Origin of the sequence: Cellulophaga sp. 20_2_10 (assembly GCF_023476645.1) — a bacterium.
Classification (GTDB): Bacteria; Bacteroidota; Bacteroidia; order Flavobacteriales; family Flavobacteriaceae; genus Cellulophaga.
Genome location: NZ_JAMCOJ010000004.1, coordinates 403,700 through 461,370, shown reverse-complemented (window position 1 = coordinate 461,370; position 57,671 = coordinate 403,700). Strand labels below are relative to the sequence as shown.

The following is a 57,671-nucleotide window of genomic DNA, read 5'->3' as shown; positions in this document are numbered from 1 at the left end:
AAAATCCAACATCAGATGTTCCAACTTTTAGACGAAGTGCATTTCATAATAATGTAAGAGCTGCTTCTAATTATTTCTTAGAAGACGGAACGTATTTAAGAATTAGAACTTTAACACTTGGATACACTATTCCTGGTATAGAAGATACTGGTATTGATAAAGCTAGAGTGTATTTAACTTCAACGAATCCATTTACGTTTACAAATTACTCAGGGTATGACCCAGAAGTTGGTGGAGATGGAATCTTTACAAGAGGTGTAGATAGAGGGAACTACCCAGTTACTCGTCAATTCATGTTAGGTGTTCAATTAAGCTTTTAAAAAATAAAAATCATGAAATTAATAAAAAATAATACATTACTATTTGCTCTTGTATGCTCGTTATTCTTCGTAGCATGTGATGAAGATAGTTTTTTAACAGAAGTTAATCCAAATGCAATTACTACAGATACTTTCTGGAAATCTGAAAGACAATACAACAGTGCATTAACCACTGTTTATGGTGCATTACAGTTTCAAAGCATTAGTGGAGGAGAACTAATATACGAAATGGTTATGGGAGATATTGGTGGTACAGAATCTTGGTACAGACCAAATCTTTTTAGAAACTTAACCTATAACGATGGTATTTATCATGTAACGGATAAATGGAACGAACTTTATATAGGTATCTTTAGAGCAAATCAAGTTATTCAAAATATACAAGATGCAGATGCTAGTCTTTTTACAGGTAACTCAAAAGCAGAAATTGAAGCGCAAGCAAAATTTTTAAGAGCCTTCTTTTACTTTCAATTAGCACATACTTATGGTGGAGGTGTAATTCACGATAAAGTAGCAGAAACTAAAGAAGAACTTTCTAAACCTTTTTCTACTATTGCAGAAATTAATGCCGCAATAATACTTCCAGATTTAGAATTTGCAATGAATAATTTACCACAATCATGGGAAAGTAACGATATGGGAAGAGCAACTTGGGGTGCTGCAACATCACTGTTAGGAAAGGTACATTTATACAATAAAGAGTGGCCAACAGCTGCTGGTTTATTTAAACAAGTTATAGATTCTAAAGTATATAGTTTAACCAAAGATATTTCAGACAACTTTCAGCATGAAAATGAATTTAATTCAGAATCTATTTTTGAAGTAAATTATTCTTTCGACTTAGCTCCTGGTGTAAATGGAGGTGCTGTTGATGATACTCCTTGGCAAACTAGTGCTGAATCTTCTTCAATTGCATCAGAAGTTGGATCAATACAATATGGAGGTTTTAATACTTTATTAGCTTCTTATAACTTACAAGAAATGTTGGTTTATGATGAAGTGGACCCAAATAATTCTATCAATAATGGGAACATAGAATCTACAAGAATGAATGCTACGATTGCAGTTAGATTTATGGAAGGAAAATATTATGGTTTGGATTTTGCTGATGTAAAAGGTTTTGGATTTGGACAAAGTGCTTATGTAAAAAAACACTCTAATTGGTATCATTTACCATCAGAACCTGCTAACCGCAGATCTGGTATTAATTTTAGACATATTAGATATGCAGACGTTTTATTAATGTATGCAGAAGCTGTACTTGGAGCAAGTGATGATTATGCAACAGCCATAGAGTATATAGATATGGTTAGAGCTAGAGCTGGAGTAATAACACTTCAAAAATACATGGACGATAATGGCGGTAAATTCCCACAATTACATGTTAGTAAGCAAGTACATGGAGCACACCCAATGGTACAAGCCAATGCACAAACAGTATTAACTCACCTACAACGCGTAGAACGCGCAGTAGAATTGTGTTTTGAAGGTCATAGATGGAAAGATTTAGTAAGATGGGGTATTGTAAAAGAAGTATTTACAGAGTTAAGAGCAGACGAAGTTTGGAGACTGGAAAACACTGACCTTTCATTTGATACTGCTCCATTATACATACCTGGTAGAATTAGACCCGATTTTGCGTTAAGTGCTACTAACTACAATGCGGAAAATCATAACTATTTCCCTATTCCTATACAAGAATTACAGACTAATCCGAATATAAATAACTAATTATGAGAAATTTAAATATATATAAGATATTATGCATTTCGCTTCTTGCCTTTTATGCATGCGATGATGAACAAATGTTAAATTTACCAGAAGCAAATCATAGGGTTATTGTTACTTCAGAAGCAAATGTTGAAAACAACATAAATATTGGTGGTCATATAGATTTTGGTGATATTTCTAGTGGAGTTGCTTCACGTACCTGGACCTTTCCAGAAAACGTATCAAGCATCTTTGGTTCAGACAAAAATACTTCTGGAGAAAATACTGTAAAAGGTTTCTTTAATGAAGTTGGAGTGCATAATGTAACTTTACACCAAGTTTTTAAAGGAGATGTTTATCGTAACGAAGACAGCTCAATGCCTAGTGGTTTAAAAGAATTAGACACTACAATTGTAGTAACTGTTTTAGCAGCTGTTAAAGCACAAATTACTGGTAATTACTTAAATGATGATGGATCTTTAGGTGCGCCAATTTCAATATCTGATGCTGCATTAAATGAAGTTACTGCAAGTAAAAAAGTAAGATTTTCTTATACTACAATTGGTGCTCCAGAAGTTTTTAATTGGACTTTTGGTACTAGTGGAGTTGATCCAACAACATTTGGTGGTACAAATACTGAAGTAGATATACAATATAAATCTTTAGGGAACTATGATTTAAAATTTATTGCCTCTAGATTAAGACCTTTTGGTGGTGATACTATATTTCTAAAAGATTTAATTAAAGTAATACCTTCTACAGAACCGGTATCGTTAGATGCTGTTAAAGCAAATGAAGGAAAAATTGACTTAGAATTTAGTAGAGATATGGATCCAGATTCTTTTGATGTTTCTACATTTGTAATTTCTTTAGAAAATGGAGGTACTACAATACCTACTTCTATAGTATCAACAGAAATTAAAGCAGGAGAAAACAATATTATTACTATTACTTTAAATGAAGTTATCTATAATAATGATACTGTAAAGGTTTCTTATACACCAGGAACTTTAAGAACCACAGATCAAGTAAATGCAACTGTTTTTAAAGATAAACCTCTTGAATTTAATTTAACTAATATTTTAAAAGGTTCTAATTTTGATTATAGTTTTGAAAACTCTACAGATGTAAATTGGCCATTAGCATGGGGCTCTGCTGGTATTTGGAATATTAATACAACACAAGCACAAGACGGTAACTCTAGTGCTTATGTAGAACTACCTGCAAGTGCAGATGGCTTTACTTGGGTACAACATGTAAGCAATGGAGCACAAAAAAAAGTTAGTTTTAAAGCTGGTAAAACTTACGAAATTGGGGCTTGGGTTTATTTATTAGACAATGGTAATTCTACTGGTTTTGCTCCAGATGTTAGAATCTATTGGAAAAGTACTGGAGATTACGATTGGAATGCTCCTGCCGTAGCTATTTTATCTGATGATATGCCTACTGGTACATGGGTGTATCAAAAAGCATTTATTAATTTCGGTGCAGATGGTGATTATGAAACAATAATTAGAGGGTGGAATAATAAAAACCCAAATAACGTTAAGTTTTACATCGATAATTTAACGATTGCAGAGGTTACCATAAGACCTTAATTTTATAATTAAGTATAGTTATTTAACTACAAATAAAGCCTTTAAGATTATTCTTAGAGGCTTTATCATTTACTCTGTTTTCTTTTATAAAAAGAAGGTGTATTATTTGTAAACTTCTTAAATTGTCTATGAAAAAAAGGAACAGACTCATAGCCACAAGCAAAACAAATTTCTCTTACAGACCAATCGGTGTCCATTAACATTCTTTTTGCCATATTTATCTTATATTGATTTAAAAAAGTAAAAAAAGGCCTTCCCATTATTTTATTAAAAAAACGAGAAAAAGACTGTTCAGACATATTTACTAAATCTGCTAATTCTTTTAATTGTATTTTTTTATGATAATGGCTTTCTACATAATCGTGTACTTTTCGAATGCGAGAACTATATTCTGAAGGCAAATCATCTATAAAACTTTTTTCTGAGAGTTCTCTATATTCAAACCTAGATAGTAATACCAATATATTTTGAAATTTTAAATACAATTCCGTTCCTTCTAAAGTCAATAATTCTTTTAGTAAAGTAAACACTTCAGAAGCATTTTCTTTTGTAAACAAAATACCTTTCGATGCCGCTTTTAGCATTTTAAAAACACTTTCCATTTCCGGTACTTTAGCATAAATACCCGTATTCCATTGAATAACAATTGAAGAGCAACCAGTATTGATTATCGAATTATTTTTCCAACAATGCGGCACATTTGTTCTTACTAAAACCAACTCACCTTCCTCAAACGGACCAACATAATCGCCAATAAATTTGGTTCCACTACTCTTTTCTATAAACGTAAGCTCATGCTGAGGATGAAAATGCCAAGGTGCATAAAACCGATCTCCAGAATACCTAAACGCAATAATAGATTTCTGATTATTTAAAGCTACTTTTTCAAATTTCGGCTGCATAAGTCTCTATTACATCTCAAATATATGCAATAAACAAAAACACACAACATAATAAGGTACTTTATTGCATAAATAAGGGAATCTTTCATTTCATAAATAGATAATCTTTGACAACTCTAAAATGTCAATTTAAATAATATGAAAGCAAGCGAATTTCCAGATGCGTTTAAAGATGCAAGACAAAAAGAAGGTGTTGGTAAAATGAATGACCAAGATGATCCTGTAACGATGGTTTTGCGTCATAAAGAAGTACGTAAATGTGCGCATCAATGGCAAGCTTTTCAATCTGGTGGAGAAGAAGTAGGAAGAATTGTAATTCCATCAGAAGTAAAAATTAGAGATACCAGACAAATACCTTTTGAAATTGATCCCCCAGAGCATAAATCGTTTAGAGATATCTTAAATCCGTGGTTTAAAAGACCTTTAGATGAAGATTACTCTGCTAAATTGGCAACAATCATAGAAGAAATTGTTGAAGAATCCTTAGAAAGTAATAATGTAGAAATTGTTGAAGAATTTGCTCTAAAATTACAATCTAGAGCTTTAACATTACTATTAAACATACCGTATTCTGAAGCCGATTTATGGATTTCATGGGGAACACACGTATTTAGAAGTGATGATTCTGATTTAGATGTAAATAAAGCCAATATTCTATATAAATACATTGACAAACAAATTGATCTTGCTATTGAAAACCCAAGTGAGAGTTTGTATTCTGTGCTTTTAAATTCTGAGGTTGATGGAAAAAAGATGACCAAAGAAGAAGTAAAAGGAGTACTAATTTTAACTTTTGCTGGTGGTAGAGATACTGTGATTAATGCAGTAACAAACTCTATAGCTTACTTTGCAGGGAATCCAAAAGCTTTGGCGGTTTTAAAAGAAAAACCAGAAATGATTAACAATGCCGTTGAAGAATTGGTTCGTTATTTCTCTCCATTAACTCAAATGGGAAGAGTAGCAACTAAAGATACTCACGTTTGTGAGCATGCTATAAAAGCAGATACAAGAATTTCTTTAAATTGGGCTTCTGCTAATAGAGATGAAAACGTTTTTGAAAACCCAAATGAAGTCGTTTTAGACCGAAAAGTAAACCCACATGTTAGTTTTGGTTTTGGAACTCATAACTGTTTAGGAGCAACACATGCTCGTCAAATTTTAAGAATACTATTGGCAAAATTATCACAAAAAGTAACTTCAATAGCAATTCTAGATTCAAAAGAAAATATAGAAAATTTAGGAGAATTTAATAGAAAAGTAGGTTTCAATTCATTGAACGTACAATTTAAAAAATAATATAAAATGGCAAAAATAACATTTATAACAGCAGACAACGAATCAATAACTGTTGAAGGTACTTCTGGTTCAGTAATGGAATTAGCAGTAAATAATAACATAAAAGGAATAGATGGAGATTGTGGTGGTGTTTGCTCCTGCGCTACATGTCATGTACATGTTGAATCAGAATTTGTTGCAAAAACAGGGCAAGCAGAAGAACTAGAAAATGATATGTTAGAATTTGATGATTTAACAAACGAATACAGTCGTCTTTCTTGTCAGCTTCAAGTAAGTGAAGATTTAGATGGAGTTGTTTTTAAAGTTGCAAAATAAATTTTGATGTTAGATACAGCTAATCAAGTTTGTGTAGTTATTGGAGCAAGTCATGCAGGTGTTAATTTTGCTTTCAATTTAAGAAAAGAAGGTTGGCAAGGAGAAGTTATATTATTTGATTCAGATCCAAATATTCCATATCACAGACCTCCATTATCAAAATCTTACATCATCGATGGAGATTTAAATAGCAACCTTTTAAAACCGCTTGAAAGCTATAAAAAAGACAACATCACTTTAAAATTAGGGGTAAAAGTTTCTTCAATTAATAGAAATATCAGAACAATTTCTATTGAAAATAAAGGAACTCAAAAATATGATAAATTAGTAATAGCAACAGGTGCAAGACCATTTATTCCACCAATTTCTGGAATAGATTCTGCCGCCAATTTATTTCCTATGAGAACAGCTAATGATGCAATAGAAATAAAAAAAGCTATTGATTCATCAGAAAAAAAGCGAGTAATCATTATTGGTGGAGGTTATATTGGTCTTGAAACTGCAGCGTCATTAAAAAAGACAGGTGCATCAGTAACAGTTTTAGAGAGAGAAGAACGTATTTTAGCTAGAGTTACCGCTCCAGTTATGTCAGATTATTTTATGGAATTACATCAACAAAATGATGTTCAAATTCTTACAAATAACAATGTCTCTTTTATAAAAACTGAAAACGGTCTGAATACTGTTTTTTGTGATGATGAAACTTCTTTTGAAGCAGACATTGTCATTGTCGGTGTTGGTATTAGAGTAAATACTGAACTTGCTGATACTGTTGGTTTAGAAATTGAACAAGGAATTAAAGTCAATGAATTCTCACAAACAAATGACGAGAATATTTATGCTATTGGTGATTGTACTTTTCATTACAACCCACACTACAAAAGATATCTACGTTTAGAATCTGTTCAAAATGCGGTAGATCAAAGTAAAGTTGCAGCGGCATCAATTTGTGATAAAGACCTTATTTACGATACCATTCCTTGGTTTTGGTCAGACCAATATGATGTAAAACTACAAATGGTTGGTTTATCAAATGGGTATAATGATGTGATTGTTAGAAAAGAAGAAACGGAAAACACTAGTTTTTCTGTTTGGTATTTTAAAGATGATGCATTATTAGCTGTAGATGCAATAAACAATGGAAAAGCCTTTGTTTTAGGTACAAGATTTATCAAAGGAAAACAAAAAATTAATAAAACGAAGTTGGTTGATGTTTCAATACCAATGAAACCAACAACATTTTTATAAAAAATAAATTTATGAGTATACAATCTAAATCTGCAATTGCAAAAGGGGATGGTTCTTTTATTATTGACACGATAACAATCTCAGACCCAAAAGGGGATGAAATTATTGTAAAAATAAAAGCTGCTGGTTTATGTCATACAGACCATGATTCTTTAAATTGGGGTAAACCTATTATTTTAGGTCATGAAGGTGCAGGAATTATTGAAAAAATTGGTACAGAGGTTACTGATTTTAAAGTTGGAGACAAAGTAATTTTAAACTGGGCAACACCTTGTATGAAATGTTTTCAATGTCAAGAAGGGAATCAACATATTTGTGAAAATAATTCACCTGTAACTGCTGGTGGAAATGGTTATACACCAGGACATGCACATTTAGAAGGTTCTAAATGGAACAATCAACCTATTGAACGTTCTTTCAATATTGGTACCATTGCAGAATATGCTTTAGTAAAAGAATCTGCTTGTGTAAAATTAGAAAGTAAAATGCCAATGCCCTCTGCAAGTATTATAAGTTGTGGAGTAATGACTGGCTATGGTTCTGTTGTAAATTCGGCTGAACTAAAAGCAGGAAGTTCTGCTGTGGTTTTAGGAGCTGGTGGAGTTGGATTAAACGTAATTCAAGGTGCTAGAATATCTGGAGCAGCAAAAATAATTGCCATTGATATTAATGCTGAACGTTTAGAAATGGCAAAACAATTTGGAGCAACCCATACTATTCTAGCAAATAAAAATGATATTGGATTGATGAAAGCATCAGAAGAAGTAAAGAAATTAACAGAAGGAAGAGGTGCTGATTTTGCTTTTGAGTGTACTGCTATTCCTGCTTTAGGCGCTGCTCCTTTAGCGATGATCAGAAATGCTGGAACCGCTGTTCAAGTTAGTGGAATTGAAGAAACGATTAGTATTGACATGAACCTTTTTGAATGGGATAAAATTTACATCAATCCATTATACGGGAAATGTAGACCACAAATAGATTTTCCGAAATTGGTGAATTTATATGATAAAGGCGATTTATTATTAGACGAAATGATTACCAGAACATATCCTTTAGAAGAATTACAACAGGCTTTTGATGATATGTTAGCGGGTAAAAATGCAAAAGGTGTAATTGTATTTTAATATGAAAAGTAGCTTTAAAACCGTAGAACTTTCAGATTTAAACTTTGAATCTCAAGGATTAAGATTCTTAACCGTAAAAACGCCTAATTTAAAAGGAAGAGGAGACATTTGCCTATATGTTCCAGAAGTTGATAATTTTGATAACCTTCCTATTTACATCTTATTACATGGTGTTTATGGAAGTGCTTGGATTTGGGCAATGAAAGGTGGTGCGCATGTAACTACAGAAAAACTAATTAAAAATAACACGATTAAACCTGCGATTATTGCAATGCCTTCTGATGGACTTTGGGGAGATGGTTCTGCATATTTTTCTCATCATCAAAAACAATTTGATAATTGGATTGTAAATGATGTGATTACTGCAATAAAAGAAAATATTCCTGAAGCAAAAAACTCAACTTCTACTTGCATAGGTGGTTTGTCTATGGGCGGTTATGGTGCTTTATCTTTAGGCGGAAGATTTCCTGAAAAATTTAAAGCAATTTCTGGACATAGTTCTATTACAAAACTAGAACAAATGCAACTGTTTACAGATGATTCTTTAGACGAATATCTAAAGGAAAGTAAAACGTCAAATTTAATAGATATTTTAAAGAAAAATAAAACAAGCTTACCTCCTATTCGTTTTGATTGTGGTGTTAATGATTCTTTATTTGAAGCTAATAAATTACTTCATAAAGAACTTATAAAGGAAAATATCACCCATAATTTTGAAGAATTTAAAGGCGGACACGAATGGTCTTATTGGATAGAGCATTTAGAAAAAACATTACTTTTTTTTGATAAATTGGTTTAAAAAAATCTTACATATAAGATTAATTATTTTCAATAATAAATTGAACAGAAAACTCAACTCCTTCTGAATAAAAATATATTAATTTTATTAAAACAGAAATATAAAAATAGATAATCTAGAAAAAGCTTTTTAAAAAATGGGGTTAGAAATTGAAATGATATCTCTTTTAACAAGTACTCTTGATAAAGAACAAACGAAATTTTAAAAGTAAAAAAGCCATCATTTAATATTCAAATTATCTATTCTTTTTACTTAAAACTCTACAACTTTATCTAAAGCTTCATCAATATCTTGTTGCATAAAGTTAGACTGATACAAAATAGTAGTTGTAATTGAAGAATGTCTGTATAGCTTTTGAAGCATTTGAATTGTAATTTTATCACCTGAAATATTACCAAAACTATGACGTGCAATATGCATCGTTAGTTTTTTATCAATACCGGCTTTATCTGCTACCATTTTCAAGCGTCTATTAAAATTTCTTGTAGCAGTCTTTATTCTCGTTTTTAAATACCTGTCATCATCTAAATCAACACCCTCCAACTCTTTAAAAAGATATACAGTTTCCTCATTTTTCTCTAACTGGCTAAGAATACCCTTTACTTTTATTTGGTATTTTTAAAGAAACAAGTTTTTTATTTTTCCCCATTCTATAATGCAATCTATTATCTAAGAAATCTTTCCATTTCAAAAATAAAACATCACTAACCCTAATTCCGGCAAAATAAAAACTAAGTAACCAAGCATTTAAGGCATATTGTTGTGCCATAGTAAGATCTTTTATATTTTCTAAAATTTTAATTTCTTCAATAGTTAAACCTATCTTAACTGATTCCGGAAACCTTATTTGATACTTCCCTCTACCAAATGGATAACTTACATTTTTAATCGAAAAATCAGAAATAGCTATATTCAGAATTGTACGGATTGTAATCATATAATTTGCAATCGTTCTTTTAGCCAATTTCCTTTTAGTAGACAAATGATTCTCAAATCCCTTCATCAGCCGCAAATCAAAATCTCCTAAGCTAAATGTATCTTTTTTAATGAAATTTTTAAAAACTTGAAGGCGCTGTTTTTCTATATCTACCTGATGGAATTGTTTTCGTTTTTTTAATTGATTCAAATAATAGTTTGATATTAGAAAAAAGTCTTCGTTTTTTTTATTTAAAACTTTACTTTTTATTGCTGTTACCGACTGATAGTTAATTTCCATCTCAGCATCAATTAACTTTTTATTGACCTCAGACTTTTTATTCAAAATAAGTTGATTGATATACAAAAAATCTGGGTGTGATTTTTTAACAGCACAATTTTTATTATCCCAGTCAATTTGTTTTATATATTGACCGATATAAATAAAAGTAGCTTTTCTATCCTTTATAATCCTAAGCGCAATAGGATATAATTTTTGAGAATTTGCTTTTTTTCTTAAAACTGCTTTAATTGAAGACACCTTAATAAATTTATTAAGCTAAAGATACAAAATCTAGGTACAACATAGGTACAACATTTAATGATATTATATGTAATTATTCAATATCAAGCAAAATTAAAACACATATAACTAATTAACTATCAAGGTATTTAGTTTATTTTGACATCCTTTTTTTAAAATTCATAACCCGGAGGTCACGAGTTCAACTCTCGTTCTCGCTACAACAGAAAAGCGATTTAGTTCTACTAAATCGCTTTTTTTATGCCTTTTTCCTTCATTTAAGAGCCTTTACACTAAAAACAGCTGCTTTTTTACGCTATAACAACTTAGTTGCTTTTTCAATTATACCAATTTTTCACTATAAAAAGGCAAGTAATTCCTATTCTCCGCTCCCACTCTTTTTTTTACAGATGTATATTATCAACTTAAAAATAATAGACTTAATTAGAAAATATTTAAACCTAAATAAGTTTATTTTCTTTAACTCGTAATAGATTTAATTCGTTTTACCATTACTATAGAAAAGGAATTGGGTTAATAATAGATTCATTTGAATTAAAGGCTACAGAAAAAAAGTAAGATTTTAGACTGCGTAAAGCACCATAAAAATGAAACAGTTAAATAATTCTCATAAATTTAAACTTAAAGAGCTACCATCACTACTCAACAAAACGTATAAATCTTGGATGGCAGATGATCCTTTTAGACTAAGTGCTATTGTGGCCTATTATACAGTGTTAGCACTACCCGCTTTACTAGTAATCATAATTAATGTTGTGGGGTCTATTTGGGGAATTGAAATTGTTCAAGGGCAATTAACAGATGAGTTTACTTCTGCTTTAGGCAAAGATGCTGCAATTGCAATAGAACAAATCATTAGGGAAACACAAGACTCGGAAAAAAACCTTCTCTCTACAATAATTGGTATTGGTACGCTGCTATTTGGTGCTACAGGGGTTTTTTATCAACTTAAAATATCATTAAATGAAATTTGGAAAATTAAACCTAACCCTAAAGCTAGTATTTGGAAAATAATAACCGATCGTGCTGTGAGTTTTGCTTTTATTTTGGTCATAGGCTTTCTACTATTAGTTAGTTTTATTGTAACAGCGGCCATTAGTGCTTTAAATAGTTATATACGCGACGTATTGCCAGATATATTATTATATGTAGCCTATATATTAGATTTTGTTTTATCTGTAGGTATTATTTCTGTGTTGTTTGCACTAATGTTTAAATACTTGCCAGATGCCAAAATTAAATGGAAAACAGTATGGATTGGTGCCATATTAACAGCTATACTTTTTGTAATAGGTAAATTACTATTGGGAATTTATTTTGGTCAAGCAGACCCTGGCTCTACGTATGGTGCAGCTGGGAGTATCGTTCTAATTCTCTTGTGGGTATCTTACTCTTCGCTTATTCTTTTCTTTGGAGCGGAGTTCACCTATGTATATGCTAAGCGCTATGGTTCTGGTATAGAGCCAAAAGGTATTGCAATAAAAAAATAAACAAAATTTATCTTATAAGAGTTAATCTTTTGTTTGATACAACTAAAACATAGCGCAGTAAGTTTTCATTTTTGCAGCAATAATCATTCACCTTTTTAATTCACAACAATGAAGCATATTAGTCCAAATATTATAAGACAGATTTTTGTATTGCTACTCATAATTTTAATGGGTACGCTCATTTTTGAAGAAATGCTACCCTATTTTAGTGGTGTTTTAGGAGCAATTACCATTTATGTTATACTAAGAAAATCTATGAAGAAACTCGTAGAAAAAGGATGGTATCCTAACCTTGCCGCTATTTTTCTAATGATCTTATCTTTTTTATGTATAATGATTCCTTTAGTTGGCTTAGGCCTTATGATGGGAAGTAAAATACAGTATGCCGTAGACAACTCTCAAAAAGTTATTAATGCCAGTAAAGAGCAATTAGGGAAGGTAGAATCTTATTTTAATATAGACATAACATCAGAAATAAACACAAGCGCAATAACATCTTGGTTATCAGACCACCTTCAGAACTTTGCAGGAGGTACCTTTAATATGGTTATTTCGGTAACTCTTATGTACTTTCTTTTATTTTTTATGCTAACAAACAGAAAAAAACTAAGAGATTCGTTATTTGATTATATCCCAATTAGAGATGAAAATTTAAAAATAATCAGCACGGAAACCAGTGCAAATGTAAAAGCAAATGCGCTAGGAATTCCTTTGGTTGCCATAGGGCAAGGTATTGTTGGGTTAATAGGTTTTTTAATTTTTGGAATACCAGACCCATTCTTTTGGGCTGCTATTGTTACCGTAGGTTCTATGATTCCGTTTGTAGGTAGTGCATTGGGTACAGTGCCTGTATTTTTATTGGCATTATCCAACGGCGATAGTTTTCAGGCTTGGGGTATATTTATCTATGGTCTTGTTGCCATTGGAGCCACAGACAATGTATTTAGATTGTATATCTTAAAAAAAATAGACAATGTACACCCAATAATAACCTTAGTAGGTGTTTTGGTTGGTGTTCCGCTATTTGGTTTTATAGGATTAATCTTTGGCCCTTTATTAGTGAGTCTCTTTCTTATTGTTGTTCGCATTTACAAAAAACAATACGGTCAAGAATCTAAAGAAAGCAGCTAACCCACAAACAAGCTTTTACTCAAATTAGATCTTATAATTCTAAATCTATTTTTTAGGTTGATTTTTTTACTCTTTTTATTGATTGCATCAAAGATGAAATCAAACCAGTTAATCTTTACTACAAATCAGTTGTATTATTGAGTAAGTAAAAAAAGTATAACCTTCTGAGGCATCAGAATAAAAAAATATTAGTATGAAAATAGGAATAATAGGAAGCGGAAAAATTGGAGGAAATTTAGGTAAACACTGGGCAAAAGCAGGTCACGATGTTCTTTTTAGTTCTAGACACCCAGAGCAACTAGGAAGTCTTATTAAAGAAGCAGGTACAAATGCAAAAGCAGTTAGTATAACAGCTGCTTTTGAAGCTAAAGCAGATGTATACGTGTTAGCAATGCCTTTTAAAGCCATAGATAAAATAGCTGAACTCTATGCTGGTGAGTATGCCAACAGTGTTATTTTGGATGCAACAAACCCTTACCCAGAAAGAGATGGGGATATGGCACAAAACGTAAGAGATGCTAATTACAATGCGTCTGAATATACCGCTATGAAATTTAGCTCTGCTAAAACAGCAAAAGCTTTTAATACCATAAAAGCAGAACACTTAAGAGACCGTGCTTTTAGATCTCAAGACAAATTATCGGTGCCATTTGCAGCCCAAGACCAACAAAGCAAAACCGTTGTACAAAACTTAATAGAAGACATTGGATTTGATGCTGTATATATTGGCAACTTAAGCGACACAAAAATTATGGATCCAGAGCAAGAAATATACGGGGTTTCTACTTCTAAATCTGAGCTTCTAGATACTGTTAACGCACTAAAACAAAAATAAGCAGCTACAAATACTGCTTAAAAACAACTAATCATAAAAACACAAACACATGCAAATTATATACGAATACAATGATGTAACTGCTAGTAGTAGACTAGAAGCCATTGTTAATGAAAAATTAGACCATTTACATAAAAAATTCAACTTTATTCATCGTGCTGATGTATTCTTTAAAGTTCAAAACCGAACAGACGATAGGCAACAAATTTGCGATATACGCCTTAGTATGCCTGGACCAAGAGTATTTGCATCTACACACGCAGAAACATTTGAGTCTGCTATAGCTGAAACTGTTAGAGATTTAGACAATCAGTTACAAAAAACGAAAGATAAAATGGGAATAAGATAAACACATATTAAAATATGTAATATCTAAAACTCCAAAAATAGCAAGAGTATTTTGTTGCTAATAAAAACAGAAAACACTACTGCTATTTACGTATAACACTCTAAAAAAAATTGAAAATGAAAACTGAAGAAAAGATAAAAAATAAAAATACCAAAGCAACCTATAATTCTGATATAACGGAAGATGACATTAGCGCTTTAGGAGAAAAAGGATTGCGCGCAGATTCGGAAGACGATAGACTATTACTAGACCGAAAAGAGTCTATAGACTTTCAAGGAAAAGATTTAGATGTACCTGGCAGACACCAAAGCAACCTAAATACAAAGAAAAGTATAACAGATGAAGAAAACACCTTATTTGCGCAAGGCGGAGAAGATAATGAAAATTTAGAAGCACCAGAAAGAGCAAATACTAGCAAATAATAGTTGTAGAATAAAGGAGAACTTAAAAAAAGAATGAAAATGAGCGATATGAATAATGAAACTGAATTTAAGACAATTAATCCTGCTACAGAAGAAACTATAGCAAAATACACCTATATAAATAGTGATGAGGCTACTAAAAAAGTAGAAGACAGTCACAATGCATTTCTAGAATGGAAATTAACATCTTTAGAAGAGCGTGCTAAAATACTAAAGTCTATTGGTAAAACATTAGAAAAAAATAAAGACGCATATGCCCAACTTATGACACAAGAAATGGGAAAGTTACTAAGTCAAAGTTACCAAGAAATAGAACTTTGTATTGGTATCTGTAACTACACTGCCACAGAAGGCATTAAACATTTACAAGATGAAGAAAGACCTCTTTACGACGGTGGAAAAGGTACTATTCACTATTCACCTATAGGCGTTATATACGGAATTCAACCTTGGAATTTTCCGCTATACCAACCTATTCGTTACTCAATTGCCAACCTAATGGCAGGTAACGGAGTGTTGTTAAAACACGCAAAAAATGTTACAGGTTCGGCATTAAAATTAAAAGAAATTTACGAAGATGCAGGGTTACCTAAAGACCTGTTTCAAATACTCGTTATTAACCATGATGTTTCTGATGAAATAATTGCAAATGACCTCGTTAGAGGTATTACCTTAACAGGGAGTTCTGGAGCAGGGAAACACGTGGCTATAAAATCTGCTGAAGTGCTAAAGAAAACAGTTTTAGAATTGGGTAGTAATGATGCTTATATGGTTTTAGATGATGCAGATATAGATTTGGCTGCAAAAACTTGTGCAGAAGCAAGAATATATAATAACGGGCAAACTTGTGTTGCCGCAAAACGATTTATAGTTGTAGACAGTGTTTATGATCAGTTTAAGTCAAAATTTGTGCGCATTATGGAAAGTATGCAACTTGGAGACCCTACAAAAGACACTACAACTTTAGGACCAATAGCACGAAAAGATTTAAGAGAAGAATTGCATAACAAAGTGCAAAAAAGTATTGAAAAAGGAGCCAAAATATTATGCGGAGGAGAAATACCAAACACAAAAGGATATTACTACCCTTCTACCGTAATAGAAAATATTACTCCAGATCAGCCAGCATATAGCGAAGAACTTTTTGGACCTGTAGCCTCATTAATCAAGGCTAAAAACAATGACGACGCTATGCGTATTGCTAATGATAGTAAATTTGGTTTAGGTGGCGGAATCTTTAGTAAAGATGAAGACAAAGCAATATCCTTAGCTAAAAACTATTTTGATACGGGTATGATACATATTAACTCTTATGGCCTAGCCTACCCTAATATGCCTTTTGGCGGTGTAAAAAACTCGGGTTACGGAAGAGAACACGGCGGTTTTGGTATTCGCGAATTTGTTAATGTAAAATCTATAACACAGAAATAATTTGTACTGTAAAAATCATTGCAAAATAACTGTTAGTACTATACGCTGCATCATTCTATATGGTGCAGCGTATTTTTTTGCATCACTCTTTTTGATATGAGTTAATCAAGAAATTATATACGTTAAAGCTTGGTCTTAATATGCAGTAAATTTGAGTATGATATGAAATAAGCTGTATCTCTAAAAAAAAGCTTAGTAATTAATAAAGAGTATAAACGATGAGCAATTACACAGAAAGTATAGGAGAACAATTAAACAACTTATTAGAGAAAACATACGATGCTGAAAAAGGATACAAGAAAGCAGCGGAAAACACAGATCACACCACATTAAAACCTTATTTTAGTAGACGTAGTGAAGAACGTCATAATTTTGGTCTTGATTTAAAGACTGAAATTCTTCAATTTGGTGAAGCACCAGAAAAAGGAGGTAGCATTATGGGTAGCGCACACAGAGCTTGGATGGATACCAAAGCTTTCTTCTCTGGAGAAGATGCTGAAGCTATGTTAGAAGAATCTATTAGAGGTGAAAAAGCTGCTGTAAATGAGTATGAAGAAGTTTTAAAAGACCAATTACTACCACCAAGCACAGCTTCGCTTTTAAATAAACAAATGAATAGTATTAAGTCTGATTTAAAAACGATACAATTTTTAGAGGATATAAGTTAATCATAGCTCCATTAAAAAAAAAAGGATGCTGTGTACAGCATCCTTTTTTTTATACGTATCATCTAATAAAAATAGTTTCATCAAATTTTAAAGCAAATGAAGCCCTTAATTTTTATCTTATTATTCATGAGTGTACAAAACACAATAGCACAACATATTATACCAGAAATTATTGAGAAAGAAGCACGTATTGCCCTATCATACTATCCTCAACTAAAAGATACCCAAATAGAATTTAGATTTAAAAACAATATTAAAAAGTCCACAATGCAGGCACAACCTGTTTTTTGGAGCCTCATAAAATCTAGTAAGAAAAGAAAATATCTGATCTTATTAAGTAGAAAATTTAAGATATCTGGAAAAGAGTTTAAAACTACCGATGTAGCTAGTGATATACTAATTGGTTGGTTAGGTCATGAGCTTGGCCATATAACAGATTACCAAAATAGAAGTAGCCTAAACTTAGTATGGTTTGGTATTAAATACGCTCTTTCTGACAATTATATTAAAGAAGCAGAACGCGCTGCAGATTCGTATGCTGTAACATCGGGAATGGATAAGTACATTTTAAAAACAAAACGATTTATCTTAAACAATGCCGATATAGACGAATCTTACAAGGCGCGTATTAAAAAATATTATTTATCTCCCGATGAAATTATGGTTTTAGTAGAGGAACGAGAAGCCAAAGAGCAGTAACTAATTTTATATTTTTGATGCTACAAAAGTTTCCCACTCGGCAAATCTATCTTGTCCCATAACACGTTCCATTTTTACTTGTCCGCCTTTCTTTTTATTGGCTCCACTCCAATCATGAAACACAGAAGGTGACACCGTACTTACCTTTACTCCTTCCAAAGCTTTAGAACGCGCTACTTTATAATTTTTATTGGCTTCCTTCAGAAAATTATCTAAAGATTTAGCTAATTTTTCGGCACCTATTTTAGCTTCGGTTCCTAAATACCAACAATGGTAAAAATCATCATTAATACGATTGGCACATAGCGTATACTCCGGAATTTCAATATCAAATTCTTTTTCTAAGTACTGTACAGCATCGTTTAGTTTGTTTACAGACAATTGAGATCCAACAGTATTTAAAAAGAATTTTGTTCTTCCTGTAATTTTAATTTCTGCTCTTTTAACATCTGTAAACTCAATGGTATCACCAATAAGGTAACGCCACGCTCCTGCTACGGTACTAATAACCAAAACATAATCTTGGTTTAATTCTACCTCAGAAATTGATAACGAAGGTGCATTTTGTACCAAAGATCCATCTGACTTAATGTAATCCGGATTAAAAGGAACAAATTCAAAGTAAATTCCGTTATCAGTCACTAGTTTCATAGCATCTGTTTCTGGACGTTCTTGAAAAGCAATAAACCCTTCAGAAGCCAAATAGGTATCTATAACCGTTATTGGCTTACCTAAAAGAGCATTAAAACTCTTTTTGTAAGGACCAAAAGCGACACCCCCAGAAGTATATACTTGCAAGTTTGGCCAAATTTCATGGATATTATTTAAACCGTTATAATCAATAACTTTTTGCAACATTAACTCCATCCAAGAAGGAATACCACTTAGCGCACCTATGTCCCAATCTGCAGCTTTTTCTGCAATTCGTTGTATGCGTAAATCCCAATCGTCTATTTTGGCAATTTCTTTTCCTGGTTTGTAATAGTTTTCAAACCAAAACGGAATATTACTTGCGCTAATACCACTAATTTCTCCCTCTAAAGCATTATTATAGACTTCTAAATCTGTAGAACTCCCAAGCATCATAATTTCTTTTTCAAAAAAATCTGCAGGTAAATCAAAATTCCTAAGAGCTAAAACTTGCTGTATTCCAGCCCTACGTATAGCGTTTACCATAGCATCTGTAACCGGAATACGTTTATTGGTTTTACCTGTAGTACCAGAGCTTAATGCAAAATAATCTGGATTCCCAGGCCACGTAATGTCCTTTTCTCCTTCTTGTACATCTTGCCACCAATTGGCAGTAATTTGGTTGTAATCTGAAAAAGGAACTTTATCTCGATATTCTTGCTCTAGATTATCTGACTCTAAAACATCTTTAAATTGATATTTCTTTCCAAATTTGGTCTCTTTAGCCGTTTCAAGAAGATTTATTAACACAGCACGCTGCTCTTCAGCTGCATTATATTCTGATGAAATAATATCTGTAGCGTGTATAATTCCTTTTATTATGTTCCCTATTATTGCCATTTTATATATGTGTTTGTGTGTTTTCTATTTTTCTGATTCACAATTTTCATCGATACCTAGATAGGTCTAAAAAATTAGAACCTTAGAATGTCAAAATTCTATAAAATCTACTCAATTCTTTAACGCTATCAAAAGAATTGTTAATTCTAAACAAAGAATAGGGATAAAAAACAGAAATAAATTTTTCATCAATATAAAACAAAATCAACTACATTCTTAATCCACATATAATCAACTAACTACAAAAAATTAACTATAAATAAATTATGTACTATTTTTTTAGCTACAATTAGTTGCAATTATTGTTTACATTTGTAGCATTATGATTTTTATCGCAACTAACATTCGTCATTTAAGAAGCTTAAAAGGCGCTACACAAGAGGCTTTGGCTAAAGATTTACAAATTACCAGAGCACGTATTAGTTCTTATGAAGAAGGCCGTTCTGCCCCAACCATAGAAACGCTTATACAATTGGCAGACTATTTTAGACTACCTATAGACATTCTTGTACGTAACGATTTAAGTAAGGCTGCAGATGCATCTTTTATAGAAATAGGAAACCAACGTGTTCTTTTTCCCATAACGGTAGACGCAGATAATGAAAACCTAATAGAAGTTGTACCGGTTGCCGCTTCGGCTGGGTATTTAGCGGGTTATGACGATCCTGAATATATAGAACAACTAGCAAAAATTAAATTACCTTTTTTACCAACAGGTAAACACAGAGCTTTTCCTATAAAAGGAGATTCTATGTTACCTATGAAAAGTGGCGCTTTTGTTATTGGTAAGTTTATAGAAGACAGAAGAGATATTACGAGTGGCAAAACCTATGTTTTAGTTACGCTAAACGATGGTATGGTCTACAAAAGAGTATACAACCAAATTGAAGAAAAAAACAATCTAAAACTAGTTTCTGATAATGCAGATTACCAACCATACGAGGTTTCTATAGATGAAGTTTTAGAAATCTGGGAATTCACCTGCAGTATTAATACCCAAGAATACACAGAAGAAGAATTAAAAATAAGTAGCATTATTACAATGTTTAACACGCTTGGCGTAGAATTAAAAGCACTAGAAAAGTCTTTATCATGATGTACACTATTATTGATGTAGAAACTACAGGACAAACCAATAGAATTACAGAAATTTCTATTTTTAAATTTAACGGCGAAAAGGTTGTAGAAGAATTTACTTCTTTAGTAAACCCAGAATCTGTAATACCCTATTATATTACTACTCTTACGGGCATAGATAATGCTATGGTAGCCAATGCACCAACTTGGGCAGAGATTGCAGATCAGGTCTTAGAAATTACGGAAGACACCATATTTGTAGCACACAATGTAAACTTTGATTATAATGTTATACGTAATGAGTTTAAGGCTATAGACAAAGATTTTAGACGTAAAAAACTATGTACTATTCGTTTATCTCGTAAGCTATTACCTGGTCACAAATCGTACAGTTTAGGTAAACTTTGCTCTAAGCTAAATATTACAATAGAGGGCAGACACAGAGCTAGAGGAGATGCAGAAGCTACTGTTACTCTTTTTAAAATTTTACAAGCGCAAGAAGATGCCGAGACTGTTTTTGAAAGTTTTCTAAAAAAAACATCTAAAGAAGGTGCACTACCCTCTCACCTACCTACCGAGGTTTTTAATAAAATTCCTAATACACCTGGCGTGTATTATTTTAAAGACAAAAAAGGAAAAATTATATACATTGGTAAAGCTCTAGATTTAAAAAAACGAGTGCTTTCTCATTTCTATAGCAAAACCCAAAAGTCTTTAGATATGTGTAGAGAAACTGCAGATATTGATTTTGAACTTTCTGGCAGCGAACTTGTGGCATTGCTTATGGAAGATGCTGCTATAAAACAACATTATCCAGAGTACAACCAACTTGCGAAAAGAAACCTTAAAACCTATGCGGTTTTTAGTTATGTAGATCGAAAAGGTATTTTACATTTAGCCTACAATACTTTAAAATCTACACCAAATCCACTAAAAATATTTTCTAATGTTCGCCAATGTATTGGGTACATAGAGGAGTTGTGCTTTTTATTTAATTTATGTCCTAAATACTGTCATTTACAAGACGGCACTAATGCTTGTAATCATCATAAAATTAGTTCTTGTAATGGTATTTGTAGAGATCAAGAAACTGTAGAAGCTTATAATTTACGTGTTTCACAGGCAATACAGCATATTAAAGACGTTGCTGAGCTAACTGTTTTAAAAGAAGAAGGTCGTTCGCCAGAGGAAGATGCCTTTATACTCTTAAAAAATGGAACGTACCAAGGTTATGGTTTTATAGCAAAATCAGAGATTATAGAGCGCAATGAAGATTTAGAGAATTTTCTTGTTCCTCAAAAAGATAATTTAGACATTCAGAAAATACTGCGTAGTGTAAAAAAGAAAAAAGTAGTAACTGCTTAATTATTGCCATCTACGTACACCCAATGACCATCTTCTATACAGAAGTTAGATTTTTCGTGCAATATAATAACCTGATTATCTTCCATAAAAAAAGCTTTAAACTCTACAACACCCGTAGTATCTTCTTTTAAACCATCTATGGTATCTACAATTGCTAATTTAACCCAGTGCACAGAATTAGTCCAATCTTCTATTCCCTTCTTTTCTCTTTTAGAGGGCCTTGTTTTACTATAATGACTTTTTTGCAAATAATCTATATCTGCTAATACAAAAGCACTGTATCTAGAGCGCATTAGCTCTTCTGCCGTCTCTACAGTTCTAATATCTGTGTGTGCTTTTTGGCAGCAATTTTTATAAAGCTGCGTTGGATTACAAGGACATTGCATACGCTAATTAATTATTGTAATTCATTGATTTAAAGATTATAAAACTAATAAATAGTTTTTAAATATTTATACTATATGTAACTTATTTTAACAGAAAAGCAAACTTAACAAATAGAATAACATCCCTTGATGTCGTATTTATCTAAATTTAAAATGTAGTTCATCGAAAATAAATAAACAAAAAAAACATTTCTGATGAACAACAGCTCATAGTTTCAATAAAATAGTTATTTTTAGAAGATTGTATTCCCCCTACAAAAGAATAATTTATCTTATAATAAAAATTAAAATGCACAAGGCAATTAAAGATAATCCTAAAATAAAACATACACTTGACCGCATTAATAATGCAGCAAGAATAGGGTTATGGGAATTAGATATAAAAACTGAAACTTACATTATAGATAATATTACTTGTGATATTATTGGCGTACCCCATGACTTTTTATTAAGTCACCAAGAAAGTTATAATTTTTTTCAGCGAAAGTCCGATGCAGAAGAATTGGGTAAATTAATGACCAACCTTATAACTAATGGGGTTAGTTTTGATGTAGAGCTAGAATTATGCACTACAAATAAAAATGTAATTGTTGTCCGTAAAATTGGCTTAGCAGATATAGAAAATGGAGTTGTAAAAAAGGTTTATGGAATTTTTCAGGATGTTACAAGTAAAAGAAATACTGAAAGAGCACTACAAAGCACTAATTCTGAACTTTACTCTATAATTAACTCTAGTGCAGTAGCTATTGTTTCTGTAGACAAACAAAGTAATGTTAGACAATTTAATTCTGGTGCAGAAGAATTGTTAGGGTATACAGCTGAAGAAGTTATTAACAAAATGGTCCCTACTTCAATCTTACTACAAAATGAGCTTAAAGCAGTAAGCAAAGAATTTGCCGCAAAGTATAATAAGAAGGGGATCAAGAATTATAATCCATTCTACGAACTATCGTTGCAAAATATTAAAGATACTAGAGAATGGACTTTTCGTAAAAAAAACGGAGATCTTTTTCCTGTAGAATTATCTTTAACTCCTATTAAAAATGATTTAGATGAGTATTTAGGTGTTTTGGGAATTTTTTATGACATAACAGACCGTAAAAAAGCTGAAAACGAACTTATAAAAAAGAACCAACTCTTAAACTACGCAGAGCAAATTACTATGATGGGTAATTGGAGCTGGAATATGATTACCAATGATATTTCTTGGTCTACAAATATGTATAGTATTTTTGGTAGAGATCCTATATTACATCCCAAAATACCATTTGAAACATACTTTAATCACATTCATCCTGAAGATAGAGGAAATGTTTCTAATTTTATAGAAAATACGGTAAAAGAAAATAATTTTACAGATGTATTACACCGCATTGTTTTAGAAGATAAAACCGTAAAAACAGTTCATTTACTAGGAGAGTTAATAGTAAACGAATTAGGAGAACCAATTGAAATGATGGGGACCTGCCAAGATGTAACACAGTTACGAATGGCAGAAATAAAATTTAGAGGTCTATTGGAGTCAGCTCCTGATGCTATGCTAATTATAGATGAAAATGGAATAATACAAATAAGTAATAAAGAGGCAGAAAAATTATTTGGTTACCCGTCTATAGAATTACATCACAAACCTATAGAACTTCTTATCCCAGATAAGTTTATGCACAAGTACGAAACCAGTAATAATAATTTTTATACAAGTGCTAAAACAAATAAAGTTGAATGTAGTGAGGAGTATTTTGCAGTTAACAACCGAAAAGAAAAAATTCCTATTCAGATAAATTTATCTCCTTTAGAAACCGAGGAAGGTTTATTAATTTCTGTTGCAATTAGAGATATAACAGAACAAAAACAAGCCGAATATAAAATTTTAAAATCTAAAGAAAGGTTAGAAGTATTAACTGATAATTTACTTAATAAAAATAGACAATTAGCGGACTTTGCACATATAACATCTCATAATTTACGCGCACCAGTAAGTAACCTTAACTCCCTTTTAGGCTTTTACAATACCTCTGAGGATGAAGAAGATAAAGCTATTTTATTTGAGAAGTTTGAGATCGTTGTTGGTCATTTAACAGAAACATTAGACACACTTGTTGAAGCTTTAAAAACATCTAATGGAGCACCAACAGAATTAAAAAAATTAAAGTTTGAAGACGCTTTACTTAAAACAACAGAAATACTAACTGGAGAAATACGCGAAACTGGAGCAATAATAAAAAGCGATTTTTCTAAAGTACCAACAATCTTGTACAGCAAGGTATATCTAGAGAGCATATTTTTAAACTTAGTTAGCAATGCTTTAAAATATAGATCACCAGATCGTATACCAGAAATAACATTAAAATCCTTTCTTGTAAAAAACAGAGTTACCTTAACCATAGCTGATAATGGTCTTGGAATAGATCTAGAAAGACACGGACATAAATTATTTGGTCTAAACAAAGTTTTTCATAGACATCCGCAAGCAAAAGGTATTGGTTTGTTTATGACCAAAGTACAAATCGAATCATTAGGTGGTATTATCACTGCAGAAAGTACAGTAAACAAAGGAACCACATTCATCTTAACACTAAACTAAACATTATGAAAAACCATTTTAACGTATGTATTATTGATGATGATGACATTTATCAATTTACAATAGTAAAAACAATTAAAGCACTGGATTTAGCAAAAAAAATAATGGTTTTTTCTGACGGAGAACAAGCCTTAAATTTTATGCTAGAGAATCTAAAAAACAATTTTGATTTACCAGATGTTATTTTCTTAGATAACAATATGCCCATTATGGATGGGTTTCAGTTTATGGAAGAATACACAAAGGTAAAACCACAAATTGACAAAAAAATAACGGTCTATATGGTTTCTTCTTCTGTAGATCCTGTAGATATAGAACGTGCTAACAGTGTAGCCGAAATTAACGGTTACATTATAAAGCCTATTAAACCCGGACAATTAAAAACTATTATTGAAAGTTTAGAGGTTTAATAAAACAATAAAAGACCGTATATATACGGTCTTTTATTGTTTTATCAACTGTATTTTATAGTGTCTTTAAACACGCTAAAACATTGGTTTCTATACGGCTTTGTATATTGGTAACATCTGCTTTTACAAAAGTTTCTCCTGTTATGTTTTCGTATAATTCTATATACCTTTCAGATACAGTTGCAATATATTCATCTGACATTACAGGTACTGTTTGTCCTTCTAAACCTTGAAAATTATTGCTAATTAACCATTGGCGTACAAATTCCTTAGAAAGCTGTTTTTGTGCTTCTCCTTTTTCTTGACGCTCCGCATAGCCGTCTGTATAAAAATAACGAGAAGAATCTGGTGTATGTATCTCATCAATTAATACAATTTTACCATCCTTAGTTTTTCCAAACTCATATTTAGTATCTACTAAAATTAATCCTCTTTTAGCCGCTATTTCTGTACCTCTGTTAAATAAAGCATAGGTGTATGCCTCTAGTTGCTTGTAATCTTCTTCAGAAACTATTCCACGTTTTATAATATCTTCTCTAGAGATATCTTCATCATGATCTCCCATTTCTGCTTTAGTTGCAGGTGTAATTATGGGTGTTGGGAATTTATCGTTCTCTTTTAAACCTTCTGCCATTGCTACACCACAAAGTATTCTTTTGCCTGCCTTGTATTCTCTAGCTGCATGGCCAGACATGTAACCGCGAATAACCATCTCTACCTTAAAAGGTTCGCAAGCATGACCAATAGCAACATTAGCATCTGGTGTTGCTAATAACCAATTTGGAACTATATCCGCAGTTTCGTTCATCATTTTAGTGGCAATCTGGTTTAGTATTTGCCCCTTGTATGGTATTCCTTTTGGCATAACCACATCAAAAGCAGAAAGCCTATCTGTTGCTACCATTACCATAATATCATCCTCTAAACGATATACTTCTCTAACTTTTCCTTTGTAAACGTTAACCTGCTTAGGAAACTTAAAATTGGTATCTGTAATTGTATTCATTAGTATGTGTTAATTTTGATGCTCTATATTTTTATATGCTTCTATTACTTTTTTAACCAATTTGTGTCTCACGACATCCTTATCGTCTAGATAAATAATTTTTATTCCCTCTACATTAGACAAAACTAGCAAAGCTTCTTTTAATCCCGAAATTATTCTACGTGGTAAATCTATTTGTCCTGGATCTCCTGTTAATAAAAACTTTGCATTTTTACCCATACGTGTTAAAAACATCTTCATTTGGGCGTGCGTTGTATTTTGTGCTTCATCTAAAATAACAAAAGCATTGTCTAAAGTTCTACCGCGCATAAAAGCCATTGGTGCAATTTGTATGGTACCATTTTCTATGTAATGCGCTAATTTCTCTGCAGGAATCATATCTCGTAAAGCATCATATAAAGGTTGCATATACGGATCTAGTTTTTCTTTTAAATCGCCCGGTAAAAAACCTAAGTTCTCTCCAGCCTCTACAGCAGGTCTTGTTAAAATAATACGTCTTACTTGTTTTTCTTTTAACGCCTTAACTGCCAAAGCCACACCTACATACGTTTTTCCCGTACCTGCAGGACCAATAGCAAAAACCATATCGCTTGTTCTAGCTGCTTCTACTAATTTGCGTTGGTTCGCAGTTTGTGCTTTTATAAGTCTACCACTTACGCCATGTAGTAAAACATCGCCACTACTTTGTGTTGTAGCATAGTCTTCTTTGCTTTCGCTAGTAAAAATTCTTTCTATAACATTTTCGTCTATTTTGTTGTACTTGGCAAAATGTGTCATAAGCATCGCTAAACGCTTATCAAATTCTTCTAAATGCTCATCATCTCCGTAAGCTTTAATTTTGCTACCACGTGCAACAATCTTCAGTTTTGGAAAGTATTTTTTCAGTAAATCTATATGCGCATTTTGATGCCCAAAAAATTCTCTAGGACTTATTTCTGTGAGTTCAATTATGATTTCGTTCAAATGAAAAAATGTATTAAAAGGTTAGGACGTAAATATAAATTTCAGTTGGCTATTTTTTTATGTAATTTTGTATAACAAATTTAATCAAAATCACTGCACCACGGTAAAAAACATATCAACAGTCATAAATGACAATACTAACACTAACTACTGATTTTGGATACAAAGACCATTTTGTTGGCGCATTAAAAGGTGCAATTTTTAGCGAATTGGAAAACGCTACTATTGTAGACGTCTCACATAGTATAAATCCTTTTAATATTCAGGAATGTGCCTACATTCTTAAAAACTCTTATAAAACCTTTCCTAAAGGCACTATACACATTGTGGGGGTAGATGCTGAATTAACCAAAGAAAATGAGCATATTATAACGTATGTAGACGGACACTATTTTATAAGTGCTAACAATGGTGTTGTTTGTTTAATAACTTCTGAAATTAAACCAGACAACATTGTTTCTATTAACATACCAGATACAAAAGACGGGCCATTCCCAACGTACGATGTATTTGTAAAAGCTGCTTGTCATTTAGTTAGAGGCGGAAAAATGGAAGTTGTTGGCAAACCTTTTAAAGATTTAAATACATTTAAAGATTTTGTACCGCAGCTAGTAGATGGTGGTAATACCATTATAGGAAACATTGTTTACATAGACAATTACGGTAATGTTGTAAGTAACATCCAAAAAAACTTATTTGATGCTTATAGAAATGGTAGGGATTATGAAGTACGAGTGCGTGGTAAAGTCTTAAAACAGATATTTAATAAATACAGTGATATTATTAATTATGAAATTGATGAAAATTACCGCAAGGGTCCTGGAGATTTATTAGCCTTATTTAACTCGTCCTTGTTTTTAGAATTGGCTATTTACAAAAGTAATTTAACTACAGTTGGTGGCGCATCTACCCTATTGGGGTTAGATTATAGAGACACCGTAACCATTAATTTTTTATAAATGATAGTACGCATTGTAAAATTGACGTTTAAAACTGAAAATATTGTTAGCTTTGAAAACATATTTAACGAGTCTAAACATTTTATCAGAAATTTTGAAGGCTGTAATTTCCTAGAGTTGTACCAAGACAAAAACAATCCTGCTATATTTTTCACATATAGTTATTGGGATAGTGAGACTGCCCTAGATAGTTACAGACACTCAGATTTATTTACAAGTGTTTGGGCAAAAACCAAAGTATTGTTTGCAGCTAAGCCAGAGGCTTGGACTGTAAATAAAAATGAAACCTTAAATTAACTAGATGTACGCCATTTACAAACGAGAAATACAATCGTTTTTTACGTCCCCTATTGGCTATATGGTCATAGGCTTATTTTTAATATTTAGCGGCCTGTTTTTATGGGTCTTTAAAGGAGAGTATAATATTTTTGATTACGGTTTTGCAGACCTTAGCAGTTTCTTTTTTCTAGTGCCTTGGGTATTTTTGTTTTTAATACCCGCTATTACAATGAAGAGTTTTTCTGAAGAACGCAAAACAGGAACCTTAGAACTCCTTTTTATAAAGCCAATATCTTTATGGCAAACCGTTTTTGGTAAGTTTTTAGGAACTTTAACTTTAGTGGTTATAGCTATAATACCAACCTTTTTATATGTCTATACCATATCAGAACTAGGTACAACGGTTGGTAACTTAGATATGGGCGTAGTTTTTGGCTCTTATTTTGGTTTACTATTTTTAATGTCTAGTTATACGGCTATTGGTATATTTGCCTCGACCCTATCACAAAACCAAATTGTTGCCTTTTTACTGGCTCTTATACTTTGCTTTGTCTGTTTTTACGGTTTTCAAGGAATTAGCACTTTATTTACCGAGGGCAGCACTGCTGTAGCTATAGCTTCTTTAGGAATGAAAGCGCATTTTGAAAGTATTGCACGCGGTGTTATAGATACAAGAGATTTAGTCTATTTTATTACATTAACTGTCTTTTTCTTGTTTTTAACTGTGGTACAACTTAAAAACTTAAACCGATAATGAAAAAGACACTCACCTCCGTAGCTATTGGTTTTATAGCCTTAGTACTCCTTAACATAGTATCTAGCTTTATATATACAAGAATAGATGTTACCGAAGATAGTAGGTACACCTTATCTACTGCTGCGTTACAAACGGTACAAGAATTTAGTAATCCTGTTATAATTGATGTTCTTTTAGAGGGCGAATTACCAGCAGAATTTGTAAAATTAAAATTTGAAACCAAACAGATACTAGAAGAATTTGCTGCAGAAAACAATAATATAAAATTTAACTTTATAAATCCTTTAGAAACTACAGGCTCATCTGATAATGCCATTTTAGAAATGCAGAAGTTAGGCTTAACACCTGCTAATGTAACTGTAGAAGAAAACGGAAAAGTATCTCAGGAGTTTGTTTTTCCTTGGGCAATGGTTAACTATAATGATAAAACCGTTAAAGTTGCTTTGCTTAAAAACAAATTAGGATCTACAGCAGAAGATCGTGTTACCAACTCCATACAGCATTTAGAATATTCTTTTGCAGATGCTTTTACAAAGCTGAACATTAAAGAAAAAAAGAGAATTGCAGTTTTAAAAGGTAATGGCGAATTACAAGATATTAACTTAGCAGATTATTTATCTACGATAAGAGAGTATTATAATATTGGAGCATTTACGTTAGATTCTGTAGCTACCAATCCTCAAAAAACATTAAAAGAATTACAGAAATACGACCTAGCCCTTATTGCCAAGCCAACAGAAGCTTTTACAGATAAAGAAAAGTATGTTTTAGACCAGTTTATGGTACAGGGCGGAAAATCTATGTGGCTTATAGATAACGTTAGTATGGAACTAGACAGCTTGTATAATGAAGAGGGCAAATCTTTAGCGTATCCAAGAGATTTAAACTTAAAAGACTTTTTCTTTAAATATGGTTTACGTGTAAACCCGGTATTGGTAAAAGACATCTATGCTACACAAATTGTACTGGCGAATGGAGATGGTAATAACTCGCAATACAATCCAGTTCCCTGGCCATTTAATCCTATGGTTTTCTCTAGAAACGATCATCCTATTAATAACAATTTAGAAGCTTTGCGCTTTCAGTTTGCAAACACAATAGACCTTTTAGATAATAACGATTTAAAAAAGACAATTTTATACTATAGTTCACCTTTGTCTGCTGTAGTTGGCACACCTAATATTATTAGTTTAGAAAGCACTACAAAGAGTCCTAATAAAGAAGAATACAATAATGGTAATAAACCTTTAGTGGTTCTTGTAGAGGGTAATTTTAAATCGGTTTTTACCAATCGTGTTAAGCCTTTTAAAATAGAAAACAACAAAGAAGTTGGTGGTCCAAATAAAATGTTGGTTATTGCAGATGGTGATGTTATTAAGAATCAAGTGAGCAAAGGAAAGCCTTTAGAACTTGGTTATGACAAATGGACAAACAATGCTTACGGGAACAAAGAATTTATGGTGAACAGCCTAAATTACCTGCTAGATGATAGTGGACTTATAAACATCCGTACTAAAAAAGTAGCTGTACCATTCCTTGATAAAGAAAAAATAGCGACGCAAAAAACAAAGTGGCAACTTATAAACATAGCATTACCAGTGGTTTTAACGCTGCTTTTTGGTTTTATATTTAATTATTATAGAAAACAGAAATACGGTAAATAAGTGTTAATAAGTTTGTTTTCGTTAAAAGCACAATTAAAATATCTTTGTTTCAAGGATTTTTTAAGATTTTTAAGAAGAACTTAAGGCATTTGAGAGCCTAACCATAAATGAAGAAAATTATATAGCTGATGAAATTTATAGTATCTAGTACTTATTTGTTAAAGCAATTACAAGTTTTAGGTGGTGTTATTAATAATAGTAACACATTACCAATTTTAGATAATTTTTTGTTTGAATTAAAGCAAAACAGTCTTACTGTTTCTGCCTCTGATTTAGAAACTACAATGAGTTCTGTTTTAGAAGTAGATTCTGATAATGAGGGTACAATTGCTTTACCAGCAAAACTATTATTAGAAACCCTTAAAACGTTTCCAGAGCAACCATTAACGTTTGTTGTAGAAGAAAATAATACGGTAGAAATTAGTTCTAACCACGGTAAGTATGCTTTGGCATATGTAGACGGTGCAGAATTCCCTAACGCTGTAGAATTATCTAACCCTAGTACAACAACTATTTTAGGTGATATTTTAGCTACTGCTATTAACAAAACTATTTTTGCAGCTGGTAATGACGATTTAAGACCTGTAATGAGTGGTGTATTTTTTCAGTTTTCTCCAGAGAACTTAACGTTTGTTGCTACAGATGCACACAAACTTGTAAAATACCAACGTACAGATGTTACAGCTAGTCAGGTAGCAGAATTTATTATGCCTAAAAAACCGTTAACATTGTTAAAAGGTATACTTGGTGGTAGTGAAAACGATGTTACTATAGAGTACAATGAAAGCAACGCTAAATTTACTTTTAACAACACAGAGTTAATCTGTAGGTTAATTGACGGTAAATACCCTAACTATGAAGCTGTAATCCCAAAAGAGAATCCTAATGTACTTAGCATCTCTAGAACTCAGCTTTTAAGTTCTGTTAGACGTGTTTCTATTTTCTCTAACAAAACTACACACCAAATACGTTTAAAGGTTGCTGGTGCAGAACTAAATATTTCTGCTGAAGATATAGATTACAGCAATAAAGCAGAAGAACGTTTAACGTGTTCTTACCAAGGAGACGATATGCAAATAGGGTTTAACTCTCGTTTTTTAGTAGAAATGCTAGGGAATTTAAATTCTGATGATGTTTCATTAGAAATGAGTTTACCAAACAGAGCAGGTATTTTAACACCTATTGATGGTGTAGATGAAGGCGAGCATGTAACAATGCTTGTTATGCCAGTTATGCTTAACAACGGATAAACGAAAATACCCAATATAAAAAACCAAAAAAGAGGACATTATGTCCTCTTTTTTTATTCCCTAAAATTAAAACTAAACTATTGCTTACGCTCTAATTTATTAAGCTTTACTTTTTCTTTTACCAATTTAAGTTTAGATTTTGCTATAGAAGATTTTAGCTTTTCTATAGCTACAGGAGATAATTTACCCGCTGCCGAATCTTGAGATAACTTGTTCTCTTGCTTCGCTATTTTTCTTTCTACTTTAGAAATGTTTTTATTTTGCTTTGCAATAGAACTCTTAAGTTTAGCTGCTTTTTTAGCCTCTTTTTCTTTGTTCTTAATCTCTTTAGTTTCTTTCTTCGCTTTTTTATCAGCTGCCTTCTGCTCTTTTTCTGCTTGTTTCGCAGCTTTCTCTGCTAATTTAGCTGCTTCTTCAGCTTTTGCTGCTGCCGCTATTTTTGCCGCCTCTTCTGCTTTTAGAGTCTCTTCAGTAGTTTCTGTAGTTTCTGTTTTCTCTACTTTCTCTGTTTTTTCTTCTTGTGCTACTAAACTTGTTGCACTAAAAGCTACTAGCATTACTGCCATTACAATTTTCTTCATAATTTATATTATAGTTAATGTGTGTGCTGCAAAATTAGACTATAAATCTGATATAAAAACAAAAAAAATCTACCTCCAAATAAAATGTAGAGGTAGATTATATAATCTATTTATTTCTAATATGTTATGATATAAAAGAGATCGTCATAAACTTACTAGGTGCTTCGCCATTTGCTGCTCTTACGGCATTTACTATGGGCATTACAAACCCAATTATACCTACAAATAAGAATCCTAACAGCCCTAAGCCAAATAGTAATATGCCTGGAACACTAAGTACAATGTATAATAGTAAGCTCAGCTGAAAGTTAACTATAGACTTTCCGTGCTCGTTCATACCTTTTACAGTGTCCTTTGTTGTTAACCAAAGTACCAACGGAACTATAAAGCCCCCTACTCCTGTGCAATAATGTAACAATTGTGTTAAATGTGTAATAGCTAGTAAGCCGTTATCAGATCTAGTTGTTGTTTTGTGTTGATTGATGATTTCCATTTTGATTGATTTTGATGTTATACTATATCAGTAGCATAATTGTTTAAAATGTTACATTAAAACTCAAAATTTTATTTTAACCACAAAATATTCATCGATCTAAAAACAAAAAAACGCCTGTATTTGTTACAATACAGACGCTTAAATAACTTATTATGTTTCTTTATAATTAGTGCTTAGGAACAGCTCTATTCATTTCTAACATATCTACATTAGTAGCTTCTACACCTAAAAAGTGCTTGCTAAAATAATCTGCTTTTAACCAAAAGAAATATTCCGTCATACTACCAAAACCGTGTCTTTGACCAGGCATCATCATAAAATCGAATCTCTTATTTGCTTTAATTAATGCATTTGCCATTCTAATAGTAGCTCCAGGGTGTACATTATTATCTACATCGCCCGTTACCAACATTAATTTTCCTTTTAAGTTTGCTGCTAAAGTCTGGTTCTTATCAATATCATACTTATAACTAATAACACCATCTGCATCTTTAACTTCTTCTACTCCGTGGTGCGTTTCACTCCACCAACTGTTGTAGATAGAATTATCATGGTTACCAGCAGAAGAAACTGCTACTTTAAAAAAGTCTGGATATACAAGCATTGCTGCAGTAGACATAAATCCGCCTCCAGAGTGACCAAAGATTCCTACTTTAGAAATATCTATATAAGAATGCTGATCTGCCAATTGCTCTGCAACATACTTTTTATCTGCTAAACCATAATCTCTTAAGTTACCATACCCGTAATTGTGGTACCATTTAGACCTGTCTGGATGGCCACCTCTGTTACCCAAGGTTACAACTACAAAACCAACTTGTGCCAACCTATCTAACCTGTTCATAGAAACAGAAAAAGATTTGTTTACAGCCTCTGTTTGCGGTCCAGGGTATACATACTCTAAAAGTGGGTAACTCTTAGTTTCATCAAAATTAAAAGGCTTGTACATTACACCATAAAGATCTGTAATACCATCATCTGCCTTAACTTTAAAAGGTTCTGGGAATTTGTAACCCGTTGCCATAAGCGCAGATAAATCTGCTTCTTCTAATTTTAAAACAACCCTGCCATTATTAGATCTAAGTTGAGATTTAGGAACTGTATTTACTCTAGAGTAGTTGCTAACAAAAAAACTGTTAGAATCTGCCATACTCGTGCTAGTGGTAAAATCTCCTTTATTAAGATTTTTTAAACCGGTACCATTTAAATTAATTTTAAAAAGGTGCTCAAAATAAGGATCCTGATCTGGTGTTACACCATTTGCTGTAAAATAAAGTGTTCGCTCTTTTTCATTTACACCAACAAAACTATTAGAATGATAGCTACCGCTTGTAATTTGGTTTTTAAGATTCCCATCTGCATCATACAAATAAAAATGTGCCCAACCATCTCTCTCTGACCATTGAATAATTTCTTGTTCGTTATTAAACAAAACAATGTCTTTAGCCTCTACATAGGTATTAAGTTCTTCTGTAATCAGGGTTTTAACCTCGCCTGTATTAATATCTGCAACATTAACAGCTACTTTTTTACGATCTCTGCTTGTGCTACTAAAGTATATTTTACCTTTTTTAGAAAGTAGTAATGCTGGCTGAAAATCATCACGATTATTCATTTTTTTAGTTGGTGCACTGTATACGCTTATACTTTGTTGTACGGTAGAATCTAATTTTACAGAAAGCACCTCTTTTGCAGGTATATCAAAAACTAAAATCTCTGATGTAGAAAATTCCTTTTCTCCTGGCATATGGTATTTATACGTTTCTAGAGTTGGTCTTTTTTTAGCCACAGAATTTATAACCCATAAATCTTTTAAATCTCTAGCGTCAGATCTTTGGTATACAAACTTTTTAGAATCGTGAGACCATTGTCCTCTTATCCCTTTGCGCTTGTCTTTGTTCTCTTCTTTGGTCTCGTTGTTTTCTCCCCAAGAGCCACCACCATAACTATAGTTCTCTACGCCGTCTCTAGTCCATTGGTGTTCTACAATAGTAGTATCTTTTTCGTCCTTAATAGCTTTTAAAAAGTTGACTTTATCCATCCAATACAAATTGTGTTGCTTAGAGAATAATACAACTGTACTATCTGGTGAAATATTAGCCCAACGTTTAAAATTTTCGTCTTCTTTTTTGTTGTTGATAATAGTTAAACCATTACCACCCAATTTATACTCTAAATAGTATACTTTGTTCTCTTTTTTAGGTGCTTTTTTAGGCTTTTTAACCGTAGTAGAGTCTTTAGTAATAGTATCGTTCTCTACATTTTTTTCTATATTTTCTTCTCCTTTATCTTCGTCGTTTTCTTCTTTTTTATCATCAACAACAGCTACTTTTTCTTTAGAAGTTACTCTAAAACGGATAGCCGTTTCGTTTTTAACAAATTTAAAGCTTAGTCGCGGTAAATGCTTAGCATCATAAGGGTCTTTCGTAATTAAAGTAAGCCATTTTGCCATTTTAGCATTATCAAACAATTTGGTTTTTGTACCTCTATCGGCATCAACTAAATAATAATTAGCTCCTTCTGTAGTTTTGTACTGGTACCAAAATTTATTTCCTTTTTTTAACCAATTAGGACGCACTGTGGTAGAGTGCACTATTTTTTTTAAATTATCTGGTGAAAATTTTGCCGCTTGCCTATAATCTGGCGTTGGCACATTGCTAGTTTCTTCTTGCGCAAATGTTACTGCAGTACATACAGTGAACAAGAGCAACAAGGTAATTTTTTTAATCATTTTTTAGATTTTTGAGTTCGTTAGGTTTTTATTAGTTGCTAACAAAAATATCATTACACATTACAACAAGCTTACATTTAACGTTTTGTTAAGATGCATAGTTGCTTTTTTAAGTCCTTACCACATATTTAACAAGTTACACCTTACGCCCTCTTGTTATTTACTGTTTTTATTTAATGAAAAATGAATGTACATCAACTTTAATAATTTGTATTTTTGCATTTATGTTTTCACAAGATACAATAGTTGCATTAGCAACACCTTCTGGCGCTGGTGCCATAGCAGTTATTAGGCTTTCTGGGCCAGACGCAATTACTTTAGCTAATGCTAAGTTTAAGTCTATACGCAACAAGGATTTAACCAAGCAAAAAACGCACACCATACATTTGGGACATATTGTAGATGGCGCTAAGGTGTATGATGAAGTTTTGGTATCGTTATTTAAAGGACCAAACTCTTATACGGGTGAAAATGTAATAGAAATATCTTGTCACGGATCGCAATACATACAGCAACAAATTATACAATTATTTTTACGTAATGGTTGTAAAATGGCAGATGCTGGTGAGTTTACACTACGTGCCTTTTTAAACGGAAAAATAGATCTGAGTCAGGCCGAAGCTGTAGCAGATTTAATAGCGTCTGATAATGAGGCTAGTCACCAAATTGCAATGCAGCAAATGCGTGGCGGATTTTCATCAGAAATTAAAAAACTACGAGAAGAACTTTTAAATTTTGCCTCTTTAATAGAGTTAGAATTAGATTTTGCAGAGGAAGATGTAGAATTTGCAGACCGTACACAGTTTATAACACTGTTAACTAAAATACAACACGTTTTAAAACGATTAATAGATTCTTTTGCAGTTGGTAACGTACTTAAAAACGGGATTCCGGTTGCTATTGTGGGCGAACCAAATGTGGGTAAATCTACCTTATTAAATGCCTTTTTAAACGAAGACCGCGCTATTGTAAGTGATATTGCTGGGACCACAAGAGATACTATTGAAGACGAAATAGCTATTGGTGGTATAGGGTTTCGGTTTATAGATACGGCTGGTATACGCGAAACTAAAGATGTGGTTGAGAGTATTGGAATTAAAAAAACGTTTGAAAAAATAGAACAAGCACAGGTTGTGTTATATTTAAGTCCGCTTACACCCGCTATAGAAAACTTAGAAAGTATTAAAATAGAAATTGAGCGAATAAAGAATCAGTTTCCGTTAAAAACACTTGTTGTAATTACCAATAAGAAAGATTTATACACGCCAGAACAAATAGAAGCTATAGAAACAGAAATACCTGCTACCCTATTTATATCTGCTAAAACAGGTGATGGTGTAGAAACCTTAAAAAACAAACTTCTAGAGTTTGTAAATACGGGTGCGTTGCGTAATAACGAAACTATTGTTACCAATACCAGACATTATGATGCTTTACTAAAATCTTTAGAAGGTATAGAAAGAGTACAACTTGGTATGGATGGTGGTATCTCTGGAGATTTACTGTCTATAGACCTTAAAGATGCGTTGTACCACTTAGGGGAAATTACAGGACAGGTTTCTAATGATGAACTTCTGGGTAATATTTTTGCTAATTTTTGTATTGGGAAGTAAATAGCACTAACGTTAAATAGTAGTGTTCTAAGTTTAAATAAAAACTTAGATGTAGTCCATTATACAACTTTTTGCACCTCAATTGTAACTTATTTTACTTTAGTGCAAGCTACACCCTAAAAGGTATACTATAATTATATTTTGGTATTTGTTTTACTTTAAAATGAACATAAAAATTTAGTTTTAAAGAAAATGCAAATACTAAATACACAATATGATTAGACTTTATAATTATACGAGGGTAATCTTTACTTCTAAATAAAAAACGAGAGTAAATTGTACATATATTTACTCTCGTTTACAATACAGACCTAACTGTTACCCTTGTAAAAAATGACAAAATTTAATAGAAATACAATCGTTTTTTGTGAATAATTTAAATGAATTAATGGATTTACAATTTATAAAATCAGAATTTTCTATTAAAAAAAACGTATAACGTATAGCTAATTTAGCTTTCGATACTCAGTCCAATGCATTCATTATAATCTAATATAATCGAAGTATAAATATAAGTGTAGTAGATAAAGGTTTTACATATTAAAGTTTAATGCTTGAGAATAAAGCTAATTTTATAGTTGAGTATAACGTAACTTTAAAGTAAAACTTAAAGCTTAGGTGCTACCGGATTTCATATTCGGTTTGCATTTACTAACTTAGGTGTTTAAACCTAGTAGCAACTAGTAGTCAGACCACTCAGATATCATTAAAATGAACACATTAATACCACTATTTTTTATTACGCTCTTTATAACACTTGGTATTATTGGATTAGTTTTTACTGCAAGAAATACTGAAAACTTAAATAAAGATTTAAGTAATAAAAAAATAATAGCTCAATTTTACAACTTAGAAATAAGAGATACTGAAAATTTAAAAATGGCTTTTTGGTCTGGAACAATGAAGATATATGAAGACCGAATACTTATTGAAAATGGATCTTATTTTCACCATTTCATTAAAAGAAACATAGCACATAAGAAAAAAGCAATGACCATTACATTAGATGAATCTTTTATAGATAATGACCGTTTAATTTTAAAAGGTATTAAGCATCGCGTACTACATAATAGCTTGATTACGGTTAAAATAAAAACAACGAATAGTAATGACTTAATAAAAATTAAGGAATTAATAACATAAGGCAATTAGCTGTTTTTTATGTATAATCGTATAAATAAAATAGATAAACAAACGGTCTATAAAAACAAAATATCAGCACCATATACAAGTAACTGCTAGTCCTCCCCTATTTATATATCCCACAGCATAGGAACTTTTGGCTTTCTATATCGTTTATATGTATTAAATTTGACACTTAAACCACACAACACACTATATACAAACACATTACCTACAAGTACTAAAAGCTAAAAAAAATGAAAATATCTGTTTATTTATTTCTGATTTTTATTTTAACGGGGTGTAGCTCCACTAAATGGCACACATTTCAGGCTAATAATTTACGAACTGCTGCAGTAGATAGACCCGAAATTAGAAACCCTGAAATTAAATGGAAAACGAACATTGGAATTCAAGGTTACTTAAATAATAGTGTTATTAATTCCGATGCAATTTTTGTTGGAAGCTCGGGCAGCGAACATAATAAATCTGATAGTTTAGATGGTATATACAGTATTAGTGCAGCTACAGGAAAAATAAACTGGCACTTTAAAACTTTAAAAGATGCTTGTGGTGTTGCCTTTTCAAAAAATAAAATTTATGCAACAGGCGATGATGGCTTTTTAAGGTGCCTTAATGCTAAGAACGGAAAAGAATTATGGCGTATTAAAAGAGAAAAAGAACTCTACTCACAACCATTAATTGTGAACAACTCTGTTATTATAGGTGATGCAGATGGTATCATTTTAATAATAGATAAAGATTCTGGCAAAATAATAAAAGAAAGTAAGGTCGCCAATTCTAATGTTAGAGGAGGATTAGCAGCAGATAAAAAATACATTTATGCTACTTTTGAAGAGGGTATTATTGCGTGTTTGGATACAAAAGGTACTATTATTTGGAAAGTACAAGTAGAATTTGAAGGTGAATACGGAAAAGACTTTAATAGTATCTATGCTGCTCCCACAATTTCTGGTGATACATTAATTGTTCCTTTTAGTCGTTCTACATACTATGATACTCCAGCAATATATGCTTACAATACAACTAATGGTGCATTAATTTGGAGAGCCTCTAAAAATGATGAGGATTATAATGGTAATATTAGAAGTTCTGTAGCCATACTAAATAACTTAATTTATTATGGAGATCCATACTCAAACGAACTGTGTGTTTTAAGTTTAAAAGATGGAAAAACAATGGATAGATATGAAATGGGAGCATCTACTTTTCCTCATTGGTCTTCACCTGTTATTGCCAATAATATGTTGTATTTAGGCCGATTTGATGGTAGTTTTAATGCGTTCGATATAAAAAATAATAAATTGGTCTGGCAACTATTTCTTGGAGATCATAAAAACACAAATAAGCCAGCACATAAACAAGTAACTGCCTGGGAATCTGACAATGGTAGTATCTACGCTACACCAAGTATTGATAAAAATGGAACGTTATATATTGGTAGTGGAGAAGGTTGGTTCTATGCCATTACCAACAAAGAACTATAGATAACAATGTAAAAATATATTAGGCGTTTGTACCAAACCAAAAAGTTACCTCCTTATTTTTTGGGCTGGATTTTATATACCTGACTGTTAGAAGTAGTTTCGACTCTAAGAAATTAAGTAATGAGTTGAAGTTACGAGAATATTAGATTTAATATTTTGAGTATTTAATTTCAGCAAAAACAAAAAACACTTGAACTAAATTAGTAGCGCATCTTGGTTTTTAAAAAGAGCCTAACAACAATAAGCTTTATCTTTGCAAGATTTAAAACCTATTAATGCAATACAAACTACTATCATCCCCTTTACAAGGCTTTACAGATTATAACTTTAGAAATGCACATCAAAAGTTTTTTGGTGGTATAGATACTTACTATGCTCCGTATATTAGGTTTAATAAAAAAATGGTAATAAAAGGCTCTTACCAACGAGATTTAAATCCGGATGTAAATACATCTTTAGAGTTAATACCACAGGTAATGACTGCAGATGCAGATGAGTTTATATATACTATTAAATACATAGAATCTCTAGGTTATAAAGAGCTAAATTGGAATTTGGGTTGCCCCTACCCAATGGTTACCAATAGCGGTATGGGATCTGGGCTTATATGCAATCCAGAGAAAATAGATCATATTTTAGATCGTGCCCATAGTGAGACAAATGTCACTATTTCTATGAAAATGCGACTTGGATACGAGAATAGCAATGAAATATTAGATGCATTCTCTGTTCTAGATAAATATCCGCTTAAAAATATTGCTATACACGCAAGACTAGGCAAACAACTATACAAAGGTGGTGTAGATTTAGAAGGTTTTCAAAAATGTGTAGATGTTGCTAAACATACATTGTATTATAATGGTGATATAACTACAGTTGCTCAGTTTAAAAAAATGCAAGAACAGTTTCCAAGTATACAGCATTTTATGATTGGTCGTGGGTTAATTACAGATCCATTTTTGCCAAGTATGATAAAAAATAATACTATGGAATACCCTGAAAACCGATGGTCTATTTTTGAAGAATTTCACGATACTATTTACCAACAGTACAATGAGTTCTTGTCTGGGCCAACACCTATAAAAATGAAAATGTTAGGTTTTTGGGAGTTCTTTTCCAAGTCTACATCTAATCCGCAAAAGGCATACAAAGCAATTAAAAAGGCTTCTAACCCTGTAAAATATAAACAAGCGGTGGACTTAATTATACATACAGAAAAGAAAATTAATAGTCTTTAATGATCTACAAATTATAAGGATATTTGTAGCGCAATTAAAAAGTTTCCTTAAAACAACTGGCCTACTCAATTAATTATGGCAGTAAAAGCAAAGGAAAATAAGATATAAAATCACTAATTTATTACTGAATAATAACGAAATGATTATAGAACAAGAGCAGAAATTTAAAGAAGTACTTTCTAAATTAGAAGGGCAAGTGAATGAACAGAGTTTTTTTAATAAGTTTTTAGAATTGTACCCTAAAGTTTGGCAAAAACTAAAAGCCAACTATTCTAAATTTAATAGAAGTAAACAGTCTGGACAAACCATACCTTTGCCAAAACCTGAAGTTTCTTTGCGTAAAGAAATTAGAATGTGGCTACAAAAACAATAGACCAAACCAGAACTAAGTATACTTTATAAAAGAGAAATCTCTATAAATCTTATACCATTTATACCATTTATACCTGAAATTGCTCCTATATTTTTAAATACATATATTAGTAGTAAATTTCACCTAAACAATTACAACTTTACTTTAAAAAACCACCATAATGAAACTAGTACATACGTGCTTAACGGCATTAATAATAGTAATAGCCATTTCTTGTGGTAGTAAAAAAGTTAAAAATAATAAAGGGGAATGGCGTAGTCTGTTTAATGGTAAGGATTTAAGTGGTTGGACTCCTAAATTAAACCACCACGTAACCGGAGACAATTACGCAAATACGTTTAGAGCAGCTAACGGTACTATAGTTGTTAATTATGATGATTATACAACGTTTGATAAACGTAATGGACATTTATTTTATAATGAGCCATTTTCATCATACCATCTTAAATTTGAATACAAGTTTACGGATCAATGGTTAAAAGATGCTCCAAAATTTACGTACAGAAACAGCGGTATCATGTTTCATTCTCAAGATCCTAAAACCATTTTAAAAGAACAAGATTGGCCTATATCTATAGAATACCAAATACTAGCAGAAGAAAAAGAAGGGGAACCAAGACCAACGGGTAATATGTGCTCTCCTGGTACAGATATCGTTTTTAAAGGAAAAAATGAAGCTAGCCACTGTGTTAGATCTACTTCTAAAACATACAAATGGGACCAATGGGTACAAGGTGAACTTATTGTCTACAGAGATTCTTTAATTATACACAAAGTAAACGGTGTAAAAGTATTAGAATATACCAAACCAAAAATTGGTGGTGGTGTTGTTCGTGGCTATAACCCAGAACTTAAAATTGATGGCACTCCCCTAACTAGCGGCTACATTGCACTACAAGCAGAGGGCCAAGGTATTGTATTTAAAAATATTATGATTAAAGAACTAGAATAAAAAATACTCCTACACCTAATTGATAACTAATGAAACTCTACTTAAAATTAACACTAACATTAAGCTGTATTTTACTAGGTACTAGCTGTGTAGAACTAAATACAAGTTATGATACTTTTTACATTAATCCAGATGTAGAAGACGTACTAGAAATACCTATAGATGCTGATATTAAAAATTTACTATCAGAACCATCTGTTTGTGCATATGTAACCCTAGATGATAAAAAATTATTTGTTCCTGTAAATTATAGAGCAATTAAAGGTGGTGTTGGTACATATAGAGTTAAGGTAGGAGATTTAATTATTACGGAAGAGGTGAACAACTATAATCCAATACGATTTTTTAGCAACCAAGAAGATTTAAGGGCTGATGGTATAAGAAATACGTATTTGTTTTTTTTACCTAGTGAAGACTCCTTAGCCATAACTAAAGAAAAATTAATAAAGCAACATGATAGAGTTGATTACGCAGACAGCACAAGCATTATATCTGGATTTGAAATAATTCACTTTACATATAATAACATAAAAAAAGGCTTTGATCTTTTTCTGAGCCAGAAAATGCCAAGTCATAATGCAAACAGTACAACAACAGAACTGTTCTATGAAAATATTGACATACTACGTATGGCAAAACATTTAAATGATGAAAACAAAATAGAACTAAATTGGAAAAAATTACACAATGTTGTTCCTGTACATTTCCCAAGATATTTTAATTCATTAATAGATACCGTTGTGGCGTATACAAAACAACAACCTAATAATTTTAGGTACACTTACGATCCTAATGATTTGCTTTTTGATTTTTCAATTGTAAAAGATTCTTCTCTTGTAACATTACTAAAAGACTTACGGGAAACCCCAGTTAAAGAAGAAATATATATAAAAAATAAATACGCTAAAGAATCTTTACGTGTACTTAAAGATCATGCTGGTTACAGATCTGACTATATTGAAATTCTGTACACCGAAGATAAAAATACATTTTTTATGGATGATGGTTTTGATGGCCATATTTTATATTTTTTACCAGATAAAGAGCTGTTATTTGTTTTAAATAACGACAACTCTAAATATTATAATAATGAAATTTATTATAAATATTTTCAAGAAGTATTGCTTCCTAAATTATAACTTAAGCAGTAAAGTATAAAACAATAATGCCTCTAGACTTAGTATATACAAAAAGTGATAAATGGATTTTATCTAAAATCACTGCGGATTATAAAACCTGGCAAGACAAATTCTATTATTACACAACACATCTAAACTTTACAGATGTAGAAGATTTGGTTCTTTTTTTAAAGGATGATTTTAAGTTATCTGATAAAAACAAAACCGACATATATAACTATGTTACCAATAGTACTAAAGATTTTTTTGAGTTAACTGCCCTTACTAATTCCATAACTATTACGGAACTACAATTACAGCTACTACAATCTAAAGAAACCCTTATAGATTGGGAAGATTGGTCTTTTATATTTAGAAAAACTACTAACAATGATTATTATTTGTGGGTTTTTCTTGGAGGTATTGCAAACCAAGTCCGTGAAATAAAATTAAGCGCTACCCAAATAAAAAAGTGGCAAGAAATAGGAAATACATATAGTAAAGAATTGGCTTTAGAACTAAAGCAAAAAAATTCAGAAACCTACAAGAATGCTATCAACAACAATAGAAGAGTACTCTAATTTATACCTAGATATGCATCTCTAAATTTTAGTTTAAGGCCTATAATTATACTAAAATACAATAAACACTTACGAATATTAATTGCCTGCTAAATACGTACGCTAATTTGTTTAGTATTGACTAATATATGGTTTCTTTATTTTTAAAATAGCCAAACCTAGAATTTGCAATAACCACACACTAAACCAATACCCAAATGATTAAAAAAGCAATAGTATGTTTATTACTCTTAGTAATAGCGTCTTGTAACAATGACAAAAACAGCAAGGATAAAATAACCGAATTAGAGAATCAAATTAAGCATCAAAAAATAATAAATAGTTCTCTAGAAAAGTATAATGAAAGTCTTAAAAATTCTAAAAAACACCTTGAAAATAAGAAAACTGAAAGTGTAGAAATAAAAAAGAGCATCAGCTTTATAATAACCGAAAGTTTAGACATTCTTTCTGATAAAAAAGAAATGATTCAGTATATTTTTAATGATTTTAACCTTAAAAATTATGATGTACGTAGAGGTATTGCAAATAGTTTTTCTTTCTTGTCTTACCAAGATTTTTGCACTTTTGACACAAAAGATGATTATTATTCCTTTATAATTTGTAAAATAGATAGAAGTCCCGAGAATTTAAGAAAAATACTAACTCCACAAGTAAAAGACAATATTTACAACTTATTTAAAAATAACAAAATTTATAAAGAATCTGGATCAGAGGCAATGTTAAAAGCTTCTTTATTAGTTTATGAAGACTTACAAGGGTATGAATATATATTGGAAGAAATATATTCCGTAGCTAAAGAAGAAGATTATGATAAACTGTCTGAGTTAGTTTCTAAAACGTTTAATGACAGAGATTTAAAAGAAGTACAATCAATTTTAAAGTATGAAAACTACACTAGTTATAAAATTGAAGATTACTTAACTTCAGAAAGTAGAGTCTCTTATTTATATACTTTTTGGGCTAGAAGACATCATGAAGGTAATGCAGATTATGTTTATGAGTTACTTAAAGAGTTTCATACTAATGTAGCTACAGAAGAGTTAGTTACAGATGATATAGAGCTATAAACTGTACATAATATTGTTTTAACTAGAACTAAAGGATACTTAAAATGGATGAATTACATATGAACAAATTTTACTTTATTCTACTGCTACTCTTAAGCGCATCTTGTAGCGGGCAGGATTTTTCTATAAACGATTTTATAACGCAAAAATTAGAAGCAAAAAATAAAAAGCTCCTTATTATAGAGTGTTATTGCGATAATGGTGTGACTGTTAAAAAAACAGATGATACGCTTGTAATTATTAAAGTAAAAGGTAATTTATCTAGTTTAGGATACCATGGAAAACAAACAGCTCCTAAAAAAATTGATACAGAAACATTAGAATTTAAAGTTGTAGAAACCAACGATACTTTAACAATAATAAGTAAAGAATGGACACAAATGCACCATAGATATCTAATTAAAGACTTACATATTAGTATTCCTAAACATATGAAATATGAGGTTAAAAAAATAGTAGGAGTTAACCTCGAAGGTAGAAAAATAGAATAATTTAGTAGATGCATTATGAAAAACAATTTTAGGGTATTTATTGGTTTCGGGGCAGTAATAATAACTCTTCTGTATTTTTTAAAACCTAGTAAAGAAAGCATAGATACGCAACAAAAAGGTATTTCTAAAAAAAATTCAGAACCATATAGTATAGAGGAATTACCGGAAAAATATAAAAACTACAAAACCTTAGATAGCATAACAAATAAAGACCTAAGTATTACAACTTTTAAAAGTTTTAACGAGAAATTTGCTTTTAGGGTTAATGACTCCATAATAGGCTTAAAAACAAATACAGAATTAAACAATAATAAAGATAGTATTGTAACAAGTTTTTATAGAATAGACCAATCTGGCACTGTTTTAGACTCTATTTCTTTTTTAAATACATATGTATTTCAGCACAACTCTTATCTTGTATATGCAAAAGAAGATTACTATTTAAGTTTTCTTATAAATGGTGATAAAACACTAAAACCAATACATTTAAAAAATGATAACAAAACTTATAGCGAAGCAGAAGCTAGAGAAATTGCAGAGAATAGTGATTCTGCAACAACAAGCTATGTAACTGATAGTACCACTAATAAAAACTTACTTAAAGTTACATTCCTAAAGCAAGATGTATGGTCCTACATTACTGTTGACGATAGTTTTTCTGTTTCAGAAAATTACGGAGAAAATAACACCATGCAATTTAAAGAATTAGACCAGAAAACCAATCTAGACTATTTTCATAAAGAAGAATGGCAAAAAAACACTATGTCTGGCGGTTTATATGCTACTGGAGGAAGAACCCAACACTGGATAGGCACATCTTATTTTACTGTTAACGCATTTGAGAATATAAAGTTTAAAAAAGGGTATACTAGATGGTTTACAAATAATAAAACATTATTAATGCCTTATGAAATTTATGAAAGCCCCAACAAAAAATTCATTTTAATTAGAGAAATGATGGATGTTTATGGGTGTGAATATACTTTAATTAAGAATACTAAAGAATAACTTTTACAGACCAATAAACAAATCTGTAACTTACAATAACCACACTAAACCAATACCCAAATGACTAAAAAATTAATAGTATGTTTATTACTTTTAGTAATAGTGTCTTGCAATAAAGACACTATTACTAGTGATAAAATAACTGAATTAGAGAATCAAATTAAGCATCAAAAAATAATAAACACCTCTCTAGAAGAGTATAATGAACAGCTTAAAAAATCTAAAGAAAACCTTGAAAATAAGAAATCTGAAAGTCTAGAAATGAAAAAGACCATGAGCTTTATAATAGCAGAAAGTTTAGACATTCTTTCTGATAAAAAAGAAATGATTCAGTATGTTTTTGATGATTTTGATCTTAAAAGTTATGATGCATACAGAGCTATAATAAGCAGTCGTGCTTTCTACCCCTATGGAAGGGTTGTTGATTTTGAAACAAAAGAGATGTATTATTCCTTTATAATCTTAAAAGTAGATAGAAGTCCCGAGAATTTAAGAAAAATTCTAACTCCTCAAGTAAAAGACAATATTTATAGCTTATTTAAAAATAATAATATTTATAAAGAATCTGGATCAGAGGCAATGTTAAAAGCTTCTTTATTAATTTATGAAGACTTAAGAGGACAAGAAGATTTAATGGCTCAAATATACACTCTAGGTGTAGCGCAAAATAGAACAAAAACTCTAGAGCTAGTTTCTGAAAATGCCTCAGAAAAAGTACAATCAATTTTAAAATATGAAAACTATACTAGTTATGATCGTCAAGGATTTTTAGAATTAGAAGACAGAATTTGGTATTTATATACTTTTTGGGCTAGAAGACATCATGAGGGTAATGCCGATTATGTTTTTGAGTTACTTAAAGAGTTTCATACTAATGTAGCTACAGAAGAGTTAGTTACAGATGATATAGAGCTATAAAATATGCATGATATTGTTTTAACTATAACTAACAAATATTTAAAATAGATGAATTACATATGAACAAATTTTACTTTATTCTATTGCTACTCTTAACCGTATCTTGTAAAGGACAGGATATTTCTATAAACGATTTTATAACTCAAAAACTAGAAGCAAAAAATAAAAAGCTCCTTATTATAGAATGTTATTGCGATAATGGTGTTACTGTTAAAAAAACAGATGATACGCTTGTAATTATTAAAGTAAAAGGTAATTTATCTAGTTTAAGATACCACGGAAGACAAACAGCTCCTAAAAAAATTGATACGGAAACATTAGCATTTAAGGTTGTAGAAACCAACGATACTCTAACAATAATAAGTAAAGAATGGACACGTGTACACCATAGTTATGTTATTCAAGACTTACAGATTAGTATTCCTAAACATATGACATACGAGCTTAAAAAAATAGCAGGAGTTAACCTTGAAGGTAGAAAAATAGACTGATTTATTTTCGTCTAAAAAAAACTATTTAACTTTATAAAAACAAACACACAATTATTAACCATTTTATATAAAACAATTACTTAATGAAAAAATTACTTTGCGCCCTAGTTTGTGGATTACTATTCGTTTCTTGTTCATCTGACGACGACAATACCACAAAAACTCTTGAAGAAAAAATAGCTGAAGATTCTTGGTATTTTCAAAGACACGGAGAAACATGTTCTAATGACTTTAACCTGGAAGAAGGCGGCCTTTTTGAATTACGATTTTTACCTGATAATACCTTAGAGTTTACAGAACCAGGTTATTTAACCAGTTCTTCTTATATGTTAAACGGAGAGGAACTAACAGTTACTACAGTATATACTTTACCTTCTGGAAGCACACGAGAATTTGTTGGAAACTATGTATACGATGCAGAAACAGATTCTTTTACAGGCAACAATACATTTACAGCTTATAGGGATACAGAGACTCTTTGGACTTGCCAAGGAACAGCAAGTATCTTTGGTAAGCAGTAAAACACCTATTATTAGTGAGTTTAACAAGTTTCTACCCTATTTATGACTTGTAAAGGGTGTAAATCTAAAAGATTTGCACCCTTTTTTAATTGCATCAACTGCAAAAGTTATAATACTAAATATACATTAAGTCCCCACGAAAATATATTGTTATATAAAAACGTCTTCACTATAAAGTATCTTTAAAATACTATAAAACACAACATTAATTTTAGTACTTAAAAAATGATGATTAAAAATTCAGTTTTACTTATATCGCTATTTACCATACTAAATTCTTGTAATTCTCAAAAAAAGGAAGATCCACTTATAACAGAAATAAACACAGGCATTTCTGAAATAGAAAATTTAATTAAAGGTTTCAATTCACCTTTAGGTATTAGTTTAAGTTTAGGAGATAGTGAGCCATTTAATCCCGAAAACAAACACAACTTTGAGGATAAAAAAGAGCAACAATCAGATAGTATTATAAACGCATTTATAGATTCAATAGCTGTTGATCAGACTATAATTGAGCCATATAATTCTATAGATATAGATTTTGATGACTTAGATATTATACAGCGAACTGGTATAAACCTATTTCATTATCATGATCATCCAGAAGATATTCCGTTTTATACAATGAAAAATATAACTTTTTTAGATGGCACTACTACTAAAGCTAAAGGCAAGAATATTACCGATAAGGAAATAATGAAAAGGTATTACAACGGAGAAGAATTAAGTGATATTGAATTATATGTAGAAAATAAACAAGCTTTTAAAGAATGTTTTATTATCAAAGATGATAAGCCAGTTAAGAGTATAGAATTTGAATTTACTAGATTTAAAAGAAACAGAAAAACCTACACATTAAAAACCAAAGGAGATATAATAAATACCAAATATGGTACAATTTATCTTGATGGTATCACCAACAACTCCATAGCATTACGCGTACCTACAGAAATTGCAGATTTTACAGAATTAAATGCCTTATATAAAGATGGTAGATCTCTAAAAAGAACAGGTGGCTCAGAGAGTACTTCTTTTTCTAACAAGAAAAAAGAATACTATAAAAGTTATATAGATGTATTAAAAAAAGCAAAAGTAGAAGTTGCTGAAAAAAGAATACAAACAGAGAAACAGTTACTAAAATACTTAGAAAAGCAAAGTATACCTTTTAAAGAAGATATAGCTTATACGTTATTAAATGTGAATTACAAAGGACCAGTTAACTCTTTAAAACTAACAGTTTCAGATATTAAAAGTCAAAAAATTACACATAATGTGACTTATAATTTTAAGATTGAAGACATTTTATATAAAGAATTATAACAACAGAAACTAATGCTACTATTAGTAGTTTAAATGCATATAAACGCTAATTAAAGCATCTTCTAAATCTAATAAAATGAAAAATATAAGCATCTTAATCCTAATTTTTAGTATCGCTACATCTTGTAATGATGATAGTAAAATGAAAGACCTAGAAAACAGAATTTTAAACATAGAAAATCAGAATAAAATACTATCTGACAGCTTACATGCGGTAACTACCAAATTTGTAACACCTTTTCAGCTTTATGAAAAAATAGTTTTATCAGAATTAAAAACTCCTCCTAATAAAATAATAGCAAATTACGAGGCTTTGATAAAAGAGTACCCAAATTCTTTTTGGCAGCACGAAGCAAAAAAGAGAGTAGAAAATATTAAAAACAGAAAAGAATACTGGTCTGAGAAAGATGGCTGGAATTTACCTAGCAAAAAGACCCCTAAAATAAAAATTCCAAAAGTAATTATACTTCCTCCGCCTTACAAGACAGATCCAACAATAAATTGTCCTGGTTGTTAATTACAGTTAATTTATAAATAAGAGCTATTTTTATTTCATAATTAAAATTAGATATACATTAAGTGTACACGAAAATAGACTCTATAGGGAACAAAATATATTGCACCGTAAAAACACTTAAACTAAAGCTTACCTTTAAAAAAGATAATAACATTACCATAAAATAAAACCATTTATAAAATGAAAAACATTGTACTTATAGTAATATTTCTAGTAGCATCTAACATAAAAGCGCAAGTTACGTATCTTATGTGGGAGAATGTAGAAACACAACGTTTTGGAAAAGAAACCTTATTTAAGGCCAAAAATGAGTTTTTAAATGGTAGTTATAAATTAGCAGAAAGTAGTGGCGCATATACAGATGTTACATTTGCTAATGGTAAAATAATAGGCACAAAAAAAGACTATGATTTTTCTGGAAACTTACTGCAAGAGATGTCTTTTGATGATAACGGAAAGGCAGAAGGAAAAAGTATCTCTTACTTTTCTAACGGAGAAGTTTCTGAAAGTTTAAGTTATAAAAATGGTTTAAAAGATGGCGAATGGAAAACCTTTGATAAAAAAGGCAATCTTAGAAAAATTGAAGTCTATAAAAAGGATTTAAAAGAAGGTAAATGGGTGGCTCATTTATTAGATGCCAATATGGGCACAAAACTAATAAACACAAGTTATTATAGCAATAATGAACCAACTGGTAAATGGTCTCAAAAAACAGAAGACAATCGCTTAATTTGGGAAAAAGAATATACAGCGCCTAAAAATTATATTGAAAAAAAATACTATCCAAACGGTAAACTAACTTCTTTAGAGAACTATGTAAACAACAAAAAAGATGGTATTAGTAAATACTACAGTTCAGCCGGACTGTTACTAAGTGAAAGAGAATACGCTGCTAGTTACCCACAAACAGAAACTAGTTTTTACGAAAACGGAAATAAGAAAGAAGTTGTTAACTCCAAAGACGGTTATAAAGATGGATTGTACCAAGAGTATTTTAAAACAGGAAACCTTAAGTTAGAAGGTAACTATAAAATTGGATACAAGTCTGGTGAGTGGAAATATTATAACAGTGATTCTATGTTAGTGTCTATGTACACCCATAAAGACGGAAGAAAAAACGGAAAGGCTAAAACATACAACGATGCTGCCAAAGTAGAAAGCGAAGGTGTTTATACCAATAATGAAAAAACAGGAACCTGGACGTATTATAAACTAAACGGAAAAGTTTCTAAGGAAGTGGAATACAAAAACGGAAAAGTAATTTCTGAAAAAAAGTATAACTAGATTTTAAAGATCATTAAAAAGAAGACAAACTTATCCCAATAAAAATGAAAGTATTAATAAAGTGTGTACTCTTACTAATGTTCCTTGTAAGCTGCAACAGCAACCAAAAACAATTAGATATCATAGAGGTTAACCTAACTAAGGATTGGGCTAAAATTTCAGAAAAATTAGAGTTAACTGAATCTGATAATAACACATCAGAATATTTAAACTCCTACGAGACAAAAAACATTGACAATATTAAAATTAATACTTTTAGTATCCCTGCCATAAAAAACACAGCTACTATAGCATTGCCTACAGAAAATAAAGTGGCCTTTTTATTTAACGATAAAGAAAAAAAACAATTAGTTGAAATAGAAACCAGTTTAAATTACCTAAACAACAATACAGAAATTCTAAATTTAATTTCTGACAAATACGGCAAAGGAAAATTATTAAGTGAAGAAGGAACCGTTAACAAAATTAAAGGAATAGAAAATTATGTATGGAAAAATATTGATAATAATCATACTTTATTTTTATCAACTTTTTCTCTAGGTAATATCCAAGACTTAGAAACAAAATCTAGTAAAAAACAATACTCTTGTATACTCTATTTAGTCGCTAATAATGCAGAAATAATATATCCAAACGGACAAAAAGAAACTATTTTAGAACGATTAATTGTTAAGTTATCTAGCTAAAAATTACCCAATGAAGGCTGTAAAACAAATACTAATATATTTATTTTAAACACGACTCTATTGGTTAACTAGTCCAGTATATACGAAAGTTGTTTTAGGACCAATACCATCTTAAAAAGAAGTTTAATTCTACCAACAAACTAGTAGGTATTCGTTTTTATTGCAATAGTTAGCACTGCTATTTTTTTGGATGTTTTATAGGACACTCTAAATAAAATTGTAATTTAAGACTAATAAAATATACCTCTAAAATCTTGTGAAAAACAAGTCGTAAGTAAACAAAAAAATGAAAAAAAGTATAGTTTTAATTTTTACCTTTTTAATTAGTGTTTTTTCTATTAATGCCCAACGTACGACCTCCGTAGAGGTAAAACATGCTACTTATGGCAAAGCTATTGTTGAAAGTAACTATAATGCAAACGATGTTTTAATACAAAAGTTAACCTATACTACGGATACCGTTTTTACAAAAGAGTATAAAGAAATAGGAGAAATAACCTACTATAACGAAAAAGGAAAGTTACAAGCTAAAGGTGATTTCTTCAGCAAAAAAAATGATGAAAACAGCATTTTTAATTCAGGACGAAAGAAAAATGGAAATTGGTCTTTCTTTACTGATGAAGGAAAACTAACAGGAACCATAAATTACGAAAATAATATAAAAGAGGGTATCTATATCTTTTATCATAAAAACGGAAAGGTAGCACATACTGGCACTTATGTACAAGGACAAAATACAGGAACTGAGAACGTTTTTTTTAATAATGGTCAATTACATAAATCTGTAGCATATAAAGAAGGTTCAATCTATAATATACTTTCTTTTATGGATAAGGAAGGTAATAAAATAAATCACGGTACTTTAAAAGATGGTAATGGAACGCTACAAAATTATGATTTAGTCACAGGCAAGCTATTAAACACCTATACTTTAGAAGATGGTATGCTAAACATCATAGATACCAAAATACTTAAAACGGCCAAAGGAGAGGTGACCGAAAAAAGGTATAAGAATAGTAATGGCGGTACTAAAAAAATTGTAAGAACTCTTAATAATAAACTTGAAGGATTACAAGAGTCTTATAATTACAAAGGACAGTTAGAAGAAACCATCAACTACTCTAAAGGAATAAAGAATGGTAAGCATACCAAGTTTAATGATAATGGCACTTTATTCTATGAATACACCTATGTAAACGAAAAAAAAATAGGAGCATATAAATTTACGCCAGAAGGTTTTAAAGACAAATATTATGTCTTAGATGAAGGTTTTTATGACGAAAATCAAAAATTTACGGGGAAATTTACTCGTTACCTACAAGACAAAAAAGAGGTAGTAGATTTAGGTAAAATGAATACTAAAAAAATTGTTATTGAATCTGGAACCTATAAGAACCATATTAAAACAGGAATTTGGAAAACTTTTGATGAAAGTGGAAAACTAATTAAAGAAACAAATTTTTCAAATAACAAAAAGGACCTATATGTAAAAAAAGAGTATTTTAAAGATAAAAAAACTCTTAAATCCATAGTTGAATATGATAACCAAAAAGATGAAGGTCTTAAAAAAGTTTATTATGAAAATGGACAATTAAAATTTAGTGCTACATATAAAAACGAAGAACTAGATGGTGCGTATAAAGAATTTTATGATAATGGACAATTAAAAGAGGTTGGACAAAGAGAAAAGGGTCGTAAAATTGGCAATTGGAAAGGTTACAATGAAGAGGGTAAAATAGAACACGATAATACATACTCACTTGATTATTGTTGTTTTCCATCAAAAAGAATAGCTTACTTCTACCGTAATGACGGTACATTATCTTCAATAATAATTCAGTCTGATAAAAAGAAGAATCCGTTAAACGAGAATGAATCTTACTTTGGCACTACAATAAATAAGAACTATTCTGAGAATGGAATCCTAAGGGAGTTAAAATCAAAAAAGAAAGTTAATTACAACTCTTATGGTGTATTAAATGGTTTATATCAACTATTTTATGCTACGGGGGAATTAAATGCCGAAGGATATTATAAAAATGACAAGGAAGATGGAATTTGGATTTACAACGATTTTGAAGGTAAGTTAAAAAGAAAAGTTACATATGTTTTAGGTGACGAAATAGGATCTATTGAGAGTTATGAATATTACCCTAAAAGCAAAAATAAAAGCAAAGCTTCTATTGGAATTAATTCTAAAGATAAAAGCACACGAACTATTACCCGTTATTATGATACTGGTATAATAGAAGAAGTAGGAAACTATATGAGCCTATCTAAAAGCAATTTAAGTGGTAGAGATGGTTTATGGAAATCTTATTACGAAAATGGAAATTTAAAAGAAGAACGTTTTTATGAAATAGGTAAAAAGGTAGGAACTTGGAAACAGTATAATGAGAAAGGAAAAGTGAGTAAAAGAACTAAACATAAATAAAGTACAAACCCGGGAGATACTATAATTTTCAAAGAAACGCTACTTATCTAAAAAAAGAACTAATACAAATGGCTACAATTATAATAGAAAGTGAGACAGATGCACGATTATACATTGGAAATAAAAGTATCGGTAGAATAAAAAAAGGCACAAATGAGTACAAAATTGAAAACAAAGAGCTTAAAATTTATGCAAAACTTGCGTGGTGTAAAAGTCAGGAGATAGCAATAGATGCTGTACATAATGACATACAAACGTATACATTAAAAAGCTGTATAAATGAACCCTTAATAGGAGGCGCATTAATGTTTTGCGTTGGTTTATATGTTGTTACACAAATTTCGTTTTTTGCCATTTTATTTTTTATAATCTTGCTATACCCATTATACTATTTGCTTTTAAAACAAGATGAATACCTTGATTTAAAATAGAGTAAACTAATTGATAAATAATTTATCACGGAATACAGGCTGTTTTAAATAATACGTTGTCCGTATTTTTGAAATTCTATTGACTCATAAAATAGCACTGCTTATTAATGAACAAAATAAGAACGATAAGATGACTAAAATTAATTGGATTTTAAAAAACATACATCTTATTGTGTCTATTGTAATTGTAGTACCTACTGCAATAATTTATGGGTCACCTTCTACCCTACCAAAACATTTAGATATTGTTGTAAATACAATTGACCTTTCTAATATGTTAAGGGCTATTATGTGCTTATATCTTGGAATTTCTCTTGTATGGTTATTTGGTATTTTAATAAATACGTACTGGAAAATTGCCACTCAGTTAACTGTTTTATTTATGCTATCGCTTGCAAGTGGCCGTGCTTTAAGTATGCTTCTAGATGGTTTACCAACAGCTGGTTACATTTTTGGAATAATAGCTGAGTTTGTAATTGGTATTTTTTCTATGTATCAACTAAAAAAATACAAATTGAACGAATAAAAATATGAAACACTATATAAAAAAAGTCTTTATAACCATTGCACTCATAAGTTTTAGCTTTTGTTACGCGCAAACAGAAACTACTAAAACCACACTGTCTAACAGTGCCATAGAGCTCACAAAACAAAAGGTTACCTATGACCCAAGCTACTTTTCTATTGGGTATCCAAACGGAGATGTACCAAGTGACAAAGGAGTATGTACCGATGTTATAATACGTGCGTATAGAAAAATTGGGATTGATTTACAGAAAAAGGTGCACGAAGATATGAAAGCTAATTTTAGTTCCTACCCTAAACTATGGGGATTAAAAACAACTGATAAAAATATAGACCACAGAAGAGTTCCAAATTTAATGACATTTTTTAAACGTAAAGGGGCCAGTAAACCAATTACCAACAATGCAAAAGATTATAAACCGGGAGATGTTGTTTGCTGGAACTTAAGTGGTGCCATAACACATATTGGAATTGTAGTTGATAAAAAATCAACAGACGGAAAACAGAACCTAATTGTACATAATATTGGTGCGGGACAAGTTTTACAAAACTGCCTTTTCAGTTTTAAAATTATTGGTCACTACAGGTATAATGAATAAAAACATAAGAAAACAAACCAATAATCATAAAATATTAAAAAAAAACGAATTAAATTTATGAGCCAGTAATGTGTTGTATTGTAAAACAATTATAAATGAATGATTATTTCATAGTTACTCTGATCTTACTATTGTACTTTTCTCCTATATTTTATCAGTTAACAATAGTTATTAAAGAGCGTAAAAAAGGAAATAAAATACCTTTAAAAAAACTATTAAAAGTTGTAAAATATAGCTTGTTTGTTCTTATTCCCTTAGTACTATGCTTTGCTGCTATTATACATACAAATTATTTAAATTATGAAAAACCCATAACTTTTGACAGATACGAGGAAATTACTTTTGAAAACTTTAGAGGATTAGAATTCTTTAAAAAAACACTTTATGGCAATAAAAGGTTTGCCTATGTTGTAACCTCTATAGAAAGTACTATTGAGGATGATTTTGTAATATTAAATTCGCTATTTCATCCATCGCGCTCCTTTGTTTATAATAAAAATACCAATAGTAAGGAATTACTAAGTCACGAAAAATATCATTTTAAAATAACAGAATTATTTACAAGAAAAGCAAAATTTAAAATAGCACAACTAAAAAGCTTTGATAAAAAAAGGATCGAAGAAATTATTAATACAGCCAAAAGTGAAGAACGAATTTTTCAAAAAGAATATGATTACGATACATTTCACAGCTATGTGTTAAGCGAACAAAAAAGATATGAGAATAAAATAGATAGTTTATTACTTTTATTATCAAATTATAAAAAACAAAAAATTAAAATTAATGAAGAAAATTAAATCACTCGTATTTGTTCTATTATGCATTTTACTTGTAAACTGTAAAACGGAAAAGCATCAATTTCCTACAGATAAAAGATATTGGAATTTAGAAGACTATAAAAGTGCTGTACTTCATTTAAATTTTGGGTATGAGCCTGATGAAAAACTACCATCTTTTAACGATCCAGAAACAAGGATAATTGTAGAAAAACTTACAGATCCGCAAAACTTTAAAATTGTTCTAGATGACAACGAACTGGG

Annotated in this window: 59 protein-coding genes (2 of these 59 running past the window's edge); 49 read left to right on the top strand and 10 right to left on the bottom strand. The window is 31.0% G+C overall.

Going from position 1 to position 57,671, the window contains the following annotated elements; genetic code table 11:
* The 3 genes in view from M4I21_RS10750 to M4I21_RS10740 are tightly spaced (at most 12 nt apart) and all read left to right on the top strand, a layout consistent with a single transcriptional unit that may run on beyond the window.
* On the top strand, positions 1-320 hold the 3' portion of the coding sequence (locus M4I21_RS10750) for a SusC/RagA family TonB-linked outer membrane protein (protein ID WP_249559156.1). 2,776 nt of this gene lie to the left of the window's left edge; only the last 320 of its 3,096 coding nucleotides appear in the window; its start codon lies beyond the left edge, outside the window; its stop codon occupies positions 318-320.
* Between the two features lie 12 nt (positions 321-332).
* Entirely contained in the window at positions 333-2,051 is a 1,719-nt protein-coding gene (locus tag M4I21_RS10745) for a RagB/SusD family nutrient uptake outer membrane protein (protein WP_249559155.1), read from the top strand.
* 2 nt (positions 2,052-2,053) lie between these two features.
* Positions 2,054-3,628 (top strand): hypothetical protein, encoded by a 1,575-nt coding sequence (locus tag M4I21_RS10740; RefSeq protein WP_166382840.1) that lies wholly within the window; start codon positions 2,054-2,056, stop codon positions 3,626-3,628.
* Between the two features lie 65 nt (positions 3,629-3,693).
* On the opposite strand, the gene M4I21_RS10735 is transcribed toward M4I21_RS10740, so the two are convergent.
* Positions 3,694-4,530 carry an AraC family transcriptional regulator gene (locus M4I21_RS10735; protein WP_166382838.1) on the bottom strand — a complete coding sequence of 279 codons (837 nt, stop codon included), beginning with the start codon at positions 4,528-4,530 and terminating at the stop codon, positions 3,694-3,696.
* 138 nt (positions 4,531-4,668) lie between these two features.
* On the opposite strand from M4I21_RS10735, the gene M4I21_RS10730 reads away from it, so the two are divergent.
* Genes M4I21_RS10730 through M4I21_RS10710 form a run of 5 tightly spaced genes read left to right on the top strand, consistent with a single transcriptional unit; the run spans position 4,669 to position 9,312 of the window.
* On the top strand, positions 4,669-5,826 hold the full coding sequence (locus tag M4I21_RS10730; protein ID WP_249559154.1) for a cytochrome P450: 1,158 nt from the start codon (positions 4,669-4,671) through the stop codon (positions 5,824-5,826).
* 6 nt (positions 5,827-5,832) lie between these two features.
* Positions 5,833-6,141, top strand: coding sequence for a 2Fe-2S iron-sulfur cluster-binding protein (locus M4I21_RS10725; RefSeq protein ID WP_249559153.1), 309 nt, complete (start codon positions 5,833-5,835; stop codon positions 6,139-6,141).
* 6 nt (positions 6,142-6,147) lie between these two features.
* On the top strand, positions 6,148-7,389 hold the full coding sequence (locus M4I21_RS10720; protein WP_249559152.1) for an NAD(P)/FAD-dependent oxidoreductase: 1,242 nt from the start codon (positions 6,148-6,150) through the stop codon (positions 7,387-7,389).
* 11 nt (positions 7,390-7,400) lie between these two features.
* Entirely contained in the window at positions 7,401-8,513 is a 1,113-nt protein-coding gene (locus M4I21_RS10715; protein ID WP_249559151.1) for a Zn-dependent alcohol dehydrogenase, read from the top strand.
* Between the two features lies 1 nt (position 8,514).
* Complete coding sequence (locus tag M4I21_RS10710; RefSeq protein WP_249559150.1) at positions 8,515-9,312, top strand: alpha/beta hydrolase; 798 nt, start codon at positions 8,515-8,517, stop codon at positions 9,310-9,312.
* Positions 9,313-9,564: 252 nt separating this feature from the next.
* Here the strand turns inward: M4I21_RS10710 and M4I21_RS10705 are convergent, their stop codons facing one another.
* Together M4I21_RS10705 and M4I21_RS10700 are read right to left on the bottom strand one after the other, a co-directional pair.
* On the bottom strand, positions 9,565-9,855 hold the full coding sequence (locus tag M4I21_RS10705; protein ID WP_249559149.1) for a tyrosine-type recombinase/integrase: 291 nt from the start codon (positions 9,853-9,855) through the stop codon (positions 9,565-9,567).
* Positions 9,856-9,898: 43 nt separating this feature from the next.
* A complete protein-coding gene (locus M4I21_RS10700; protein ID WP_249559148.1) occupies positions 9,899-10,768 on the bottom strand; it encodes a phage integrase SAM-like domain-containing protein in 870 nt (289 codons plus the stop codon).
* A gap of 590 nt (positions 10,769-11,358) precedes the next feature.
* Here M4I21_RS10700 and M4I21_RS10695 point away from each other — a divergent pair.
* The 8 genes from M4I21_RS10695 (at position 11,359) to M4I21_RS10660 (ending at position 17,796) form a co-directional block, all read left to right on the top strand.
* Positions 11,359-12,261 carry a YihY/virulence factor BrkB family protein gene (locus M4I21_RS10695; RefSeq protein ID WP_249559146.1) on the top strand — a complete coding sequence of 301 codons (903 nt, stop codon included), beginning with the start codon at positions 11,359-11,361 and terminating at the stop codon, positions 12,259-12,261.
* Between the two features lie 108 nt (positions 12,262-12,369).
* Positions 12,370-13,392, top strand: coding sequence for an AI-2E family transporter (locus M4I21_RS10690; RefSeq protein WP_249559145.1), 1,023 nt, complete (start codon positions 12,370-12,372; stop codon positions 13,390-13,392).
* Positions 13,393-13,585: 193 nt separating this feature from the next.
* A complete protein-coding gene (locus M4I21_RS10685; RefSeq protein ID WP_249559144.1) occupies positions 13,586-14,227 on the top strand; it encodes an NADPH-dependent F420 reductase in 642 nt (213 codons plus the stop codon).
* Positions 14,228-14,276: 49 nt separating this feature from the next.
* Complete coding sequence (gene hpf / locus M4I21_RS10680) at positions 14,277-14,576, top strand: ribosome hibernation-promoting factor, HPF/YfiA family (RefSeq protein WP_249559143.1); 300 nt, start codon at positions 14,277-14,279, stop codon at positions 14,574-14,576.
* Positions 14,577-14,692: 116 nt separating this feature from the next.
* Positions 14,693-14,998, top strand: coding sequence for a hypothetical protein (locus tag M4I21_RS10675; RefSeq protein WP_249559142.1), 306 nt, complete (start codon positions 14,693-14,695; stop codon positions 14,996-14,998).
* Between the two features lie 48 nt (positions 14,999-15,046).
* Complete coding sequence (locus M4I21_RS10670) at positions 15,047-16,429, top strand: NAD-dependent succinate-semialdehyde dehydrogenase (RefSeq protein ID WP_249559164.1); 1,383 nt, start codon at positions 15,047-15,049, stop codon at positions 16,427-16,429.
* A gap of 218 nt (positions 16,430-16,647) precedes the next feature.
* Positions 16,648-17,097: a ferritin-like domain-containing protein gene (locus tag M4I21_RS10665; protein WP_249559141.1), complete on the top strand. Its 450-nt coding sequence runs from the start codon at positions 16,648-16,650 to the stop codon at positions 17,095-17,097.
* Between the two features lie 96 nt (positions 17,098-17,193).
* Complete coding sequence (locus M4I21_RS10660) at positions 17,194-17,796, top strand: hypothetical protein (RefSeq protein WP_249559140.1); 603 nt, start codon at positions 17,194-17,196, stop codon at positions 17,794-17,796.
* A 6-nt stretch (positions 17,797-17,802) separates the two neighbouring features.
* On the opposite strand, the gene M4I21_RS10655 is transcribed toward M4I21_RS10660, so the two are convergent.
* The gene (locus tag M4I21_RS10655; RefSeq protein WP_249559139.1) at positions 17,803-19,326 is read right to left on the bottom strand and encodes a GH3 family acyl-acid amido synthetase; all 1,524 of its coding nucleotides are present in this window, start codon (positions 19,324-19,326) and stop codon (positions 17,803-17,805) included.
* A gap of 322 nt (positions 19,327-19,648) precedes the next feature.
* On the opposite strand from M4I21_RS10655, the gene M4I21_RS10650 reads away from it, so the two are divergent.
* Together M4I21_RS10650 and M4I21_RS10645 are read left to right on the top strand one after the other, a co-directional pair.
* Complete coding sequence (locus M4I21_RS10650) at positions 19,649-20,422, top strand: XRE family transcriptional regulator (RefSeq protein WP_249559138.1); 774 nt, start codon at positions 19,649-19,651, stop codon at positions 20,420-20,422.
* Positions 20,419-21,768 carry an exonuclease domain-containing protein gene (locus tag M4I21_RS10645; RefSeq protein WP_249559137.1) on the top strand — a complete coding sequence of 450 codons (1,350 nt, stop codon included), beginning with the start codon at positions 20,419-20,421 and terminating at the stop codon, positions 21,766-21,768. The genes M4I21_RS10650 and M4I21_RS10645 overlap by 4 nt, the downstream gene beginning before the upstream one ends.
* On the opposite strand, the gene M4I21_RS10640 is transcribed toward M4I21_RS10645, so the two are convergent.
* Positions 21,765-22,154 (bottom strand): YchJ family protein, encoded by a 390-nt coding sequence (locus tag M4I21_RS10640; RefSeq protein ID WP_249559136.1) that lies wholly within the window; start codon positions 22,152-22,154, stop codon positions 21,765-21,767. The genes M4I21_RS10645 and M4I21_RS10640 overlap by 4 nt on opposite strands.
* A gap of 289 nt (positions 22,155-22,443) precedes the next feature.
* On the opposite strand from M4I21_RS10640, the gene M4I21_RS10635 reads away from it, so the two are divergent.
* Positions 22,444-24,738 (top strand): PAS domain S-box protein, encoded by a 2,295-nt coding sequence (locus tag M4I21_RS10635; RefSeq protein WP_249559135.1) that lies wholly within the window; start codon positions 22,444-22,446, stop codon positions 24,736-24,738.
* A gap of 5 nt (positions 24,739-24,743) precedes the next feature.
* The gene (locus M4I21_RS10630; RefSeq protein WP_249559134.1) at positions 24,744-25,148 is read left to right on the top strand and encodes a response regulator; all 405 of its coding nucleotides are present in this window, start codon (positions 24,744-24,746) and stop codon (positions 25,146-25,148) included.
* Between the two features lie 55 nt (positions 25,149-25,203).
* Here the strand turns inward: M4I21_RS10630 and M4I21_RS10625 are convergent, their stop codons facing one another.
* Positions 25,204-26,154: a phosphoribosylaminoimidazolesuccinocarboxamide synthase gene (locus M4I21_RS10625; RefSeq protein WP_249559133.1), complete on the bottom strand. Its 951-nt coding sequence runs from the start codon at positions 26,152-26,154 to the stop codon at positions 25,204-25,206.
* Positions 26,155-26,163: 9 nt separating this feature from the next.
* Positions 26,164-27,117: a PhoH family protein gene (locus M4I21_RS10620; RefSeq protein ID WP_249559132.1), complete on the bottom strand. Its 954-nt coding sequence runs from the start codon at positions 27,115-27,117 to the stop codon at positions 26,164-26,166.
* Positions 27,118-27,245: 128 nt separating this feature from the next.
* Here M4I21_RS10620 and M4I21_RS10615 point away from each other — a divergent pair, with 128 nt between their 5' ends.
* From M4I21_RS10615 to dnaN, 5 genes are all read left to right on the top strand, one after another.
* Positions 27,246-28,076, top strand: a complete 831-nt coding sequence (locus tag M4I21_RS10615; RefSeq protein ID WP_249559131.1) for an SAM hydrolase/SAM-dependent halogenase family protein — start codon at positions 27,246-27,248, stop codon at positions 28,074-28,076.
* A complete protein-coding gene (locus M4I21_RS10610) occupies positions 28,077-28,373 on the top strand; it encodes a putative quinol monooxygenase (RefSeq protein ID WP_249559129.1) in 297 nt (98 codons plus the stop codon).
* Between the two features lie 4 nt (positions 28,374-28,377).
* Entirely contained in the window at positions 28,378-29,109 is a 732-nt protein-coding gene (gene gldF, locus M4I21_RS10605; RefSeq protein ID WP_249559128.1) for a gliding motility-associated ABC transporter permease subunit GldF, read from the top strand.
* Positions 29,109-30,776, top strand: coding sequence for a gliding motility-associated ABC transporter substrate-binding protein GldG (gldG, locus tag M4I21_RS10600; RefSeq protein WP_249559127.1), 1,668 nt, complete (start codon positions 29,109-29,111; stop codon positions 30,774-30,776). The genes gldF and gldG overlap by 1 nt, the downstream gene beginning before the upstream one ends.
* 128 nt (positions 30,777-30,904) lie before the next feature.
* Positions 30,905-32,026 carry a DNA polymerase III subunit beta gene (gene dnaN, locus M4I21_RS10595; protein WP_072302514.1) on the top strand — a complete coding sequence of 374 codons (1,122 nt, stop codon included), beginning with the start codon at positions 30,905-30,907 and terminating at the stop codon, positions 32,024-32,026.
* A gap of 77 nt (positions 32,027-32,103) precedes the next feature.
* Here dnaN and M4I21_RS10590 read toward each other — a convergent pair whose 3' ends face one another.
* The 3 genes from M4I21_RS10590 to M4I21_RS10580 form a co-directional block, all read right to left on the bottom strand.
* Complete coding sequence (locus M4I21_RS10590; protein ID WP_249559126.1) at positions 32,104-32,607, bottom strand: hypothetical protein; 504 nt, start codon at positions 32,605-32,607, stop codon at positions 32,104-32,106.
* Positions 32,608-32,731: 124 nt separating this feature from the next.
* Positions 32,732-33,100, bottom strand: a complete 369-nt coding sequence (locus M4I21_RS10585) for a DUF4870 domain-containing protein (RefSeq protein ID WP_249559124.1) — start codon at positions 33,098-33,100, stop codon at positions 32,732-32,734.
* A 169-nt stretch (positions 33,101-33,269) separates the two neighbouring features.
* On the bottom strand, positions 33,270-35,834 hold the full coding sequence (locus tag M4I21_RS10580) for a S9 family peptidase (protein ID WP_249559122.1): 2,565 nt from the start codon (positions 35,832-35,834) through the stop codon (positions 33,270-33,272).
* Between the two features lie 224 nt (positions 35,835-36,058).
* Here M4I21_RS10580 and mnmE point away from each other — a divergent pair, with 224 nt between their 5' ends.
* The 24 genes from mnmE to M4I21_RS10460 all read left to right on the top strand — a co-directional run.
* On the top strand, positions 36,059-37,447 hold the full coding sequence (mnmE, locus tag M4I21_RS10575) for a tRNA uridine-5-carboxymethylaminomethyl(34) synthesis GTPase MnmE (RefSeq protein ID WP_249559163.1): 1,389 nt from the start codon (positions 36,059-36,061) through the stop codon (positions 37,445-37,447).
* Positions 37,448-38,158: 711 nt separating this feature from the next.
* Complete coding sequence (locus tag M4I21_RS10570) at positions 38,159-38,590, top strand: hypothetical protein (protein WP_249559120.1); 432 nt, start codon at positions 38,159-38,161, stop codon at positions 38,588-38,590.
* 236 nt (positions 38,591-38,826) lie between these two features.
* Positions 38,827-40,077: an outer membrane protein assembly factor BamB family protein gene (locus M4I21_RS10565; RefSeq protein ID WP_249559119.1), complete on the top strand. Its 1,251-nt coding sequence runs from the start codon at positions 38,827-38,829 to the stop codon at positions 40,075-40,077.
* Positions 40,078-40,352: 275 nt separating this feature from the next.
* Positions 40,353-41,315, top strand: coding sequence for a tRNA dihydrouridine synthase (locus M4I21_RS10560; protein WP_249559118.1), 963 nt, complete (start codon positions 40,353-40,355; stop codon positions 41,313-41,315).
* A gap of 139 nt (positions 41,316-41,454) precedes the next feature.
* Positions 41,455-41,688 (top strand): hypothetical protein, encoded by a 234-nt coding sequence (locus tag M4I21_RS10555; RefSeq protein ID WP_249559117.1) that lies wholly within the window; start codon positions 41,455-41,457, stop codon positions 41,686-41,688.
* A gap of 160 nt (positions 41,689-41,848) precedes the next feature.
* Positions 41,849-42,640 carry a 3-keto-disaccharide hydrolase gene (locus M4I21_RS10550; RefSeq protein WP_249559116.1) on the top strand — a complete coding sequence of 264 codons (792 nt, stop codon included), beginning with the start codon at positions 41,849-41,851 and terminating at the stop codon, positions 42,638-42,640.
* Between the two features lie 29 nt (positions 42,641-42,669).
* A complete protein-coding gene (locus tag M4I21_RS10545; protein WP_249559115.1) occupies positions 42,670-43,779 on the top strand; it encodes a hypothetical protein in 1,110 nt (369 codons plus the stop codon).
* Between the two features lie 26 nt (positions 43,780-43,805).
* Positions 43,806-44,339 (top strand): hypothetical protein, encoded by a 534-nt coding sequence (locus tag M4I21_RS10540; RefSeq protein ID WP_249559114.1) that lies wholly within the window; start codon positions 43,806-43,808, stop codon positions 44,337-44,339.
* Between the two features lie 197 nt (positions 44,340-44,536).
* Entirely contained in the window at positions 44,537-45,406 is an 870-nt protein-coding gene (locus M4I21_RS10535; protein WP_249559113.1) for a hypothetical protein, read from the top strand.
* A 59-nt stretch (positions 45,407-45,465) separates the two neighbouring features.
* Positions 45,466-45,897 carry a hypothetical protein gene (locus tag M4I21_RS10530; RefSeq protein WP_249559112.1) on the top strand — a complete coding sequence of 144 codons (432 nt, stop codon included), beginning with the start codon at positions 45,466-45,468 and terminating at the stop codon, positions 45,895-45,897.
* Positions 45,898-45,912: 15 nt separating this feature from the next.
* The gene (locus M4I21_RS10525; RefSeq protein WP_249559111.1) at positions 45,913-46,905 is read left to right on the top strand and encodes a hypothetical protein; all 993 of its coding nucleotides are present in this window, start codon (positions 45,913-45,915) and stop codon (positions 46,903-46,905) included.
* Between the two features lie 60 nt (positions 46,906-46,965).
* Entirely contained in the window at positions 46,966-47,823 is an 858-nt protein-coding gene (locus M4I21_RS10520; protein WP_249559110.1) for a hypothetical protein, read from the top strand.
* A gap of 59 nt (positions 47,824-47,882) precedes the next feature.
* On the top strand, positions 47,883-48,314 hold the full coding sequence (locus M4I21_RS10515; RefSeq protein WP_249559109.1) for a hypothetical protein: 432 nt from the start codon (positions 47,883-47,885) through the stop codon (positions 48,312-48,314).
* Between the two features lie 83 nt (positions 48,315-48,397).
* Positions 48,398-48,835 (top strand): hypothetical protein, encoded by a 438-nt coding sequence (locus M4I21_RS10510; RefSeq protein WP_249559108.1) that lies wholly within the window; start codon positions 48,398-48,400, stop codon positions 48,833-48,835.
* Positions 48,836-49,060: 225 nt separating this feature from the next.
* On the top strand, positions 49,061-50,155 hold the full coding sequence (locus M4I21_RS10505) for a hypothetical protein (RefSeq protein ID WP_249559107.1): 1,095 nt from the start codon (positions 49,061-49,063) through the stop codon (positions 50,153-50,155).
* Positions 50,156-50,231: 76 nt separating this feature from the next.
* Positions 50,232-50,672 carry a hypothetical protein gene (locus tag M4I21_RS10500; RefSeq protein ID WP_249559106.1) on the top strand — a complete coding sequence of 147 codons (441 nt, stop codon included), beginning with the start codon at positions 50,232-50,234 and terminating at the stop codon, positions 50,670-50,672.
* A gap of 180 nt (positions 50,673-50,852) precedes the next feature.
* Positions 50,853-51,956, top strand: coding sequence for a toxin-antitoxin system YwqK family antitoxin (locus tag M4I21_RS10495; protein ID WP_249559105.1), 1,104 nt, complete (start codon positions 50,853-50,855; stop codon positions 51,954-51,956).
* A 44-nt stretch (positions 51,957-52,000) separates the two neighbouring features.
* Positions 52,001-52,642, top strand: a complete 642-nt coding sequence (locus tag M4I21_RS10490) for a hypothetical protein (protein WP_249559104.1) — start codon at positions 52,001-52,003, stop codon at positions 52,640-52,642.
* 286 nt (positions 52,643-52,928) lie between these two features.
* On the top strand, positions 52,929-55,076 hold the full coding sequence (locus M4I21_RS10485; RefSeq protein WP_249559103.1) for a toxin-antitoxin system YwqK family antitoxin: 2,148 nt from the start codon (positions 52,929-52,931) through the stop codon (positions 55,074-55,076).
* Between the two features lie 68 nt (positions 55,077-55,144).
* Positions 55,145-55,507, top strand: coding sequence for a hypothetical protein (locus M4I21_RS10480; RefSeq protein ID WP_249559102.1), 363 nt, complete (start codon positions 55,145-55,147; stop codon positions 55,505-55,507).
* 130 nt (positions 55,508-55,637) lie between these two features.
* On the top strand, positions 55,638-56,033 hold the full coding sequence (locus tag M4I21_RS10475; protein ID WP_249559100.1) for a DUF4345 domain-containing protein: 396 nt from the start codon (positions 55,638-55,640) through the stop codon (positions 56,031-56,033).
* Between the two features lie 4 nt (positions 56,034-56,037).
* Complete coding sequence (locus M4I21_RS10470) at positions 56,038-56,631, top strand: DUF1287 domain-containing protein (RefSeq protein ID WP_249559099.1); 594 nt, start codon at positions 56,038-56,040, stop codon at positions 56,629-56,631.
* A 95-nt stretch (positions 56,632-56,726) separates the two neighbouring features.
* The gene (locus tag M4I21_RS10465) at positions 56,727-57,428 is read left to right on the top strand and encodes a hypothetical protein (protein ID WP_249559098.1); all 702 of its coding nucleotides are present in this window, start codon (positions 56,727-56,729) and stop codon (positions 57,426-57,428) included.
* A protein-coding gene (locus M4I21_RS10460; protein ID WP_249559097.1) for a hypothetical protein crosses the window boundary here: on the top strand, positions 57,415-57,671 show its 5' portion. Its footprint extends 499 nt past the window's final position; the window shows 257 of its 756 coding nt (coding positions 1-257); the start codon lies at positions 57,415-57,417; its stop codon lies off the right edge, out of view. The genes M4I21_RS10465 and M4I21_RS10460 overlap by 14 nt, the downstream gene beginning before the upstream one ends.

What these genes read in the sequence shown, in the direction of transcription:
- M4I21_RS10745 (WP_249559155.1), top strand. Translation starts at nt 333, where the DNA reads ATGAAATTAATAAAAAATAATACATTACTATTTGCTCTTGTATGCTCG.
- M4I21_RS10740 (WP_166382840.1), top strand. Translation starts at nt 2,054, where the DNA reads ATGAGAAATTTAAATATATATAAGATATTATGCATTTCGCTTCTTGCC.
- M4I21_RS10735 (WP_166382838.1), bottom strand. Translation starts at nt 4,530, where the DNA reads ATGCAGCCGAAATTTGAAAAAGTAGCTTTAAATAATCAGAAATCTATT.
- M4I21_RS10730 (WP_249559154.1), top strand. Translation starts at nt 4,669, where the DNA reads ATGAAAGCAAGCGAATTTCCAGATGCGTTTAAAGATGCAAGACAAAAA.
- M4I21_RS10725 (WP_249559153.1), top strand. Translation starts at nt 5,833, where the DNA reads ATGGCAAAAATAACATTTATAACAGCAGACAACGAATCAATAACTGTT.
- M4I21_RS10720 (WP_249559152.1), top strand. Translation starts at nt 6,148, where the DNA reads ATGTTAGATACAGCTAATCAAGTTTGTGTAGTTATTGGAGCAAGTCAT.
- M4I21_RS10715 (WP_249559151.1), top strand. Translation starts at nt 7,401, where the DNA reads ATGAGTATACAATCTAAATCTGCAATTGCAAAAGGGGATGGTTCTTTT.
- M4I21_RS10710 (WP_249559150.1), top strand. Translation starts at nt 8,515, where the DNA reads ATGAAAAGTAGCTTTAAAACCGTAGAACTTTCAGATTTAAACTTTGAA.
- M4I21_RS10695 (WP_249559146.1), top strand. Translation starts at nt 11,359, where the DNA reads ATGAAACAGTTAAATAATTCTCATAAATTTAAACTTAAAGAGCTACCA.
- M4I21_RS10690 (WP_249559145.1), top strand. Translation starts at nt 12,370, where the DNA reads ATGAAGCATATTAGTCCAAATATTATAAGACAGATTTTTGTATTGCTA.
- M4I21_RS10685 (WP_249559144.1), top strand. Translation starts at nt 13,586, where the DNA reads ATGAAAATAGGAATAATAGGAAGCGGAAAAATTGGAGGAAATTTAGGT.
- hpf (WP_249559143.1), top strand. Translation starts at nt 14,277, where the DNA reads ATGCAAATTATATACGAATACAATGATGTAACTGCTAGTAGTAGACTA.
- M4I21_RS10675 (WP_249559142.1), top strand. Translation starts at nt 14,693, where the DNA reads ATGAAAACTGAAGAAAAGATAAAAAATAAAAATACCAAAGCAACCTAT.
- M4I21_RS10670 (WP_249559164.1), top strand. Translation starts at nt 15,047, where the DNA reads ATGAATAATGAAACTGAATTTAAGACAATTAATCCTGCTACAGAAGAA.
- M4I21_RS10665 (WP_249559141.1), top strand. Translation starts at nt 16,648, where the DNA reads ATGAGCAATTACACAGAAAGTATAGGAGAACAATTAAACAACTTATTA.
- M4I21_RS10660 (WP_249559140.1), top strand. Translation starts at nt 17,194, where the DNA reads ATGAAGCCCTTAATTTTTATCTTATTATTCATGAGTGTACAAAACACA.
- M4I21_RS10655 (WP_249559139.1), bottom strand. Translation starts at nt 19,326, where the DNA reads ATGGCAATAATAGGGAACATAATAAAAGGAATTATACACGCTACAGAT.
- M4I21_RS10650 (WP_249559138.1), top strand. Translation starts at nt 19,649, where the DNA reads ATGATTTTTATCGCAACTAACATTCGTCATTTAAGAAGCTTAAAAGGC.
- M4I21_RS10645 (WP_249559137.1), top strand. Translation starts at nt 20,419, where the DNA reads ATGATGTACACTATTATTGATGTAGAAACTACAGGACAAACCAATAGA.
- M4I21_RS10640 (WP_249559136.1), bottom strand. Translation starts at nt 22,154, where the DNA reads ATGCAATGTCCTTGTAATCCAACGCAGCTTTATAAAAATTGCTGCCAA.
- M4I21_RS10635 (WP_249559135.1), top strand. Translation starts at nt 22,444, where the DNA reads ATGCACAAGGCAATTAAAGATAATCCTAAAATAAAACATACACTTGAC.
- M4I21_RS10630 (WP_249559134.1), top strand. Translation starts at nt 24,744, where the DNA reads ATGAAAAACCATTTTAACGTATGTATTATTGATGATGATGACATTTAT.
- M4I21_RS10625 (WP_249559133.1), bottom strand. Translation starts at nt 26,154, where the DNA reads ATGAATACAATTACAGATACCAATTTTAAGTTTCCTAAGCAGGTTAAC.
- M4I21_RS10615 (WP_249559131.1), top strand. Translation starts at nt 27,246, where the DNA reads ATGACAATACTAACACTAACTACTGATTTTGGATACAAAGACCATTTT.
- M4I21_RS10610 (WP_249559129.1), top strand. Translation starts at nt 28,077, where the DNA reads ATGATAGTACGCATTGTAAAATTGACGTTTAAAACTGAAAATATTGTT.
- gldF (WP_249559128.1), top strand. Translation starts at nt 28,378, where the DNA reads ATGTACGCCATTTACAAACGAGAAATACAATCGTTTTTTACGTCCCCT.
- gldG (WP_249559127.1), top strand. Translation starts at nt 29,109, where the DNA reads ATGAAAAAGACACTCACCTCCGTAGCTATTGGTTTTATAGCCTTAGTA.
- dnaN (WP_072302514.1), top strand. Translation starts at nt 30,905, where the DNA reads ATGAAATTTATAGTATCTAGTACTTATTTGTTAAAGCAATTACAAGTT.
- M4I21_RS10590 (WP_249559126.1), bottom strand. Translation starts at nt 32,607, where the DNA reads ATGAAGAAAATTGTAATGGCAGTAATGCTAGTAGCTTTTAGTGCAACA.
- M4I21_RS10585 (WP_249559124.1), bottom strand. Translation starts at nt 33,100, where the DNA reads ATGGAAATCATCAATCAACACAAAACAACAACTAGATCTGATAACGGC.
- M4I21_RS10580 (WP_249559122.1), bottom strand. Translation starts at nt 35,834, where the DNA reads ATGATTAAAAAAATTACCTTGTTGCTCTTGTTCACTGTATGTACTGCA.
- mnmE (WP_249559163.1), top strand. Translation starts at nt 36,059, where the DNA reads ATGTTTTCACAAGATACAATAGTTGCATTAGCAACACCTTCTGGCGCT.
- M4I21_RS10570 (WP_249559120.1), top strand. Translation starts at nt 38,159, where the DNA reads ATGAACACATTAATACCACTATTTTTTATTACGCTCTTTATAACACTT.
- M4I21_RS10565 (WP_249559119.1), top strand. Translation starts at nt 38,827, where the DNA reads ATGAAAATATCTGTTTATTTATTTCTGATTTTTATTTTAACGGGGTGT.
- M4I21_RS10560 (WP_249559118.1), top strand. Translation starts at nt 40,353, where the DNA reads ATGCAATACAAACTACTATCATCCCCTTTACAAGGCTTTACAGATTAT.
- M4I21_RS10555 (WP_249559117.1), top strand. Translation starts at nt 41,455, where the DNA reads ATGATTATAGAACAAGAGCAGAAATTTAAAGAAGTACTTTCTAAATTA.
- M4I21_RS10550 (WP_249559116.1), top strand. Translation starts at nt 41,849, where the DNA reads ATGAAACTAGTACATACGTGCTTAACGGCATTAATAATAGTAATAGCC.
- M4I21_RS10545 (WP_249559115.1), top strand. Translation starts at nt 42,670, where the DNA reads ATGAAACTCTACTTAAAATTAACACTAACATTAAGCTGTATTTTACTA.
- M4I21_RS10540 (WP_249559114.1), top strand. Translation starts at nt 43,806, where the DNA reads ATGCCTCTAGACTTAGTATATACAAAAAGTGATAAATGGATTTTATCT.
- M4I21_RS10535 (WP_249559113.1), top strand. Translation starts at nt 44,537, where the DNA reads ATGATTAAAAAAGCAATAGTATGTTTATTACTCTTAGTAATAGCGTCT.
- M4I21_RS10530 (WP_249559112.1), top strand. Translation starts at nt 45,466, where the DNA reads ATGAACAAATTTTACTTTATTCTACTGCTACTCTTAAGCGCATCTTGT.
- M4I21_RS10525 (WP_249559111.1), top strand. Translation starts at nt 45,913, where the DNA reads ATGAAAAACAATTTTAGGGTATTTATTGGTTTCGGGGCAGTAATAATA.
- M4I21_RS10520 (WP_249559110.1), top strand. Translation starts at nt 46,966, where the DNA reads ATGACTAAAAAATTAATAGTATGTTTATTACTTTTAGTAATAGTGTCT.
- M4I21_RS10515 (WP_249559109.1), top strand. Translation starts at nt 47,883, where the DNA reads ATGAACAAATTTTACTTTATTCTATTGCTACTCTTAACCGTATCTTGT.
- M4I21_RS10510 (WP_249559108.1), top strand. Translation starts at nt 48,398, where the DNA reads ATGAAAAAATTACTTTGCGCCCTAGTTTGTGGATTACTATTCGTTTCT.
- M4I21_RS10505 (WP_249559107.1), top strand. Translation starts at nt 49,061, where the DNA reads ATGATGATTAAAAATTCAGTTTTACTTATATCGCTATTTACCATACTA.
- M4I21_RS10500 (WP_249559106.1), top strand. Translation starts at nt 50,232, where the DNA reads ATGAAAAATATAAGCATCTTAATCCTAATTTTTAGTATCGCTACATCT.
- M4I21_RS10495 (WP_249559105.1), top strand. Translation starts at nt 50,853, where the DNA reads ATGAAAAACATTGTACTTATAGTAATATTTCTAGTAGCATCTAACATA.
- M4I21_RS10490 (WP_249559104.1), top strand. Translation starts at nt 52,001, where the DNA reads ATGAAAGTATTAATAAAGTGTGTACTCTTACTAATGTTCCTTGTAAGC.
- M4I21_RS10485 (WP_249559103.1), top strand. Translation starts at nt 52,929, where the DNA reads ATGAAAAAAAGTATAGTTTTAATTTTTACCTTTTTAATTAGTGTTTTT.
- M4I21_RS10480 (WP_249559102.1), top strand. Translation starts at nt 55,145, where the DNA reads ATGGCTACAATTATAATAGAAAGTGAGACAGATGCACGATTATACATT.
- M4I21_RS10475 (WP_249559100.1), top strand. Translation starts at nt 55,638, where the DNA reads ATGACTAAAATTAATTGGATTTTAAAAAACATACATCTTATTGTGTCT.
- M4I21_RS10470 (WP_249559099.1), top strand. Translation starts at nt 56,038, where the DNA reads ATGAAACACTATATAAAAAAAGTCTTTATAACCATTGCACTCATAAGT.
- M4I21_RS10465 (WP_249559098.1), top strand. Translation starts at nt 56,727, where the DNA reads ATGAATGATTATTTCATAGTTACTCTGATCTTACTATTGTACTTTTCT.